Here is a 57,671-nt window from a genome sequence, read left to right on the forward strand (position 1 = left end):
AATTAAGAAAAAAGGAAATATCTATAAAGCCGTTGTTACTCGCCGCGAGCCTAGTCTTGATGCGGTGTTTGTCGAATATGGCGCTAAAAGACAGGGGTTTTTACCTCTGAAGGAAATCGCGCCTGAATATTTAAGTAAAGATCCACAGAGTTTTGGCGATGATAAGCCGCCTATTACGGCTCTTATCCGTGAAGGCCAAGAGTTATTAATTCAAGTAGATAAAGAAGAAAGAGGTAATAAAGGTGCTGCTTTAACCACCTTTATCACGCTAGCGGGTTGTTATTTAGTCTTAATGCCTAATAATCCTAATTCTGGTGGTATATCACGACGAATTGAAGGCGATGAACGCGATGAATTACGCGAAACATTAAATGCTCTTCAATTACCTGAAGGCATGGGCCTTATTATTCGTACTGCAGGTGTTGGTAAGGGTCAGGATGAATTACAAGCAGATTTAGATATGTTATGCAATCAATGGCAAGCTATTCGTCATGCCTATCAAAATCAGATGGCTCCTTGCCTTATTCATCAAGAAGGCGATGTTATTATTCGCTCCATTCGCGATAATCTTCGAAAATCTGTTTCTGAAATTATTATTGACGACCAAGTTTCCTACGTCAAAGCTAAGCAATATATTGAACAAGTTAAGCCTGATTTTCTGCCCAATGTTAAATTATATAACAATCCCGTTCCTTTATTTAATTGTTATCAAATCGAAAGCCAAATTGAAACAGCTTATCAGCGTGAAGTACTTTTACCATCGGGTGGATCATTGGTAATTGATAGAACAGAAGCCCTCGTATCGATTGATATTAACTCTGCTAAAGCTACAGGTGGCACTGATATTGAAGCTACAGCTTTAAATACTAATCTTGAAGCAGCTGATGAAATTGCTCGTCAGTTACGCCTACGAGATTTAGGTGGGCTAATCGTTATTGATTTTATAGACATGGGCTCTGGTAAAAATCAAAGAGATGTAGAAAATCGGCTTAAAGAAGCCCTTAAAGCAGATCGTGCCCGTATTCAGATAGGTCGAATTTCCCGCTTTGGCTTATTAGAAATGTCTCGCCAACGCTTACGTTTATCTCTAGGAGAAGCTGCACAAGAGATCTGTCCCCGGTGTGAAGGCCGTGGTACAGTCCGTAATATACAATCCCATAGTCTTTCTATTATTCGCTTAATTGAGGAAGAAGCTTTAAAGGATAAAACAGCTGAGGTTCACGTCCAACTACCGGTTGAAATGGCAACATTCATTATGAATGAAAAGCGTGATTTCATCTTAAATATTGAGAAAAGACATAAAGTTTGTATATTAATTATTGCCAATCCTCATATGCAAAGGCCGCAATATAGTATTACACGCTTAAAAGAAGATAATGTCGGTAAAAATAAGAAACCGAGTTATAGTCTCATTCAACAGCCTGAGCTAGATATGGTTCGTGCTAATACTGATTCTGTTAAACTAGATGAACCGGCCGTAAAAACTTTTACACCCTCTTCAACCACTAAAACGCCTACAGCAGGCTTTATTAAACGTTTATGGAGTAGTCTCTTTGGCCATACTGAAGAAACTAATAAGGTAGACACTGAACATAAATCTAATCAACAGCGCACGAAACCGAAACATCATAAACCTCATGAAAAACGTACCCAGAATTCAAAACGCCGTCGTCCTAATAATAGTGGCCATCATAGCAATATAAATCAACAGCAACGCCATTCTGGTGGCCAGGGCCAGGGTGGGCAGAGAAAAAAAGGTAACTCTAACCAAAACCAACAGCAACAAAATAATAACAATCGAGTTATTCCTCTTAAGCCAGATTTAATTAAAAAAAAAGAAGCCATGGTGAATAAGGAATCGGAAAACTAACAAACAATCGGTCCATGCCTCCTTAAATTTAAATTACGGTTTAAGGAGGATGAATCTAGGATTAGATTGAGCTATATCTATCATTTGGTAGGGCTCTGAGTACTGCTCCTAATCTTTCAACCCAGTCGCTATAGGTGTCACACCAATATTAGGATTTACCCCACAGTCATCTAAAATTTTTAATAGATTATTGCCTCGACGGGTTAACTGTCTGATACAGTAAATTTCTAAATAGCTTTTGAGAATATAATAATACTCAGGTAACGTGAGGATAGTTAAGATTTTTTCTGCTCTTCCCATATGATGGGCATTATCATAATCACAAGCTTGAAATAAAACGGTGCCAAGCATAGCTGCTATACTAGCCTGTCTTAACCGATTAGCTTGATAAAAACGTTGTACTGCTTCATCAAGCGCGCGATCTTTATCCCATTCTACCCAGCTATCGTATACCATTAGAGCTGTTTCTACAGAAAGCTCCTGTCCATAGACTAAAGATTGCAAAGCATAAGTTACCGGAATGACTGCTTGAACATTTGCCCAAGAACAATTACCACTAATTTGCGAACTAATAGGGATTTGTGCTGTTGGAATTAAGCCTAACTGCTTATTAATTGTCTGATGAAAGTATCGACGCGGTTGTTTTTTATATAAAAATTCTTGTAAAAAATGAATATTGAATGCTTCAGGCTGGCTAATTTTATAAATGTTAACACTTCCTTCTTTTAGGCTATTTTCCCCTCTATCAATTTTCGCCCACCAATCTCCATACTTTACAAAACACATGGCATGTCCGCGACTAGCAGCAGGTAAGATAAGAAGAGGTGATTTAATTAATTGTTCTAAATGACTGCCCTGTTGATTCATATTAAAATGGTGTTGTAATTTAAGTAATTCTCCTGCAATTTCAAAAGCATCCATCGTATATTGAATATAAAGAAAATGTTCCCGTAAATGCCTCGTTGAATAACTACTAAGAAAACGCCGCAAGGAATCTTTAATCATTGCCACCGTAAATTCTAAAATAAATCCCTCAAAGTCTAATTCAATAAATTCTCCTTCAGCCGTAACAATATCGATATCGCCCTGTAACTCATAGCGATGCCCTATTAGTTTGGCATTAATAAAATCCTGAGCAAAATCAAGCTTAGCACCATATTGGTAAAGTAAATGCTTTAATGCATCTTGCCCTCTTAAAATTGGATAGACTAATACCGCCATGCCTGAACTGGTATAAGCATTGGGATTTGCTCCATGTTCAAGTAAAAGCTTAGCAAGCTCTAAATCATTATTATCAACAGCCCAGTGTAATGGCGTTCTGCCCGTAACATCAGGTTTATTAACTTCTACACCGCGCGCAAGTAACTCTTTAGCAATAGGAGATTGCCTTGTTATTGCACATTCAATTAAGGGTGTAAAACCATACTCATCGATGTCATCGAGTGTCTCACCTTCACGTATGTAAAGCTCAAAATCGGGCATGCGACATGAAATAATATCATTAGCGATGGTCATTTAAGGCTAACCTCTATTTAAACTCAGGTTTTGGCGCTGTAGAGAACTTCGGCATGTTGCCTAAACGAAGTTGTTTTTCCATTTCTTGCTCGCGCCGTTCATTATCAAATTCCCGACGTGCTGCTGTATTGAGAGGTGGTTCTGGATTTAAATTGGGATCAACACCATCAAAGCGTTGCGCATCTAACCATGGATGCTGTTTAATTGAATTTTGTAGCTCACCTTCAGGTGCTGGTTTATCTTCCTCGGACCGATGCTCTCTGGCATGAACCTTCGCTAAATAACGGTGGCCATCTTGCTCAAGCAAACGTCTTCTTCGCGCCATGTCTGGTGTATCATCGCTAAGAATAGATGAACTTTTTCTACCAATTGGGGCTGTGAAATAACTAAATCCACTAGGAACATTGCCACTTCTACCACGTGAGGTAATCACCGAGACCTGCACTAACCCCACTCTCGTATAAGAAGGTACATCAAAGGTAATACGCGTTGGTGTTACTGCTTTAGGCGTAATTGTATTGCCATTAAATACTACTACTGTATCTGCAACCGTACCAAAACCTGTGCCATTAATTACCACGTCGCGTGTACCTGTTAAGGGACCGCTAGTGGGCTTTATATTGCTTACAATTGGCACTTTTTTTGCAAAATGGCCTGATACTTCAACCGGTTCAATTTCAATCAGATTTTGTTTACGTTCAACCATTGATGCCTCGCTAACAAGCGCAGAAAGTTTAGCTTTCCCTAGGGACAATCCTCTGGAAAGCTTACTCAATATGCCAGGTTGATTAACTCCTGATATAATTTTAATCTTATTTTTTTTCTTTAGCTTAAGCAATTTTCTTTTGTTAGGTTTTAAACCTAAGGAAGAATCAATTTTTTCATCTATTTCATTCATACTCACATTATACTTTATAAATACTCAAATTGCAGAATTTCTGCAATTTGTACAGCATTTGTTGCCGCACCTTTGCGTATATTGTCAGCAACTATCCACATATTAAGGCCACAAGGGAAAGAGATATCCTCTCTAATACGACCAACAAACACCTCATCATGGCCAATAGCATGAGTAATAACTGTTGGATATTCTAAATTTGCTAAGTCATCTACAACTTTAATTCCTGGTGCACTACGCAAAATATTACGTGCATCACTTGCACTTAAAGGTGCTTTTAATTCAACATTGACAGCCTCTGAATGCCCGTATAACACAGGAACCCTAACCGTGGTTGGGTTTATCCTTATTGTATCATCTTCCATGATTTTCTTAGTCTCCCATACCATTTTCATTTCTTCTTTGCTATAGCCATTTTCTAAGAATTCATCGATATGAGGAAGTGCATTAAAAGCAATTTGCTGGGGGTATACAGACGCTTTAACTGGGCGACCATTAAGTAATTCACCCACTTGTGATATTAGTTCAGAAATTGCTTTTTTTCCAGTTCCCGAAACAGATTGATAAGTCGCAACATTAATTCGACTAATTCCAACAGCATCATGAATTGGTTTCAATGCTACAACCATTTGAATGGTTGAACAGTTAGGATTAGCAATAATGCCTCGCTGATAGTAATCTGCAATTCGATGCGTGTTGACTTCTGGTACTATTAGAGGGATATCCTCGTCATAACGGAAACAAGATGTATTATCTATAACAATACAACCAGCATCAACCGCAATGGGTGCATAAACTTTTGATACCGAAGCACCCGCTGAAAATAAGGCGATATCCACTTTACTAAAATCAAAATCTGCTAAATTTAAAACGTCAAATTCATTACCTTTAAAAGTGACTGTTTTATCAATTGAACGCTCGCTAGCCAATGGATACAGATTATTAATTGGAAAATTTCGCTCTTCTAAAACAGTTAATATACATTCACCTACCGCACCTGTCGCGCCAACTACTGCAACATCTAGTAATTTTGTCATATTAGCCTCTAGTTTAGATAAGAATTCTTTGGCAAAGAATCTATTTTAATTAACTGCTTAGTAAATATAATAACCCTTATTATTATTTTACACTTTATTTACGTGTTTGAACGTTCATAGCCTGCGCTTTATGCAGTAGGTAATGGTCCATTAATACTAAAGCCATCATTGCCTCGGCAATGGGAACGGCGCGAATACCCACGCATGGATCATGACGACCCTTAGTTACCACAGTTACTTCTTCCCCCTGCTTATTTATTGTTCTACCCGGTTTTACAATGCTTGAAGTAGGCTTTAAAGCAATACTAACTTCTAAGGATTGACCTGTTGAGATACCCCCTAAAATACCCCCTGCATGATTGCTTAAAAAACCTTCTTTACTCATTTCATCACGATGCTCACTCCCTAATTGTGTCACTGAAGTAAATCCTGTACCTATTTCTACACCTTTTACAGCATTAATAGACATCATGGCATGAGCAAGCGTTGCATCAAGTTTATCAAAAACCGGATCACCTAATCCGGCTGGTACCCCTTCAGCATAAATATTAACACGGGCGCCAACAGAATCACCTTGGCGGCGTAACTGATCAATATAGTCTGCTAAGTCTTGGATTTGATGGTTATTAGGACAAAAGAAAGGATTATTAGTTATTTCTTGGGAATCCTTAAACTCTAAGCAAAGTGGGCCCATTTGTTTTAAATAACCTGTGATTGTTAATCCAAGCGTTGCTTTCAAATAAAGCCTAGCGATTGCGCCTGCAGCAACACGAGCGACGGTTTCTCTAGCAGATGAACGACCACCGCCGCGATAATCACGATGTTTATATTTAGCGTGGTAAGTAAAATCTGCATGTCCCGGGCGAAATAAATCTTTAATTTCTTCATAATCTTTAGAACGCTGATCGGTATTATGGATAATAAGTGCAATTGGAGCGCCTGTAGTTAGGCCTTCAAAAGTACCTGATAAGATTTCAACTTTATCTTCTTCACGTCGTTGCGTTGTATATTTAGATTGCCCAGGTTTACGTTTGTCTAAAAAGGGCTGGATAGCCTCTTCAGATAAAGCAAACCCGGGTGGGCAGCCATCTATAATACAGCCTAAGGCTTTACCATGACTTTCGCCAAAGGTAGTGACTGTAAATAATTTGCCAAATGTGTTTCCGCTCATAGTTTATTTATCCGATTTAAAATAATCTTTTAATTGTTGGGCAGTCAATAAAAATATACCCTGGCCACCCCGCTCGAAATCAAGCCAAGTAAACGATAAATCTGGATAAGCACTAATTAACTCTTCTTCACTATTGCCAACTTCAACAATTAAGACACCTTCTTTAGTCAAATAATTATGTGCCTCTGCTAAGATTTTCTTCACAATGGCTAAGCCATTTTGCTCTGTACGTAAAGCCATATCAGGTTCATGCAAATACTCTCGTGGCAGTGTAAGCATTTCTGCATCACCTACATAAGGTGGATTAGAGACAATAATGTCATAACGCTTCTCTCCCAAATTATGCCAGCAATCAGACTTTATTAAATTGACAACATCCTCTAATTGATGACGTTGACAATTAATCCTCGCTACTTCTAATGCCTCATGCGATATATCGGTGGCATCAACAAAGGCGTCTGGAAAAGCATAACTACAAGCGATAGCAATACAGCCACTCCCCGTACATAAATCTAAGATTCGCTCTACTCGATTAGGATCGACCCAAGGAGAAAATTGTCGTTCAATCAATTCAGCAATAGGTGACCGAGGAATTAATACCCTTTCATCTACATAAAAAGGCAACCCACAAAAGAATGCTTGTTTCGTGAGATAAGGAACAGGAATCCTATCTTTAATTCGCTTTTCTAATTGATTAGCTAGAAATTGTTTTTCACTTGGTGTTAAACGTGTTTGTAATAAGAAGTTATCAATATCAAATGGAAGGGACAAGCTCCCTAAAATTAAAGAGCGAATATCATCCCAAGCATTATCAGTTCCATGTCCATAATAAAGCTCATAATTATGAGCTTGTGTCAGACCAAATCTTAAAAAATCTGCGATGGTATCTAATTGCATTACTTCATTAAATGTTGTGGACATCTTTTCTCTGATTCCTTGCATGAACATATTTACCTCAAATTGTAAGATATTTATAATTTTTATCACAGGTTTTTTATACTGAACTTATGAAAAACCAAGATTAAGGCCAAAATATTTAAAAAAGTTAGCTTTTTTCATAAGTCCGGTTGGAATTATTTAATTATCTTTCAAGAAGAAAAGTTTAAATACGATATAATCTTTATAGTTTAAATTTTTATAAATCTGCTCATGCCTAAAAAAATATCAGATGAAGATAAAGCTTTGTTTCGTGAAGCTGTAAAAACAGCAAAGCCTCTAAAAAAGAGCAATATAATTGAGCCTGACTCTCTGATTAAAATTAATAAGACACCACCTAACTCTCATGTCAAAATTCAAAAAACTACAAAGAGCATTAAACCTGAAAAAGCATCTATTTACTTATCTAATTATTACACTCAAGAAGTTCAGGCACAAACACTTCTATCCTTTTGTCGAGACAACCTACCTGCTAAACGATTACGTGAATTGAAATTAGGAAAAATACCAAGGCAAGCTAAATTAGATTTACATGGCTTTAAATCTGATCTTGCCCAACAGATTTTAATTGACTTTATTCAGCAAGCAATTAATTTCGAGCATCGTTGCCTACTTATCATTCATGGTAAAGGTAGTCCACATGGAGAGCTACCTGTGCTTAAAAATTTAGTTAATCATTGGTTAAAACAAATTCCTGCCGTTATCGCATTTCATAGCGCTCTTCCTCAAGATGGTGGGACTGGCGCTTTATATGTTTTATTAAAAAAGAATCGAGTGCGCTAACGCAACTGGCTTGTTCTAGAGAATTAGATACTGATCAAGCAATAAGCTGACTTATTAAGCAATATCCCTAAACTTTTTTCTAAACTTTGTAGCTTTAAATTAGGTAACCCCTATTTATCGTGCCTCAAAAAACCCCTCTCCCGCGCGAGGAATTTGAATAGTATGATGATGTCTTTTCGCGGGAGAGGATTGGGAGAGGGAAATGTCACGAATGGTTATAAATAATATGTTTTGGAACGCTTACAAAAGTTATTTGCAGCACAGTATAAAGCTTAGTGGATAATATTATAAAACGTATCTTATCCAGGTGATGCTTGTAAGTCTATTGCTGGCCTTAAAGTACTATATGTTAATGCACGTAAAATAACCTCGATGACTGAGGCTGTTTGTTGTAGTACATCATTATTCCAAAAACACAATACTTCAAATCCATGCGTATTTAACCAAGCAGTTCGAGCCATATCGTAACTTTGGTTATTAAGATGTTGACCACCATCAATTTCAATAACTAAGCGTTTTTCGAGACAAACAAAATCAACTATATATACTCCTAGAGGAACTTGTCGTTTGAATTTAAAGCCAAGTCGGTTCGCTCTGAGGTAATAGCAAAGACGTTTCTCTGAATCAGTGCTTTGCCTTCGTAATGTTTTTGCATGTTGTCTTAATATAGCTTTGTCCATTTCCCTCTCCCCACCCCTCTTCCGCGAAAAGACATCATCATACTACTCAAACTCCTTGCGCGGGAGAGGGAGTTTTTTGACCGCGCAAAAGGCGTCGTCATACTACGCAAACTTCTTATGCAGGAGAGGAAGTTTTTTGACCACGCAAAAGGCATCATCATACTACGCAAACTTTTTATGCGGGAGAGGGAGTTTTTTGACCGCACAAAAGGCGTCATCATACTACGCAAACTTCTTATGCAGGAGAGGGGTTTTCTGAGGCACGATAAATATGGAGCACCTAATTTAAAGCTACGGAGCCTACTAAAGGCTTTAGAGATTTTACCTAGTTAAATTTATCATCTATTTTATTATTATGTTTTAAACAATTTATTTTTCCCTAACTAACATGTTGAATTTTTATTTAAAAGTCCCTGTATAGATTGAATTTTAAATCATAAAAGTTTACCATTTGGTCAAATTTTTGAATCTATTTAGTATGAGCAAACTACCTATTATTATTGGCATTTCTGGTCCTTCGGCATCTGGTAAAAGTCTGTTGGCCAATACTATTGTAAATGAGCTCGGTTCAGATCAAGTCGTTGTTATCTCTGAAGATGCTTATTATAAAGATAATAGTCACTTGCCTTTAACAGAGCGCGAAAAAATTAATTATGATCACCCAAATGCTTTTGATCACGCTTTACTGTGTGAACATCTTAAGCGATTGCAAAAGGGTGAACCTATAGAGATACCTATTTATTCTCACTCTAAACATATCCGTTTACAGGAAACTCGGCGCATAGGCCGACATGCTATTATTGTTTTAGAAGGGATTTTATTATTTACCGATAAAGATCTACGAGAAACGATGGATATTCGTATTTTTATGTCCACCCCTTTAGATATTTGTTTAACTCGTCGATTAAAACGGGATGTAGTTGAGAGGCAGCGGTCTTTTGAATCCGTTGTTCATCAATATGAAACGACTGTTCGCCCTATGTATCTTCAATTTATTGAACCTTCAAGCCGTTATGCTGATATCATTGTTCCTAGGGGAGGCGAAAATCGTATCGCTATTGATATGATTCAAGCAAAAATGCGTGAGTTACTTGCAGCACATCAGGCTGATTAAATTTCAATATAAGTGTTATTTTAAAATGCTTGCAGAGGAGCGATAAGCTCAATAAAAGACATAAACGTCTTAAGCTAAAATTGCAATATATAGCAATTTTTAGAAAAGAACTTTAATAAATACCAAGGAGATTATTCTATGGGTTTTTTAAGTGGAAAGAGAGCACTAATTATTGGTTTAGCCAGTAACCGCTCTATTGCTTACGGTATTGCTAAAGCGCTTCACGCACAAGGTGCTGAACTTGCTTTTACTTATCAAAATGAGAAGCTAAAATCGCGCGTTGAGAATATGGCGGCAGAATTTAACTCAAACTTAACCTTTCCCTGCGATGTTGCTCATGATCATGAGATCACTGATTTAATGGAACAGTTAAAAAGTCAGTGGTCACAATTAGATATTTTAATCCATTCGGTTGCTTTTGCCCCAGCTGATCAAATTAGTGGTGATTTTATTGAATGCGTAAACCGTGAAGGTTTTCACATTGCGCATGATATTAGCGCTTATAGTTTAGTTGCCTTAGCTAAAGCAGCTCTTCCTTTAATGCAAGATACCAATGGCTCAATATTAACATTAAGTTATTATGGTGCTGAAAAAGCGGTGCCTAATTATAATGTGATGGGAATAGCTAAAGCGAGCCTGGAAGCCTCAGTACGTTATCTTGCAGCAAGTTTAGGACCCCGCGGCCTTCGAGTAAATGCTATCTCAGCTGGCCCTATTAAAACACTCGCGGCGGCAGGTATTAAAGATTTCCGTAAAATGCAAAGTGCATATGCTGAAACGACACCTTTAAAACGTAATGTTACAGCTGATGAAGTTGGTAATACCGCAGCCTTTCTATCCTCTGATTTAGCTTCAGGGATTACGGCAGAAGTTATCCATGTTGATGCGGGTTATCATGCTGTTGCCATGTCTAACTTGGAATAAATAATAACTTAATTACTTACAAATTCACTTAAGAGTAATATATGTGATCTAAAAGGGCCTTAAAGAAAAGGCCCTTTTAAATTAAGGCTGATAATTATAATATCCAGCTAAAGAAGGATACAAATTTGAGGTGTTAGTTTGCTCATCTGAAGGAGGCGCAGAAGGTGTTGTATCTAGCATTACATTAGGCTGTTCAGTATATTGAGGGAGAAAAGTAGCTGGCGGCGTTGTTTGCTGTTGTGGAAAGAATCTTTCTGATTGCTTTATAGGATTAGCTGCATAAACAGACGCTTTATCTTGCTGCCAATTATAAGCATTGGTTACTGGAGCATATAGATTAGGTGTACGGAAATTAAATTCCATATTGCCTACTTTGATAGACCCTAACTCTCCGCGTTTAATCTTACGTATAGAATCAAGATTTTCCTGCTTTTCTCCGCCTTTGGTCGTAAACAGACGATTAAGTAATGAAGGCACACCCTTTTCACCTATTTCTTTGCGTAAAGCAACAATGGCAATTTTAACAGTATAAATATCGTATCCCTTCTTAATTAAATTAGCTTCTTCTTTCTCAGATAACGCATAGCGTTCAGGATCTCTAGCATCTAGGGCATCTTTATTTTGATGTTTAATTGCTTTATTTTGAATCCAATTAGTTATACCACAAGAGATAGCTGCACTAATAATCGTTATACAAACGATTCCTGTAATGGCAAGGCCAACCGGATTACTAACCCCTGCTGCTATACCTAACATCATAATTGGCATAGAAGCAATAAATGTCCCGAAGAGCGCGCCAGCAGCTGCGCCACCAACAATAGAAGATAATGAAATAGCAGCTTTTAATTGGCCTTCATTAAAAATAAAACGTTCTACACTATCTAAACATTCCTTCAAAAGATAATACAACGCTATTAGAGAAGCAGCTACAGCAAAAGTCATCAGCGCTAGTACTATTAAATAGCATATTAATTCACCTTTGTTTTTTTCTTCTTTGTGGCGATGAGTGTGGCTGCTGCGGTGATGACCATAATGAACACGCGGCCGATTAAAAGAGTTTAGAAAGGAATCAAGTAATAACCAATCCAATAAAGTATTATGAGCACAGTAATGGTATTTTCTTGTATTGTCGATGACAACAACTGGCTGTTTTTTTCTATCAAAACTATTCCAAAATTGCTTTTGTTGCGTTTCATTTGGAAGTTGACGCTGGAAACTAAGAGTACTATTGATAAAAGCATAATAAACAGCCCAAACACGATTTTTTTCGGCTTCAGATAAACCGCATAAAGAACTAGTTGGATCGTTTAAAGAGTAGAATAATTTAGCAGAAATAGATTCATGAATTGCTTGTACAGGGTAACCATTTTTTTGGTAGAAAGTATAGTCTTCATACATCCCCAAATAAACCTGGCCTAATTGGTTTTCAGTAAATCTTTTTGTCATTCTTTGCTCCTTTGCTTTATTTCAGTCAATAAGCAATAAAATTTGAGCACCCTTTATACCAGCGCATTATTCATCCGTCAACGCAAGCAAAAACAATAACCTGCATAATTTATAAAAAATGTGTTTTGTAAATTATATTACTGATTATTTTATAAACTATTAGTTAAATTTCGAGGAAGTTTACATACGAACATATTTTGGAAAGTTAGTTAGAACCTTGAGTGCATCAAGTTTAACCTGGATATCGCCCTTTATGTATGCGCGATATCCGGATGAGTGATAAAAGTTAATAAATTATTAAGCTTTAATTGTAGTGCTGAAAACTAATGACTTTTCTCAATCTTGGCTTGTTTAATAAGATTATTAATATATAAATCGTATTCCATTAAACCATAACTAGCTTCAATTTGTTGAGCTAAACTTGAACGCTGCTCTTTATCAAGCGAGTTATACTGACCGTCATTAATTTTCTTTAACCTAACAATAACATAATCGCCATTAATTAAGCGTCGGCCCTCTTTGCTGTCAGGCTTAGGAAGGCTAAAAGCTAAATCATTAATCATGGTATCAGCTTTGTCAGTATCACGTGTTGCTTGAGCAACTTCGTGCCACACAAATTGCTTAGTATCGAGCGGTTGCACGCTAGCATTATCACTCTTATTTTCTACAAGTAAACTAGAGCCTAACTCTTGCGCTTTTTTCTCTGCTCTTTGTAGGGCCAGTTTATTGATAATAACTTCTTTTACTTCGGCAAGTGACTTCTTACTAGCTGGAATATGCTTGTCTACACGTACCACAACCACACTATCATTATCTAATTGGATTGGCTCACTATTATTACCCAGAGCTAAAACGTCATGGCTAAAGGCAGCATTAATGACATTTTTATTTTTGGTTAACTCAGTTTGTCCGCCCTCACGAGAGAACGGTCCAGTTTTCTCTATAGGTAATTTAAGTTCTTCGGCAACGGAAGCTAAAGAATCTGGCGTTTGATAACTTAAATCCGTTAGTTGTTCCATAAGCTGCGCAAATTTTGTTTGCGCCATTTCAGTTTTAAGCTGCTCAGCAATCTCATTGCTAACACTAACTAGTGGCTTAAGTTTAGCTGGCTTATAAGCAACCAATTTAAAAATTTCGTAACCATGCGATGTTTTAAAAGGTTCAGAAATCTGGCCTGGCTGCGTTAAATTAGATAATGCTTTATCAAATTCAGTCTTACCAGCAACTATCCAAGGTAATTCACCATTATTCATCGCCGATAATTTATCAGATGACATTGTTTTGACCCACTGTGAAAACTGGGTGGGATTATTTTGTAATGCTTGATAAGCATCTTGGGCTTTTTGTTTAACTTCTGTTTGGGCTTCCTCATCAGCATCTTTAGGGAAGGCAAACAAAATATGAGCTACTCGCCACTGAGCTGGATTTAGGAAGTTATTTTTATTCTCATTGTAGTAACGCTTAATATCTTCATCACTTACCGCAATGTTCTCACGCAATTTTTGGGCTGACAATCGTATATAATCAACAGTCACTTTTTCAGGCGCTATAAATTGCTCTGGATTCTTTTCATAGTAACTAGCAATTTGATCGTCTGTAATATCCTTTTTATCGATAAAGGATGAGGCAGGAATTTGGAGATAATCATAATCTCGGGTTTGCATATACAATTTAACAAAACGCTTAATTTCTGCTGGAATTGCAAAAGCACTACCAATAAATGCAAAGCGCTGTTGATTTAACAACATACCTTGTCTAACTTCTTTTTGGAAAGACGCTGGCGTAAACATAGCACCATTTAAAGCAAGTTGGTAACGCTCGGCAGAAAAACGACCGTCTTGCTGAAACTGAGGAATACTTACAATAGCAGCATCTGCTTGAGCTAAACTTACATCAAAACCATTTGTTTTGGCTGCTTGTAAACTAACTTCGTTAGCAACCATATTATCTAAAACTTGTTTCTTTAGAGCTGCTTCACTGGCTGCAGTTATTTGCGCAGGATCACGTTGCTGACGTGCTCTGCGGTAATTTACTTCAAAAGCTTGTTTACTGATAGGCTCACCGTTTACAGACACCTCCGCGTCAGAGACATGGCGCGACTGCATATAATAATCGAGGCCAAAAAGAGTGAAGGTTACTGCTATCAGAATAATAACTACCCAAGCTATAACACCTTGTATGCGTTCATTTAGCTTCTGCAACATATTCTAGAGTTCCATAATTGATACAAACATTAGGTGTCTGCCTTTATGCTCACCTTTAATTATAAAAATAATTCATTAACAATCTATACCGTCTCATACTAAGCTTTATAATGCGTTGAAATTCATGTAGCTTCAATCATGCATTATTCAGACATTCATTCGCCTTAATTACTTGTGCTTTATCTAAAACTTAATGGTTAACGCTATATTTTGATGAATTCCTTTTCTACCTTATTAGTACTTGTAATTGAGTTAAAATACAATGTTAAAACTCAAAAAAATAATAAATTATTAAGAAAATTAAAGTAAGCGTAGCAGGTAAAAAAAACGCGCCCTTGGGCGCGTTTATTTGGCGGAGTGGACGGGGCTCGAACCCGCGACCCCCGGCGTGACAGGCCGGTATTCTAACCAACTGAACTACCACTCCAATTCTTGGTGGGTGCTGTAGGGATCGAACCTACGACCCTCGCCTTGTAAGGGCGATGCTCTCCCAGCTGAGCTAAGCACCCAGTAAATCACGCTTCCTGTACAGCTTCTTTGAGAGATTTACCAGCTTTAAACCTGGCTACTCGAGATGCTTTAATCTTAATCTTTTCACCCGTTTGTGGGTTTCTACCTTCTCTTTCGGAACGATTACCAGTTGAGAAAGAGCCAAATCCTGGTAAAACAACTTGGTCACCGCTCTTTAGCGCGTCAGTAACAGTTTCCATAAACATTTCAAGAACTCGACTTGTATCAGCTTTTGTTAAGCCTGTACCGCTAGCAATTGCATCTACCAATTCACTCTTATTCATCGTTTCCCCTATCCAGTTATTCATCCTTTTCTCGAAGGATTGATTTAATCAAAATCATCACCTTCAGTCAAGCAGTCACATCCTTGGAACTCCACTGGCATGCTAGTCATATCAGTGGCAACGGTGTGAAATATACCCCGTATTAATGAGCCTGTAAATCATTATTTTCACTTTTTTTGAGAGTTTTTACTTCGTCTGTGCTATTTTCATCCAAACCACCCTCTCTTTGGAAAGGATTCGCGCTCAGAGCGATTTCTAGGACCTGATCAATTGTTTTTACAGGATGTACTTTCAGCTTGCGAAGTACATTATCTGGAATCTCATCAAGGTCTTTTTTATTCTCTTCTGGGATAATGACATGTTTAATACCACCCCGGTGCGCAGCTAATAATTTCTCTTTTAGTCCGCCAATAGGTAATACTTGGCCACGCAACGTAATTTCCCCGGTCATCGCTACATCAGCACGCACAGGAATTTGTGTTAAAACAGAGACAAGGGCCGTACACATACCAATACCAGCACTAGGACCATCTTTTGGCGTAGCACCTTCGGGAACATGAATATGGAAGTCTTTTTTATCATAAAAATCATCTGTAATATGCAATGATTTCGAACGACCGCGCACAACAGTCATTGCTGCCTGTATAGATTCCTGCATAACCTCGCCTAATTGGCCAGTATGAGTCACTTTACCCTTACCTGTCATCATCGAGGCTTCAATAATTAATAATTCGCCACCAACGCTTGTCCATGCTAGACCCGTTACTTGACCAACCTGATCGTATTGCTCAGCAAGTCCATAGCGGAATTTCTTTATACCAAGATATTTTTCGATATTGTTTCGGGTAACAACCACTTTTTTAGTACGTTTACTGGTTAAAATTTCTTTAACAACTTTACGACAAATACTGGCAACTTCACGCTCGAGGTTTCGTACCCCTGCCTCCCGAGTATAATGACGAATAATTTCATGAATTGCCCCTTCACTAATCGTTATTTCATCATTCTTTAACCCGTTTAGCATGATTTGCTTGGGTACTAAGTAGGTTACCGCAATATTTACTTTCTCATCCTCGGTATAACCTGGCAGTCGGATTACTTCCATTCTGTCTAATAGCGGTGCTGGAATTTCTAAAGAATTGGCAGTCGCAATAAACATGACATCACTTAGATCATAATCCACCTCTAAATAATGATCACTAAAGGTATGATTTTGCTCTGGATCAAGCACTTCTAATAACGCTGAAGCCGGATCTCCTCTAAAATCCATTGCCATTTTATCAACTTCGTCAAGCATAATTAAAGGATTTTTCACCCCAGCTTTACAAAGCTTTTGAATAATTTTACCAGGCATAGAACCAATATAGGTACGGCGGTGGCCACGTATTTCAGCCTCATCACGCACGCCCCCAAGCGCAATGCGAATAAACGTTCTACCTGTGGCATTAGCAATAGATTGACCTAGAGATGTTTTACCTACTCCTGGCGGCCCAACTAGACATAAAATAGGCCCTTTAATGCGTTTTACCCGTTGCTGAACGGCTAGGTATTCAGTAATCCGTTCTTTAACTTTTTCAAGGCCATAATGTTCTTTATCAAGCAATTTTTCTGCTTTTTCTAAATCAAATTGAATCTTATTTTTTTTCCGCCACGGCACACATAACATCCAGTCTAGATAATTGCGAATCACTGTCGCTTCCGCGGACATAGGCGACATCATTTTTAATTTTTGCAATTCTGATAAGGCTTTTTCTTTGGCTTCTTTAGGCATACCCGCTTTATTAATAGCGTTTTCCATCTGCTCAACTTCATTACCTTCTTCACCGCCAAGTTCGCCCAATTCTTTTTGAATGGCTTTCATTTGTTCATTAAGATAATACTCACGCTGGCTCTTTTCCATTTGTCTTTTAACACGGCCACGTACGCGTTTTTCAACATGCAACAAATCAATTTCGCCTTCAAGAGCTGCCATTAAACGCTCAAGCCGCGAACCTACGTCTGTAATCTCTAAAACTTCCTGTTTATCTTCTACTTTTAAACTTAAGTGCGCAGCGATGTTATCTGCTAATCGTCCTGGTTCTTCAATGCTGGCAAGGGAGCCCAATACTTCAGGCGGTATTTTTTTATTTAATTTAATATACTGCTCAAATTGAGACATTAAAGAGCGCATTATTATTTCAATTTCTTGCTGCGTTAATGCGGTATTAACATCCTCTACAGGCTCTAAATATGCTTCTAGGTAGCCTTTTTCTTGTGAATATTGCGTTGCATAGGCTCGTCTTTCCCCTTCCACTAACACTTTAACCGTTCCATCTGGCAGCTTTAATAATTGCAAGACACTGGAAACAGTGCCAACGGTATAAACATCATTAGCTGACGGGTCATCATTCGATGACTTGCGTTGAGCAACTAAAAAGATTTGTTTATTTTCCACCATGGAAGCCTCTAAGGCCTTAATAGATTTTTCTCGGCCAACAAAAAGAGGGATAACCATATGTGGATAAACAACAACATCTCTTAAAGGTAAAACCGGTAAAGGTGATTGCACACCGTCATTCGTTATTAATTCATTTTTGTTAGACATAATAAGTCCTTAATCGCACAAGATAATCCCACTTGACATAGTTAGCTTGGGATAATCTATTTTAAATAGCGCTATCCACTAAGCTTAACACTATATTACAAATTCGTTTGGCTTCAGTCATGTACTAATTATACTTCTTCGGGCACATTTTGTTGCGTCTACCTAAAGCTTTTAGTAGGTCATGCCATATCACCACAAAGTAGGACGTATAAATATTAGATGCCCACCTAGAATGCTGACACTTCTAATTACAACTTAAAATTGGATTAATTTGGAAAACCTGGATAGTAAATAGAGGAGGTAAGGTTTAAATTACCTCCCCTTTTATATGCTATTCACCACCAGCTGCAGATTGCTTTGTTTCATCACCATCAAAAATCAACAAAGGCTTTCCAGAATTAGTAATTACATTGTCATCTATTACCACTTTCTTAATACCTTCTAGAGAGGGTAGATCATACATGGTGTCTAAAAGAATATTTTCAAGTATGGCACGCAAACCTCGTGCACCCATCTTTCTTTTGAGGGCCTTTTGGGCAATTTGTCGTAGCGCTTCTTCACGAAATTCAAGTTCAACACCTTCCATTTTAAATAAGGCATGAAATTGCTTAGTAAGAGCATTTTTGGGCCGCATTAGGATATCGATTAAAGCTTCTTCATCAAGTTCTTTTAATGTTGTGACAACGGGTAATCGGCCAACAAACTCAGGAATTAAGCCATATTTAACTAAATCATCTGACTCTAACATCTCTAAGACTCTTTCATTTTCTTTGGTGTCTTTTTGATTCTTAAGTTGTGCAGCAAAACCTATACCTGACTTGTCACTGCGCTCTCGGATAACTTTTTCCAGGCCCGCAAATGCCCCGCCACAAATAAATAATATATTAGAGGTATCAACCTGTAAAAATTCTTGTTGAGGATGCTTTCTTCCACCTTGCGGAGGAACAGAGGCAACAGTGCCTTCGATTAATTTTAATAACGCTTGCTGAACACCTTCCCCCGAAACATCTCGCGTGATAGATGGATTGTCTGATTTACGAGAAATTTTGTCTATTTCATCAATATAAACAATACCTTGTTGCGCACGGTCTACGTCATAATCACATTTTTGTAATAATTTTTGAATAATATTTTCTACATCTTCACCCACGTAACCGGCTTCTGTTAAGGTTGTTGCATCAGCCATGGTAAAAGGAACGTTTAACAAACGTGCCAATGTTTGTGCAAGTAATGTTTTACCGCTACCTGTTGGCCCAATAAGTAAAATATTACTTTTTCCTAATTCAACACCATCTTCTGTTTTATGCTGTAAGCGTTTATAGTGATTATAAACCGCAACAGATAGTACTTTTTTAGCATGAGGTTGACCAATTACATACTCATCGAGAAAACTTGCTATTTCTCGAGGCGTAGGTAAACGAGTTTGAGTATTTTCTGTTGTTTCTTGATTTTCTTCGCGAATAATGTCATTACAAAGCTCAACGCATTCGTCACAAACAAACACAGAAGGTCCAGCAATCAGTTTTTTTACTTCATGCTGACTCTTACCACAGAACGAACAATACAAGACTTTGTCACCATCGCCTCTGCCTGTTTTACTCATTTATTAACCCCTTTCTTACTGCTACAAAAGCAAGCATTGTAAAAAATAAATTTAATCTTTCTTGCTAAGTATAACTTTTAAATAAGTAGCTTGTTTAATAGTTAATATTCTACTTAATTTACATTCACTGAAGTATAGTAAAAACTGATTGTAATTAGTTAAATAATTATTATCACTTTTACTTACTTCATTCATTTATTATTTTCTTGTTTCTAAGTTTTAATATTTAATACAACTACTCCTAGCTTTAGCATAACACTAATTTCGATGTGTTGCTTATAGCTAAACTATCAAAATGGTTTATTGCAATTAAATCTTAAATGTAAGTTTTTGAATTATTCAGTTAAACGCTGTTGATAATAGTTTACTTTAATTATGGCTTAACGGATAGGCTGATGAATTTATAAGTAATCATCCTTTACCATCGAACGGCTGTATTTGGCGCATTAGCACTTTCATTTTCTACCACCCGTCTTCGCACTCAAATCCAACCTTTCACTAAATAGAGATACAGCACTTTGTATTATAAATTTAGACAAAAAATTAAGCCAGGGACCATTATAAACTTCTTTTAAACCTAAGTCTTTTACTTTTAGAGCTCGAAACGTTAAGGTTTGGTAAAAAAAAGTTAAATGTGCTCTGGCAAATAATATTATAGCGTCTCCTGCTAAGCCTCAGTCACAGGTTTGAAACTTATAGAAAAACGCTATATTTTAACATTATAGCAATAATTAAACCAATTAGGCTAAATTTTCACGATCGTAAAGAACTTTATCAATCAAACCATATTCTTCTGCTTGATTAGCATTCATAAAGTTATCCCGTTCAGTATCACGCATAATTTGATCAGGCGTCTTTTTGCAATGCTTAGCCATAATACTGTTTAATCGTTCTCTAATAGCGAGTGTTTCTCGTGCATGGATTTCAATATCCGTTGCTTGACCGCGATAACCACCTAGAGGTTGGTGAATCATAACACGTGAGTTAGGAAGGCAAAAACGCTTGCCCTCTGCCCCTGCACAAAGCAATAATGCAGCAGCACTTGCAGCCTGGCCTATACATAAAGTACTTACATCAGGCTTGATAAATTGCATCGTGTCATAGATAGCAAGCCCTGCTGTAACGACCCCCCCTGGTGAATTAATATATAAGAATATATCCTTTTCTGGGTTTTCAGATTCTAAGAATAATAATTGAGCAACAACTAAGTTCGCCATATGATCTTCTACTTCACCTAAAAGAAATATAATTCTTTCTTTAAGCAGGCGAGAATAAATATCATAAGAACGTTCACCGCGCGAAGTTTGTTCAATAACCATTGGCACAAGGCCACTGGCATTTTTAATTGGTGTATTAAAATGATCCATAGTTATTCGCCCTCAGTCTCTTCTTGTTTAACCGGCTCTTCTTCTTGCTTAGCTTTAGGGTTCATTATTTCATCGTAACTTTGCTCTTTTTCTACAACTTTAGCATGTTCACTAATTTTTTCAGCAACCATTTCTTCAGTAACTAAAGCTTCGATTTCCGCTAAGTTTTCTTTTTTACTGTAATACCAGCTGCGTAATTCTTCAGGCTTTTCATAAGCTTTTGCTAATTTATCAATCATAGCATCAACACGCTCTTTGCTTGCTGTTAATTTATGTTGCTTGATATATTCAGATAATAATAGACCAAGATGTACTCGGCGAGCAGCTTGTTTTTCGAAAAGATTTCTTGGGAAGTCAGGAATTTTTTCATCATCAGAATGTTCATGTCCAAAAACGCGATGATACATATCATGCTTTAAGTGCTCAATTTCTTGATCAATTAACGATTTTGGTAAATCGAATTCATTTGCTTCTAACAATTTATCAAAAATACGCTCACGATTTGTCGCACTGACTCGGCGCTCAAGCTCACGGGTCATATTTTCTTTAATGTCTTTTTTGAGCGCTTCGAGACCACCCTCTTTAACATTGAATTTTTCAGCAAATTCATCATTTAACTCAGGTAATTTCCCTTCCATGACACTTTTGATGGTAATTTTAAAGGTTGCTTCTTTACCAGCTAAGTCCTTATGGCCATAACTGTCAGGAAAGTTAACTTTGATATCAAAAGGTTTATTAGGTTTACCACCAACAATTTGCTCTTCAAAACCTGGTATCATTGCGTTAGAACCGAGAACCAATTCATAATACTCGGCACTACCACCTTCAAATGGCTGACCATCTAAGAAACCTTCAAAGTCAATAATAACTTTATCACCTTCTTTGGCAGCTCTTGTAACTTCTTGCCACTCTTTATTTTGTTCACGTAATTTTTCTAACATGTCTTGAACGTCTGCATCTTTAACTTCTGCACGAACTAGTTCAATTTCAGGTTTATCTAATTCTTTAATTTCAATCACAGGAAGGACTTCAAATGTCGCACTGTAACGAAAATCTTTGCCTGATTCTAATTGCTCAGGCTCAACAAAGGGGGCCCCAGCAGGCACTAATTCTTTATCTTTGAGTGCTTCATATAAAGTTGATTGAACCATTTCTTTGGCAACTTCTTCTCGGACACTCTCAGAATAGCGACTTTGTACAATATTCATAGGGACTTTACCAGGCCGAAAGCCAGCTATTTTAACTTTGCGGGCTAATGAGCGAAGGCGAAGCTTAACTTCTTCTTCGACTTTTTCGGTAGGTACCGAAACTGTTACCTTACGTTCCAAACCTTTCAAGGTCTCAACAGAAACTTGCATCTAGTCACCTCTTGGAAATTGTCATGAATGGTGCGAAAGGAGAGACTCGAACTCTCACGGGTTACCCCACTGGAACCTAAATCCAGCGCGTCTACCAGTTCCGCCACTTTCGCAAGCAGGGTGGAATTATCAAACAGTATAGTAGCTTTGTAAAGGCTTAAGCAAAATGCAAAGCATCGATTGATAATTTGAAGCATGGGGTGAACGATGGGACTCGAACCCACGACAACCGGGATCACAACCCGGGGCTCTACCAACTGAGCTACGCCCACCATAACTATAACTTAAATAGTTTAATCTAATCTAAAAGAGTACTGCACAAAGGCTGGCACGCCCGGCAGGACTCGAACCTGCTACCCTCGGCTTAGAAGGCCGATGCTCTATCCAAATGAGCTACGGGCGCAAATATTGGTCGGGGTGGAGGGATTCGAACCCCCGACATCCTGGTCCCAAACCAGGCGCGCTACCAGACTGCGCTACACCCCGACGACCCGTCCTAGGACAGAGCGCAAATAATACTCGGTGCGCTCATGCAGGTCAATAACTTCTGAAAATTAATTTTTAATAAAGGGGTTAGACGCTCAGAAAAATATTGATGATGTACTAAAAAATATAATTAAAATCTATCTAACGTGTCTTTCTCACATAGGCGGGAATTCATCTTACAAGGTACTACCGTGCTAATTGATTGAATGGATGATCCCCGCCTGCGCGGGGATGACAAGAAATAAGGAGTAGCAGAAAACCTGTCTTTCCCGCGTAGGCGGGAATCCATCTTGCAAGGTACGGCCATACTAATTGATGGAATGGATCCCGCCTGCGCGGGGATGACAAGAAATAAGGAGTAGCAGAAAACCTGTCTTTTCCGCGTAGGTGGGAATCCATCTTGCAAGGTATGGCCGTGCTAATTGATGGAATGGATCCCGCCTGCGCGGGGATGACAAGAAATAAGGAGTAGCAAAAAACCTGTCTTTCCCGCGTAGGCGGGAATCCATCTTGCAAGTTACGACCGTGCTAATTGATTGGATCCCTGCTTTCGCGGGGTGACAAGAAATAAGGAGCAGCAGAAAACCTGTCTTTCCCGCGTAGGCGGGAATCCATCTTGCAAGGTACGGCCGTGCTAATTGATTGGATCCCTGCTTACGCGGGGATGACAAGAAATAAGGAGTAGCAGAAAACCTATCTTTCCCGCGTAGGCGGGAATCCATCTTGCAAGGTACGGCCGTGCTAATTGATTGGATCCCTGCTTACGCGGGGTGACAAGAAATAAGGAGCAGCAGAAAACCTGTCTTTCTCGTGTAGGCGGGAATCCATCTTGCAAGGTACGGTCATGCTAATTGATGGAATGGATCCCCGCTTACGTGGGGATGACAAGAAATAAGGAGCAGCAGAAAACCTGTCTTTCCCGCGTAGGCGGGAATCCATCTTGCAAGGTACGGTCATGCTAATTGATGGAATGGATCCCTGCTTACGCGGGGTGACAAGAAATAAGGAGCAGCAGAAAACCTGTCTTTCCCGCGTAGGCAGGAATCCATTTTGCAAGGTATGGCCGTGCTAATTGATGGAATGGATCCCGCCTGCGCGGGGATGACAAGAAATAAGGAGTAGCAGAAAACCTGTCTTTCCAGCGTAGGTGGGAATCCATCTTGCAAGGTATGGCCGTGCTAATTGATTGGATCCCTGCTTACGTGGGGTGACAAGAAATAAGGAGCAGCAGAAAACCTGTCTTTCCCTCGTAGGCGGGAATCCATCTTACAAGGTACTACCGTGCTAATTGATGGAATGGATCCCGCCTGCGCGGGGATGACAAGAATGTGTAGGTTATAATTTTCTAAATGTTCCCAAAGCAGATCATCTAAAATTATTCGTGATATTTCCCTCTCCCGCGAAGTCCATCATCATAATTACTCAAATTCCTTGCGTGGCAGAGGGAGTAGATAGAGGTGATTGTAAAGATTTATGCAGGAACTCAAACGAGGCATATAATAACTTCAGGGTCGTTACCAAATAGAAAATCTGATTATCAAGCGTTTCCTAGTATCGACAAAACGTTTAGTTTACAGTATTAATGACTTAAAATAGCTACATCAAATTAATAATAAATAATAATGAAAACCCAGTTGCTACCTTTATTTGATAATCTCAATCATTTACATAAAAATCAGCAGAATGCTGTTTTGCCTGATAAGAAATTTCAGGATGATTTTTTACGTACGTTAGATTTTTTGAAAAGTTACTCCGGTAGCTTAGGGACCTTTAATAGCTATCGGCGTGAAGTAGAAAGGCTTTTACAGTGGTGTTGGCTTATTAAGAAAACCACTTTAAGTGAATTGAGACGGGATGAAATTGAGCAATTTATTCGCTTTTGTCAAAACCCTCCTGAGCAATGGATTAGCCTAAAGAAAGTACCGCGTTATATTGAAAAAGAGGGACTGCGCATTCCTAATGAACAATGGCGCCCTTTTGTAGTGACCATTAGTAAATCATCCCGTAAACAAGGCAATACCCCAACCCTTGAGCAATTTAATCTATCACAAGGGGCAATCCAGGAAATTTTTGCCATTTTAAGTACTTATTTTAATTTTTTAATTGCTGAAGAATACCTTTTTACCAACCCTGTTGCCTTAATTCGGCAAAAAAGTAAATTTATTCGCAAACGGCAAATGAGCCCGCCGGTGCGCCGTTTAAGTATTTTGCAGTGGGAGGCCGTTTTACAGGCTGCTGAAACTTTAGCTGAACATGATCCCATGATGCATGAGCGGACACGCTTTATTCTAAGTATGTTATTTGGCATGTATTTACGTATTTCTGAATTAGTGGCGCATGAGCGTTGGACACCTACCATGAATAATTTTTCTAAAGACAGTAGTGGTGCCTGGTGGTTTACAACAGTTGGTAAAGGTAATAAAGAGCGCCAAGTAGCCGTTAGTGATGATATGCTGACTAGTTTAACGCGTTGGCGTTTATTCTTAGGGTTAACCCCCTTACCTTCTCCTGGTGATACCTCTCTTCTTTTACCTAAATTGCGTGGTTCCGGGCCTATGAGTGATACAGCACCTATTAGAAGGCTTGTTCAACGTTGTTTTGATTTAGCCGCTGATACGTTACGGCAAAAAGGCCACATAGAGGAAGCAGATAATCTTAATGCAGCCACCGTTCACTGGTTAAGGCATACGGGTATTTCAGAAGATGTCAAATTTCGCCCACGCGAACATGTACGAGATGATGCAGGGCACAGTACGAGTGCGACGACCGATCGCTACATTGATGTGGAAATGCGAGAACGCCATCAATCTGCGCGTAATAAGAAAATTATTACCCATACAGAAACTTAAAGTAGGTCGGCCAGGCCTCAACAACCTACTTTATACACTGGCGTAGGTATAAACATCCACAAGTTCAATTTGCTCAGTAGCTAAGGGCTCACCTAAGAAAATTTCCCCTACCCTTTGAAAGCGGCCAACTGAGTCTGTCACTAAATACTGAATTTTATCAGTATTATCTTTTAATAAATTAAACAATTGTGCTTTTTCTAATTCCTGATGCACCGCGTCTGCCGTTGCATCAGCAGAATCTACAATATTTACTTTTTCAGGTAGCATAGTAGCTAGTAAGGGTTTAAAGACGGGAAAATGGGTACAACCTAATAACAAGGTATCTTCTTCTTGAAACTCAGACAGATAATGACGTAATGCTTCCCGCGCTACAGCGTTTGCAATCATTCCCTCTTCTGCTAGAGCAACTAAAACACTACAAGCGCGTGCACTTATAGTTGCATTGGGTAGGTGCTCGCTAATTAAACGTTGATAAGCATTAGAAGCAATGGTCGTTTCTGTAGCAAATACCGCTACCGCTTGATTTTTAGTTGCAGTAACTACTGCGGTAGCACCAGGTTTAACTACCCCAATTACCGGTATTTCTGGAAGTAAGTGTTGTAAATGGGATAATGCCGCCGTGGTTGCTGTATTACAGGCAATCACAAGCGCTTTAATTTCACGCTCAACTAAAATACGCGCCATTTGTAGCGCGTATTGTTGAACAGTATCAGGGCTTTTGGTGCCATAAGGAAGACGCGCTGTATCACCTAAATAAATAAAAGATTCATTGGGTAGTTTTTGTTTAAGTGCCCTAAGCACGGTTAAACCACCCATACCGGAATCAAAAACGCCTATTGGTTTATTGTTATTGTTCACGTATTGTCCTTAATTTACGTTATCATCGACTTGGTGATACGCTACGTACTGGTTGCAAATCAGGGTCTGTAGATGATTTTAATTTTTCCTCTGCTTTATCTACCGCTCCCCTAAGGGTATCGCCATGTCTCCATGCGGTATATCGAGTCTTAAGTCTATCAAAAGCTGAATCTTTTTTATTATCGTGTAATTTTGCGTCAATTTTTTTAATATCCTTTGCCCCTTTTTCCTGATCATTTACACTTTTTTCATGTTTCTCTGTTAAATAAGTTTTCACACCACCGAGAAGACTCTTTAAATGTTCCCCATGTTTCTTAAACACTGTTTCAGCAATTGAATCTTTTGAAAAACCATAGATTCGGCCTAGCTCTTTTTTAGGGTTAAAGCGGGCAGACTCTACTATAATGGATTTTTCATCAAAATATACCGGATCATCATCCTCATTATAGGGATAAGCTTCACCAAGCATCATTAAAGCAGTCCATATGTACTTGGCCTCCTCTTCAGCTTCAGGACCCATTCCCTCTCTTAACACTAAAGGATCCTCAGGCGTAGGTGGACCGTCTCGCGTTGCTAAAATGTGGCTTGCTACTGCAAAAGCGAAATTCATACGTGCTTGTTGTGATTCAGGTGTTTCTTCACCTGTTGTTGGGCTAGTTTGCTTTTCAGGGAATTTTCTTATATGAATAGTAGCGCGCGCCTCAACTTCATTAACATGGCCATCCTTATCCGTTTTAGGCGCCATATCACCTTTCTCGCGTACTTCGATAAATGATCCTTGTTGGTACCTATTTCCATCATTAATCGTCACTTCCCGAGCCATACCTGGTTCTAGATCAGCCACTCGGTCATAAGCTCTTCGGTCACTACTGGCAGTAGAAGATAAGCTCGTCCCGTTACCGCCAGGAGCAACCTCATGAGGCTTGTGTATGTATCCTATTTCTTCCTTCTCACTTATGTCTCTTTTATTACCCCATGCTTGACCAAGACGTGTCTTTACTTGATCTGCTGAGAAATCTTCTATAGTACTACTATAATTGTTAAAACGTACTCTTCCTTTTCCTTCTTTGGCATCTTTTAACGTTTTTAATAAACCTCTTTGTACATTTCCGTTTTTATCGGTACTATCAGGATCACCGTTTAAGACGCGTTGTACTTTTTGGTATCTTTTTAGATCGGTTCTAAGTTGACTTTCTAAAGCTTCTAACTCTTTACGATAATTCTCCACTTCCTTAATATGTTTTTTCTGCTCGCTAGTTCTACCCCTTGCAGGAAATGCAGCTTCTAATTCATCTAAAGTAGGCAAGCTTTTAAGTTCTGCCTCGATTCTTTTTAGTTCATATTGTAATGTTGGAATAACTGTGTCACAGGCTTTTGCTAGTGCTTCATATTTAGGTAATAAAACATGCGCTTTTTGAGCAGCTGTCGCTTGAAAAACTGGATCTAACCAATTAATATCTGTAAATTTACTTAACCGATCTAATTCATCTTTTATTGCTTCTGTTCCAGCTGTAATTGGCTTTAAATCTTTAGCTAGAGTTTTATATTGTAAATTAAGTAGACCTGGGTTTTGAACGTTATGAAACAATACAGCTTTGTTAAAGTTACTTTTTAATTCATTATATCGGCTTGAAGTGAGTTCTCTTTTCAAGGATGCAGCTGTTGTAGCGTGTAAGTTAGGTACATTGGCTACCAATGTATCAATTCGAGTAAATAAATCACTTCTACTCGTAGCATCTTTAAATGCAGCGAAAATGCTCCTTATTTGATTGTCCTTAAGATTATCACCTTTCTCTATTGTTTTTAAGAATTTTTTAACTTCCTTTCTACCTGCTCTTATGCTCTTATCTTGTGCTGAAGCATTGGGAAAACCAACAAGGCCATCTTTAGTACTAAAGTCGTCTAAAAAAGTACTATTACGAGTATATTGATTTCCAATATTTGTAGTTAAAGTGGCTAGATCTGAATTTTGCAGTGCTAATCTAAGCTGTGTTGCTTCATTACTACTTAAGCGGGCACCAAATGTTGGACGAGTAAGTCTAGTATCACCAACTAAAATGTCTACGTGATTTCCATATTGGCCGGGATCGTTAAATTTATTATTACTTGCAATAAACTCATTAATTTCATCAATATGTTCTTGAACAAGGGGCGGCGTTGAAGTACTCAACAGTTGGTTAGCAAGCGCAGCATTATTAATTTTTTTAATTAAATCAATGCGATTAAATTGCGCAACAATGTCATCTGCCTCTGATTTTTTACAATGTAGCATTGCTTTAATTTCATCAGGGTCTCTACTTGCTACTAAACGTTCGAGGAAACCTTCTTGCAATACTATTTGCTTTTGCTTGTGATCCAAACCAGAAACCGGTGGAGGACCAGTGTGACCATTGATGATTTTCATTAAAGCAGGGTAAGCTGCCTGCTCAACGCCGGTTAAATCTTGTAACTTGCGGGTAATTGCATCTTGTATACTAGCTTCTTGTATTCCTTGCATAGTTTTTTCATTAACCCAACTATGACAAGTATCAGGAATACCAAGAGTAGTTAGCGCCGTTTTAAATTCTTCTACAGTTTTTGCTGTGAGAAGCTTTCTTATTTCTTGTGCTTTATGAGCTGGATTCTTCTTTACTAAAGTTTCGACCATGTAAGAGGTAATTTCATTTTTTCTTAAAGGAGAAAGCGCTTTTATTTTGGGATTGACAGAATGGCTATCGTTTATTGCAGTAATCTTATCGATATAATTTGTATAGTTTCTATACGTATTCGTAGGATCGCTTAAATTAAGCGCCACAAGCGTTTTAATTTCTTGAGCTATTACTGCATAGGCGTGTAATTTATACAGTAATCTGTCAGATTTATTATTAGTAACATGAGTCTGTTTATCAAGTTTAGCACTTAAACTCGGTGGCAAATCACGAGCATTAATTCCTAATACAGTCAAAACTTCATTTTTTGTATTACTATGATGCGGCAAAGTAACTATATTATTTAATGTCGCCGTTGGCGTATTTGGATCAAAGAATTTAACTTGCGCGGCTTTAAGCAAAGCCTCTTCTTGAGTTGCTAATATTATTTGGGGATTACTAAAATAAGGTTCAAGTAAATTCTTGGTTTCATTAAAAGTTAATCCCTTTATACCAAACACGCTAGCAAAGGTGCCAGCATAGCTGCCTGACTTTTTAGCCGCAGTTGATAAGGCGTTGAAATCATTTTTCCTTAACGATGATTGAACATGTGCTGCAGCTCTAATCGACTTGACCGTATCAATAGTAAAAGCATCGCGAATCTCATTGTCTAACTTGAGATTGGGGTACTTTTCTAGGGTACGTTTTAAACTAGCTAAATCTTCGCACTTAACTAATTCATCCAAAATTGTTTCATCGTTAATTTCCTTAACACGACGAATAAGTATTTGACGCGCTGCTAACTCGCGATACTTATTTAGATGGTCTGGTGTGCTAACGGCCTGAACTACATAGGGTTCATTATTTAGGCCATTTGTGATAGCTGATCTAAGATTGGGGATATCCTTTGCATTAATAATATTCTGCAATAAACTTAAATTTTGACTAGGGATGAAATCTCTTTCTAAGTAATTCTCACCTAAAATAGCTCTAAATTCATTAATTTCTTTGTCCGTTGGATCCTGTAACTGGCATATATCTGGTAACGTATCATTGAATTCACTCGAAGTTGTTAATTTTAAAGCATCACTTACGCTAGTTCCACTCCGATCATAAACATCATATATACTTTTAATGTCTCTTTTGAAATATTCTATGGCAATTTGGTTTTTAATAAGTTTACCTAAACCAGAAGGGTTCATGAGAGTTAATAGGCTCGGGTCTATAGGAGGGGGACTAACTAAATCCTGTAATCCCCGCCCGAAATTAGGCGCATTATTGTTGTCAATACTGTCTAGTAAATATTTTAACTTTGTCTTAAGATTAGCAGGATTAGCCTGAATAGCATTTGCAATTCTTTTTTCAAGTAATTGATATTGCGCTTCTACTTGAATCTCTTTTGTAGCAGCATTAGTAAGTATATCTTCATTGTTAGTATTAGCATCGATAGTAAGAGCTAAACCGTCGCCACCTTTATTACATAACGTACCACTAGGCTTCTTAAATTTTAACCTAACATCGTCTGGCGTGGAAGCTTTAACAATATCTTCTAATGCTGCTATTGGGTTAGGATCGTTACCTAAAGAACGAACTGCCAAAATAGCTCGAGATGCTGCAGCTTGTTTTAATATATTATTTCTAGCAGGTTGCCCATTATCATTAAAAAATGTATCACCACCTGTTACCGCGTCTGCACCGAAAATTGGCTGCCAGAAAGCTACATTATCCTCAAAACTCTTCCTGATATCTGTATAATTACCAAAATTTCTTTTTAATAAATCATCTAAAGCAGCTTGACTGCCTGGATTATTTAAAAACTCTCTACTCTTTAAAATACCGACAACTTTAACATTTACAGGCATGGGTAACACTCCACCTACTATATTATATATATTTTAAACCTAAAACCTTAAGTTGTCCTTAACGGTAAGAGCGTGGCTTATTGGGCATCCTGCTATTTCGTGGCATTAATTTTAAGTTAATAAAATTAAGCTATTGTTTTATTAACTAATTTAATATGGATATAATTACACCATACTTAATGATATTTTATTATTTAAAAAAATCCTAAGCTAGCAATAAGCTATTATTACTTATGGCTTATCAATTTGCTTAATTCATTCTATAACTATAGTTTAAATTGTTCAATTTGCGAGCTTTTTTAATAAAATCCCACAGTTAAAGTAATTAATAAAAAACACCAAATTAGTGCGGTAATAATCCAGTAACTGGAATTATAAAAAAAAGGTCTCTTTTTTTTACGCCAATAGATGAGACTGAGAGGAATTAAGGTAATCAAATAAATAATAAAAAATGTGGCTAGGCGTTCTTTCCATCCTGGAAAAGGCATTATTTTGGCTAGCCATGATACGGCGGTATGTAAGCCTATTTTTACAAATAGTAAACCCCATAATATCCAAGCTTCCGAGCTAATAATAAACCAAGATACCAAGGTTAAAGGTAAAAAAAGCTTAACGCCGGGAATGGCCATGATCTTTTTTATTATGTTGCCAAATTCAGCTGAGAAAAATACCAAGATAGCAGACCCAAGGATAATAACCGTGACTACTAATAAATCCATATCGCTATCCTCGGCTCTCTAAGCTTTCCCAACGTTCATAAAATTGTTTTAATAAATCTTCATCCGTTTTTAGTTGCTGACTATGCTGGGTTATGGTTTGAGTGTCTTGCTGATAAAAATTAGGTGATGCCATTTGTTCTTGTAAAGCAGCAATTTTTGCTTCTAATTTTTCAATTTGTTGTGGTAATTGCGCTAATTCCCGCTGCTCATTAAAGCTTAGTTTTTTAGTTTTAAGTGTTTCTTTTACTTCTGGTTTAGTCGTAGCAGCCTGTTGTGGCCGTTGGGTTTTTTTCTGCACACGGCGATAATCCTCATAACCACCTACATATTCATTAAATTGCCCCTCGCCTTCATAAACTAATACACTGGTTACAACTTGATTAATAAATTCTCTATCATGACTTATTAAGATTAATGTCCCTTTATATTCAATAAGAAGTTGCTCTAACAATTCTAGCGTTTCAATATCTAAGTCATTGGTGGGCTCGTCTAAAACAAGTAGATTAACAGGTTTAGCAAAAAGTTTAGCGAGGAGCAATCGGTTTCGTTCACCGCCTGAGAGTGTATGAACTGCTTGATTAAAGCGTTCAGAGGGAAATAAAAACTCCCGCAGATAAGTAGCTACATGCTTTTGTTTACCATTAATAGTGACATAATCAGACCCATCACTTACATTAGCCATGACTGTCTCATTTTCGTCTAATTGCGCTCGCAGCTGATCAAAATAGGCAACTTCTAAATTAGTACCACGACGAATGTTGCCTGACTGAGGTGTCAGCTCGCCTAATAATAAGCGAACCAAGGTTGTTTTACCGCAGCCATTAGGACCTAAAATACCTAATTTGTCACCGCGGGTTAACAAGAGTGAAAAATCGTTAATTAGGGAGTTATCTTCAATAGCATAATTGACATGTTCTGCTTCAATAACAAGTGTGCCTGAGCGGGCAACTTCGAGGGTCATTGATTTAACTTTACCCCATTGCTCGCGGCGCGCTTGATGCTCTTCACGCATTGCTTTTAAAGCCCGTACTCGTCCTTCATTGCGAGTACGACGTGCTTTAATACCGGTTCTAATCCAAGCTTCTTCTTCTTGCAAGCGTTTATCAAACAATTCATTATGACGTGCTTCGGTAATGCGCATTGCTTCACGCCTGTTTAAGTAAGTTTCATAATCACACTGATGTGTATAGAGCTTGCCCCGGTCAATTTCAACAATTTGATTGGCAACTTGACTTAAAAATTCTCTATCGTGAGTTACAACTAAGAGACTACCTGTATAGGTTTTAAGGTAGGATTCTAGCCATTCAATAGAATTAATATCTAAATGGTTGGTTGGCTCATCTAAAAGTAATAAATCAGGTGCTGCAATTAAAGCGGCGGCTAGAAGGGCACGGCGTTTCATACCGCCTGATAAGTCACTCATACGCGCATTAGGAGCGAGACTAAGTCGAGTTGCCATCATGTCCACGCGGGGCAAAGTATCCCAAGCATGGAGACGGTCCATCTCTAATTGGCAGGCTGCTAATTTGGCAGGGTCATTAGCGGCAGAAAGGCGTCTAAATTTATCTAATAACTCACCTATTGCCCCTAAGCTCTTAACTAAAAAATGATAAACGGTTTCTTCATCTGCATGTGGTACTTCTTGAGTTAAGCCTGCAACCTTAATGCCGCTTAAACGATGTAGTTGTCCTGAATCAGGGGTAAGCTCACCTTGTAATAATTTTAATAAAGACGATTTACCAGCCCCATTGCGACCTACTAAGGCAATACGTTCTTTGGGTTGAATTTGCCAATCTACAGCGTCTAGTAATTTATTACCAGCAACATTTAATGAAACTTGATTTAAAGTGATAAGACTCATTGCCAAACAGCCTATTTTAGTTTGTTGATTATAATCAACTTTGCAAGATGATTTCTTAATATTATGTCATAAAACGTGTAGCATCTTAATCATTTGTTGGATCCTGTGGACAAGCCGCAGGACGTCGGTCGGGTCAAGGGTGTTGCATACATACAAATATCGTAGGTTGGCATAAGTATGGCTCAGCAGTAGCCTGGGTGTAACGAAGTGAAACCCGGGTTTCGGCCTTATGGCCTGCACCCAGGCTACTTGTGCGGTAAGTTGGGTTAAACGAAGTGTAGCCCAATGGTATTATTCATATAATAGTAACATCTTCATCATTTGTTGGGCTGCACTTTGTTTAGCCCAATCTACAATTTACTTTTTAATAATTAGCCGATTATTTTGTTGCGATAAATTGAATTTAGATAGCACATTCATACCTAGTAAGACCATGTTATCGTCACTTCCAGGCATAATGACTGCCTTCACATCATATAGCTTAAAATTAGCAAAAGTCAGCTCTTTAAGACGGGTCAATGAGCCTGAAATATTACCATTTGCTGTTTGTAAAAGAATAGGATAACGACCTTTTAAGCCAAGACGATTGGCAAGGGACTTAGGAATGGCAACTAAAGTTGCACCAGTATCTATGATAAATTCAACGTTTTCATTATTAATGCTTCCTTTTATGCGGTAATGGCCGCTGCTATCCGCTTTAATTGTTAAAGTGCCATTTTGAATCTGATAGGTGCTTTTGTTTGAGGAATCAGAATAATGGAAAAAAACAAAGAGTAAAAAGAAGAAAAAAACCCACGTTATAATAAACATGATACGCCCGCCATGGGCGTATTGATTATTATCCACAAGATGTCCTTATTTTCGATGCTCTAAAATAAGTATACCATCGACTTCAACTTGTGCACCTCTAGGCAATGCCGCAACCCCAATTGCTGCTCGGGCTGGAAAAGGTTGACTAAAATATTTTGTCATTGCTTCATTGACTAAAGAAAAATGACTTAAATCGGTTAAATACACATTAACTTTAACAAGGTCTGCTAGACTTCCTCCAGCGGCTTGGCAAACAGCCGATAAATTTTCAAAGACCTGTTTAATCTGTGCTTGTATATCATCACTACATAATTCCATTGTTTGTGGATCTAATGGAATTTGGCCTGATAAATAAACAGTATTACCACTACAAACTGCTTGACTATAAGTGCCAATGGCAGCAGGTGCTAAGGTTGTATGAATAGGTTGCATCTTATTATTCTCCCTGCCTCTTACGATAAAGACGTAAAACAACTTTGTTAGCACGTAAACGGCGCATAACGCGAGCTAAATGATTTCTATTGCGAACACTAATAGAAAAAGTTACTGCATTATGCCGGCCATCACGTGGATCAACAGTAATGTTACCAATATTTGCTTCAGCTTCTGCAATAGCTGTTGCGAGTGCTGCTAATACACCGCGTTGATTAGCTACATCCACGGTAATATCAACCCAAAACTCTCCTTGTACTTGTTCATCCCAGCGCAGCGCAATGAACTGCTCAGGACTTCGTACATGTTTTATTTTAATACAATCACTGGCGTGCACTAATATGCCACGGCCTTGTTGGAAGCGGCCAACGATTTTATCACCTGGAATAGGTTGACAACAATCAGCAAAATTAACAACCATCCCTTCAGTTCCTTTAATGGCCAAAGGACCGCTTTTAGCTGTTTTATCAAGTTCTACACTTTCTTGGCTAACTACTAAACGCTTAGCAATGACCATCGGCATTTGATGACCTACACCAATAGCATAAAGTAGTTCATCTGATGATTTATAATTTAAATCGTGTAACAAAGCTTGGAGTGTTTCGGGTGGCACTTTAGCATAGTCACTGGCTAAACTTGCTAGAGCTTGTTCTAGTAAACGTTTACCTAAATTAATTGATTCAGTATGCTGCTGGCTTTTTAAGAAATGACGAATATTACTGCGTGCTTTACCCGTTACTACAAAATTAAGCCAAGCAGGATTAGGGCGTGCGCCTGGGGCCGTAATAATTTCGACTGTTTGACCATTTGTTAAAGGTATACTTAAGGGTACTAAGCGACGGTTAACTTTGGCAGCGACACAACTATTTCCTACATCTGAATGGACAGTATACGCAAAGTCAACGGGTGTTGCCCCTTTGGGTAGCTCCATAATATGACCTTTCGGCGTAAAAACATAAACTTCATCAGGAAATAAATCAATTTTTACATTTTCAATAAACTCAAGTGAGCTACCTGTACTGCGCTGCATCTCAAGTAACCCCTGTACCCACTCACGGGCGCGTAACTGTGCCTCATTAACCTCTAATCCACTGGATTTATAAATCCAGTGAGCAGCTACACCATTGTCTGCAACTTTATCCATCTCACGGGTACGGATCTGTACTTCAAGAGGCACACCATAAGGCCCAAAGAGTGTTGTGTGTAGTGATTGATAACCATTGGCCTTGGGAATGCCAATGTAATCTTTAAAGCGTTGAGGGACAGGTTTGTAAGTGCGGTGGAGTGCGCCTAATACACGATAACAGGAATCAATATCTTCAGTAATAACCCGAAAAGCAAAAACATCAGTAATTTCAGTAAAAGAGGCTTTTTTATGCTTCATTTTACGATAGATACTGTATAAATGCTTTTGTCTGCCAAAAACATGCTCATAAGGGATATTAAGTTGCTGTAGGGCATTTTCTAAATCATGTTCAATTTTTTGCGTTAATTCCCGTCGATTACCTCGTGATTTTTCTACAGCAGAGCGAATGGCGCGATAACGCATGGGATAGAGTGCTTTAAATCCTAAATCTTCAAGGCCTGTATAGATAGCATGCATACCTAACCGGTTAGCAATAGGCGCATATATTTCTAATGTTTCAATAGCAATACGGCGCCTTTTTGCCGATGGCATAGCGCCAAGCGTATGCATATTATGGAAACGGTCAGCCAGCTTAACAATGATGACGCGAATGTCTTTCACCATGGCTAAAACCATTTTACGAAAATTTTCTGCTTGTGCTTCGGCGCGCGATTCAAATTTAATTTTGGTTAATTTAGTTACCCCATCCACTAATGCCGTAACATCTTCGCCAAACTGTTGCGTTAAATCTTCTTTACTAATGGAGGTATCTTCAACCACATCATGAAGTAGAGTTGCCATGATAGTTTGATAATCAAGGCGCATTTTAGCTAAAATAAGAGCAGCAGCAATCGGATGAGTAATGTAATCCTCACCTGATCGACGCATCTGGCCTTGATGTGCTCTTTCAGCGACTAAATAAGCCTGATAGCATTTTTCAACTTGAGACTGTTCAAGATAGCTTTTAAGCTCTGTGTGCAATTCATCAAAATGACTCATGCAATACTCCATAAGCTTGGTTCAATAAGCATTTAGGAGTCCCTTTTAGATAAATCTCTAATAACAAACCCATGTTAAACCTCATCATGCCAACTATTTAAATGAGGAACCATTAAATAGCTTTTATTGTGGCGGAGGCATTCTTAAGCCATTACTTCAGTAAAAATCTGGCAGCGTTACATCCTTATAAGAGTTAATCCAACCGCACTCGATGCCACTTTAAAATATATTTGACGTGGCTTTCGGATTATTTGCTGTATCAATCTTTATCTAAAATATCTGCTTTAATTAATCCTTCAGCAATTTCACGCAGAGCAACTACTGTTGGTTTATCATTTTCCCATTCAACTAAAGGTTGTTCACCACGTACCGCAATTTCACGTGCACGTTTCGTTGCAACCATAACGAGTTCAAAACGATTTTTAACGTGCTCTAAACAATCTTCTACTGTCACACGTGCCATAAATTAAGCCTCCACTATTTTCTTATAGGCTATTTTAAAAGAAAATGCCTAATTAACAGTGGCTTGGATAAAAATTTTTCACCCAATCCACACTCAACATAATAACATTTCAGTAATTCGGTAAAATGTCACCCTGTGTAGGTTGGGCTAAGCATAGCGCAGCCCAACAGTATGTCATAAAACGTGTAGCCTATTTATAATTTGTTGGGCTGCACTTCGTTTAGCCCAACCTACACTTACGTCAAATTCTTTAACGCTAGAAAAGAGCCTTGTCTTTTTCTATCCAAATCCTATTATTTTACTGCTCTAACATTAATAATGATAGCAATTTTCTAATTTTTTCTGCTTGTCGTGTAAAACTTACTCGATTAGCGACTACAATTGCTTGCAATTCAAGTGCCGCCTGCTCAAAATCATCATTAACGATGAGATAGTCAAATTCTTTATAATGACTCATTTCCTCTCTCGCTTGCTGCATTCGAGTTTTAATCACTTCCTTATTATCCTGTTGTCTGGCTTTTAGACGTTGCTCTAAAATTTCTAGCGATGGCGGCATAACAAATACACTAATCGCTTTGGGAAATAATTTTTTAATTTGCTGTGCACCTTGCCAATCAATATCAAGCACAACATCAATGTCTTGTTTAAGCCGGGCTGCAATTTGTTCAACAGAAGTGCCATAATGATGATTAAAAACTTTTGCATACTCAATAAAAGCATTCCTATTAATCATATCAAGAAACTCAGTGTCATTAATAAAAAAATAATCAACACCCTCTTTCTCACGTGGCCTTGGTTTACGTGTAGTATGAGAAATAGACACAACGATATTAGGTAGATGCGTTATTAAATGTTTGACTAAACTTGTCTTTCCACCACCAGATGGAGCTGCCACAATAAACACATTTCCAGTAAATGAGTCAACCATGTTTTACTCGATATTTTGAATTTGTTCGCGCATCTGTTCAATTAATACTTTCATCTCTACAGCACTTTTTGTCAAATTAATGGTATCTGATTTTGCACTTAAGGTATTCGCTTCCCGATTTAACTCTTGCATTAAAAAATCTAAACGACGCCCTAGCGCTTCATTTTTATTTAAAACATTGCCTACTTCCTGACAATGTAGTGCTAACCTATCAAGCTCTTCACTAACATCTAGCTTTGTTAAAATGATAGCTAGTTCTTGCTCAATTCGTGAATTCTCAACTTCTAATTGTAATGAATGAAGTCTAGTTAGTAACTTATCGCGAGCCTGTTGCGTGTTTTCTTTAGCATAGACTTTTGCTTTCTTAATTTCTTCTTGTAAACGCGTTAAGCGGTCTTGTATATGGCGATTAAGCGTTGCCCCTTCTTGCGCTCTTTGTTGCTGCAGTTTAGTCAAACTATCATGAAATAATTGCAGTACTATCTCTTTAAACTGCTCAATATTAAGTTCTGATGATTGGATAACCCCAGGCCAAGTTAAAAAGGTTGAAAGTGTCAGATCATTAGGTAGTAATTTAGCGGCTTCCAAATTTTGGGTAATATTAACTAACTTAGTTAATAAGTTCTCATTCACCATTAAAGCAGGTTCTGCCAAAGCTGAATTAGACATTTTTAATTGACACTCTAACTTACCGCGGCTTACATAGTCTCGAACAATGGTTCTAAGATCTGCTTCTAAAAAGCGCCAAGCTTCGGGAAGGCGGAATGAAACATCAAGATAGCGATGATTAACGGACTTTATTTCCCAACAAAATCCTATCTCATCAAGCTGAGTCTGGGTTCTAGCAAATGCCGTCATGCTATGAGTCATAATCGATAGTCGTTTGTTTAAGGTTGGGTGACTATAACCGAAATTGCTGTAAATGCAAGTTAAAGTTTAAATTTTATACATGGTGCACGTTTGAAATTTAGACGTTATAATTTCCTTTCTCTTTTTCAGTGAGGAATAACCATGCGTCCCAGCAATCGTGAACCAAATCAACTTCGTCCAATTAAGATAACTCGTCAATACACTAATCATGCCGAAGGTTCGGTGTTAGTTGAATTTGGCGAAACTCGTGTTTTATGTAATGCGTCCGTTATTGAAGGTGTGCCTCGGTTTCTAAAAGGAAAAAATCAAGGCTGGATTACCGCTGAATATGGTATGCTACCCAGGGCTACGCACAGTCGCTGTGATCGTGAAGCAAGTAAAGGAAAACAAGGTGGTAGAACCTTAGAAATTCAACGCTTAATTGGTCGATCAGTTCGTGCTTGTATTGATTTAAAAACTATTGGTGAAAACACGATTATGATAGATTGCGATGTTATTCAAGCCGATGGCGGTACCCGCACTGCAGCTATTACCGGTGCTTGTGTAGCTATGAAAGACGCGCTTAACTGGATGGTTCAACGAGAGAAATTACGTAAAGCACCTACTTTTAATTATGTGGCTGCTGTTTCTGTTGGTATTTATCGAGGCCAACCAGTCCTTGATCTAGACTATGCTGAAGATGTTTTAGCTGAGACAGACATGAATGTGGTAATGAACGAAGCAGGTGAATTCATTGAATTGCAAGGTACAGCAGAAGATAAAAGCTTTAGTCGTAACCAATTAAATACATTACTCGATTTAGCAGAAAAAGGAATTAGCGAACTGATGGAAATACAAAAAACAGCATAGACTATTTTTCAGGTTAACCTAAGTTGGGCCATGCGCGGCCCAACAAAACTTTAAAACACACCTGATTTCATCTTTGTTTATTAAGCTAATAAGTACTTCGCAGAAATCTATTCTTCCTTTAGAATGACTTGAAAATAAAATGCTTAATCAAGAAAACACAGAACAAGAACTAGCTAGATAAGCAGAATTTTATTATTTCTCTAAAACAGCTCAAACAGGTACTTAATAGAAAAGCTAATGAATATAGGATTAATTCATAAGTCTTATCGTAATCAGATAAGGAAAATTATCACCACCTACCCTCAAATTGATGGTGGTAACCCCCTATTTAATCTTTGTATCGAATTAATTAATGCTTCACATCAATCTAACATTACTCTAGAAAGGCTTACAAGCGAGCTTATAGGTATTATTACGGAGCAAAGGCGAAAAATCTCATCTAATAGTAATCAAGTAGGGTTAGCCCTAGTTAAGCAAGTTACATTAGAATGGCTTAACAATGAAAATAAACACGCAAAGGCTCCTATTCAATTAGTAAATATTTTAAGGGGTATAGAACAAGAGTTCAGTGATACGCAAAATTTAATAACTCAACTAGAAAAAATAAAAAAAGCCACTATAGAAAATCAGACTTTACTTAATAATATTTATAAAAAAACTCAGATACTGGTAGGTATTTTAAATAATTATCTAATAGATAGAAAAAATCTTGTTCAAAATAATAAGGTCAAAGAGTATAAAAATACATACCTTCCTTTTTTTCAAAAGAGCTATCAACAAAAAGAAGAGGCGATTGAAGCTCTAAAAGAGGCACTTGCAGGAAATCCTATTGAACTTAAAAAGTATTTATCAACCTTAAGCGACAGTAATTTAGGTAAAGAATTAAAAAAATTTGTTAAAAGCGGTCAGGCAGATGTATTAGTTAATAAAGAGGTATATACGTTAACGGATTTTATAAATACGCTAGATGCTCAAGTGAATTCTGAGTCAGCTATAACCTTCGTTGCTAATTTTAATTAACTAAAATTATGTTCAATAGTAGGCTCTTCTTCTCCTAGGGCTTCTTCTAATATTTGTCTTACTTCCCCAACTCTGTCATCAAGCCATGCTTCTAGTAATTTTTTAGTAAAATCTTTCGGTTATCTAAGATGTTCCCAGTGATATTTCATGTATATCTTCAAAAATGGATTTATTTGCAACCTTAGCTAAAATTGCAATTTTAATGTCTAATAATCCTTAAAATTGAAGGATATTTTATAATTTTAACCATAAATGGCCTGTCCTATAATTACCTTAATATATCCAGAGCACTCTAACTTTTAAATGTCAATTGACATTAGGACTAATTAAAATAGAAATTCTCAATTTATTACATGCTTCATTTTGATTAATTTAAATTCTTTTTGTTATAATTTAAAGCAATAGTTAATATTTAAGTGTTATAATAAAATTAATTTAATTATTTATAATGATTTTTATGGCACAGTCAAAACATGAGTTATATCACAGATTTTTACGTAATATTTTGGTTGCAATTCCATTAGATGTTGGAAATCCATTAGGAGATCTATATTTAGATTTAATTAGTTCATCTAAGAGAGACGATGTTAATATCAATATCGAGTTTCTTAAGCTCCATATGAACACATTCATTGATGATGAATTCAAAGATTCTACAGATAAAACAAAAATAGTTGCAATAAAAGAAGACGTTAAGGAGTGGCTTGAAGATAGTGAAAAAGATGTACCGACTAATCTAGTTAATTTTTTGGCTAATAAATTAGAAATATCACCGCTTACTGACCCAGTTATAGTAAAGGATATAGTAAAGCAGAAGATAATGAAGCCACTAAAATATATAAAGCAAGTTACACTACTGTATAATGAGAATCCAGTTTTTATAAGGGAAGTTTTGGAATCATCTACATCTATTTTAGAGATGAAGCCTGGTGATAGAGGCAGATTCGTGGTTAGTAAGCTGGATGAAAGAAGAAAGCCAGACAATATAATATATCAGGACAATATAATATATCAGGACACTTTAAAATGTTTAGAACAAGCTCGACGTCAGGCACTCAGTATTACCCATGAATCGTATTGTCAAGCTCTAAGATCTCAAGTAATCCTTTCTCGCCCTCTACTTAAGAAAAACGATCCCTTACTTGAATTCTTTCATTTTTTAATGAATCAATCTAAAACAAATGTGGTCAATAAAGACCAGCTTAAAATAAATATTATTAATTTTCTTCTTGCTACTAAGAAAATCAACGAAATCAGTGACTCAGAAATAGAACTTCTAGAAGAGAAGATCGAAAACTGGCTTGAAATAGATGATAACACTGTCCCTGATGAGTTAGTTAATTTACTTACCTCAAAAGAAAACCCTACACCTAGCAGCGTGATTAGTGAGAAGCTAAATTCTATTAAGAAAATTGTAAAAAATAAATCAGATTCGCGGCAACTAGCTGAGGCATATGCCCATTCCTTGGAGATCTTAAAGCAACTAAATGCCCAGGTCATCACAGATCAACCATCGGATGAAAACAGAAGAAAATTAAAATTGTTAGGTGGCTTTTATCAGAAGAAATTGATTTTATTAGATCCTAAGTTCGAGATAAAAATGAATTTATGGTTAGAAAAAGCGCAAACACTTGAAAATATTCTCTCTACATATAAAAAAGGCCGAGAAGCATTTACGGATGATACTAAGAAACAGGTTCAAGAATATAAGAAGTGTTCATTTTTTCAAAGAAGTTATAAAAGCTATACTAGTAAAATGGCAGCTATTGAAGCGCTTAAAGAAGCTTTAGAAGGAAAATCTGTTGATCTCTTAAGCCATTTACCCACTTTACGTGATCGCACTTTAGGTATAGCTATTAGGGACTTTGTTAGGCAGGGTGAAGCAGAGGCAATTGTTGGTAAAAAAGTTAATACTGTTACTGAGTTTATTAAGGCCTTAAACGAACAAGTTAATCCTAGAAATGTTTCACTATCTAGGAAACAACCTAAAATTATAACATCAATAGAAGCCAGTGGGCCGCCTAATTAAAAAGCCCCCTTATTAATAGCCACCTCTTGTGCTGTACTTTTAGCAATTATTTTATTTTCTACAAGCTGCGTTAAATGCTGATCTAGAGTTTGCATACCTTGCGATTGACCTGTTTGAATGGTTGAATACATTTGAGCAATTTTATCTTCGCGTATTAAATTACGGATGGCTGAATTACAAATCATAATTTCTAGTGCTGCCACGCGGCCGCCGCCGTATCGTTTAAGTAGCCCTTGAGCCACTACGGCTTGCAAAGATTCAGAAAGCATTGAACGCACCATCGCTTTTTCTTCGCCTGGAAATACGTCAATAATTCGATTTATCGTTTTTGTCGCAGAATTAGTATGCAGAGTACCAAATACTAGGTGTCCTGTTTCTGCTGCTGTTAAAGCAAGTCGAATTGTTTCTAAATCTCGTAATTCCCCTACTAAAATAATGTCTGGGTCTTCCCGAAGTGCTGAACGAAGAGCAGCACTGAAGCTTTCTGTATTACGATGAACCTCTCGTTGATTGACTAAGCATTTCTTACTTTCATGTAAAAACTCAACTGGATCTTCAATTGTTAAAATATGCTCATAGCGATTTGAATTGATATAATCAATTAAAGCAGCCAACGTAGTACTTTTTCCAGAACCTGTTGGACCTGTAATTAAAACGAGTCCTTGTGGATAGGAAGCAATGGCTTTAAAAATTTCAGGCAAACCTAATTCTTCGATGCCCAAAACAGTGCTAGGAATGGTTCTAAATACAGCACCCGCACCACGCACTTGATTAAATGCATTAACCCTAAAACGAGCAAGATTGGGGATTTCAAAAGAAAAGTCAGTTTCCCAATGTTCTTCATAATCTTTGCGCTGTTTATCATTCATAATATCGTAAATTATTCTAATCACCTCTTTATGTTCTAAAGGGGGTATATTAATACGGCGCAAATCCCCATCTACCCGAATTAAAGGAGGAAGTCCTGCAGATAGATGTAAATCTGATGATTTATTTTTTACTGAAAAGGCTAATAACTCAGTAATATTCATAGAAATCCATATCAAATTTAGCTAAGTTATAAATAAGTATATGATACAATTCCTTAACTTTAGAAGTTGTTTATCTGTTTTAAAGTTTATTAAAAATATAGAAACATCACCTACTAAGATAGAAGAAAACTTTTTAAACAGTACATTTCCTTAGGTTTTAAGCTTATAGGTAAGACAGTAAAATTAAGTCATGAGCATTGCAGAAAATATACAATCGATTAAACAAAGCATTAAGAACACGCTAAACGACGCTCATAGGCCCCAAAATAGCGTTAATATTCTTGCAGTGAGTAAAGGCCAACCGGTTAAAGCAATAAAAGAAGCGTATGCAGCAGGTTTAAGTGATTTTGGTGAAAATTATTGGCAAGAGGCTCATAATAAAATTATACACTTAAAACAATTACCTATTAATTGGCATTTTATTGGTGCTATTCAAAGTAATAAAGCTAAAGAAATTGCAGAAAACTTTAGTTGGGTACATAGTATTGATCGGGAAAAAATTGCTAAACTTCTTGCCCAACATCGGCCTGATTATTTACCAGCATTAAATATTTGTATTCAAATTAATTTAGATCATGAACCGACTAAAGCAGGCCTCCTTCCTTATGAATTACCCCTCTTGATTAAGTGTATTAATCAATTACCTAAATTACATTTACGCGGGCTTATGGCAATTCCAAAGCCGCGCTTAACGGCAGAAGAGCAATATGTTAGTTTGCAACGCCTAACAAGGTTATTAGATCAAGCAAATCAACAGTTAAATTTAAAGATGGATACCTTATCTATGGGAATGAGTGATGATTTAAAAGCAGCGATACGCGCAGGTAGTACCTTTGTTCGTATTGGTAGGGCTATTTTTGGTGAGCGCAATTAATTATGAAAATCTGTTTTATAGGCTATGGTAATTTGGCAAAAGCATTAATTAGCGGCTTAAGCCAAAATAAAAATTTAGAATTATTTGCAACGTCTCCTTCCCTGCCCATTGCAGTTAATGAAGTTGGTGTTAAAACTCATTTTTCTAATACTGCTTTTATCAGTATTGCTGATGTCATTATACTTGCTGTTAAACCAGCACAAATCACTGCTGTTTTAACAGAAATCGGTAAACTCCTTCCCCAAGACAGTCTTCTTATTTCGCTTGCTGCAGGAATAAACCTAAATAAGCTCGCCTCTTTTTGCAAGTCTAAGCAAGCTATTGTTCGTTGTATGCCCAATACACCCATTGCCGTTGGCAAAGGCGCTAGCGCTTTTATTGCTAATAATGACGTTCAGCCTAAACAAAAAATACTTGTTGAAAATTTATTTAAGCCATTAAGTGTCACGGCTTGGCTTAATAAAGAAGAAGAAATAAACGCAATTACAGCTCTATCAGGCAGTGGGCCTGCTTACATATTCTTATTTCTAGAAGCACTCATTAATGCTGGTGAGAAATTAGGCTTATCTAGCTCCATTGCCCATTCATTTGCTAAACAAACTGCTATAGGAGCGTTAAGTTTAATAGAAAATAGCACCTTGCCTTTGCAACAACTACGCCAAGATGTAACTTCTAAAGGAGGTACCACAGCAGCAGCACTTGCAATTTTAGAGAAGCGTGATTTTTCAGAAGTCATTTTTCAAGCCTTAAAAGCAGCTTATGATAGAGCGAAAGAAATAGAGGAAGCGCAATAGAGGTCTTTATCTAGATGCCACGGACAATCCGCGGAACATAGGCAAGATAAGTGTAGGTTGATTGAATGGATCCCCGCCTGCGCGGGGATGACATGAGAAGCACGGGGATGACATGAGAAGCACGGGGATGACATGAGAAGCACGGGGATGACATGAGAAGCACGGGGATGACATGAGAAGCACGGGGATGACAAGCGAGGCGCGAGGATGATAGGAAAGGCGCAAGGCTAATAGAGATTGGTTAAGATGATAGAGATTTACAGGATGACATAGAAGTTGTAGAGACGACAGAATTCGCGAAAGCTTTTGTCATTCCCGCGCAGGCGGGAATCAATGGGGAATTTATCTCTATGCTAATGAATTGAATGGATCCCCGCCTGCGCGGGGATGACAGAGAGGCGCGAGGAAGACAAGAGAGGCGCGAGGAAGACAAGCGAGGCGCGGGGCTAACAGGGATTATCAAGATAATAGGGATTGACAAGGATGGTAGGGAATTTGCGGAGATGAAAGTATTTGTCGGAGAAGAGAAATTCCTTTAGCCTAACGACCAGGAATTCTTTATTAACTCATCATATTAAAGTGAGAATGTTATGGCTGGACTAATTGCGGTAAGTTATTTTTTAATTAGTATATTTTTTAATTTAATTATTTTTCTTTTTTGGTTACGTATTTTATTGCGCTACTATCGTGTTAGTTCTCTAAATCCCATGGGTCAGGCAATTTATCGCTTAACAGATCGGATTGTGCTTCCTTTGGAATCAACTATTTTTCGTAGTAAACGACACCCGCAACGGTTTGATGCCATTAGCTTTGCTTGCATTGTTGTGCTTGAGCTAATCAAATTCATATTACTCGGTTTAATTGCTTATCAGAGATTACTACCTATTACTTACTTATTCTTGTTTGTAATTGCCGATCTCATTATTCAATTAGGTGATTTGCTATTTTACGCGCTGTTATTAAGGGTTATTATGAGTTGGGTTAATCCCCAATGGCAAATGCATCCTGCTGCTATGATTCTTAATTTAATTACTGATCCATTAATTAAAATTGGCCACAAAATTATACCTAATATTTCAGGTTTTGATTTTGCACCTTTTATCATGATGGTAATTATTAAAGTGATTACTCTTTTTATTAGCGCATCTTTACCGCTTCATCTTTAATTTCAGGTTAAAAGGCTATAAACGCACTATAATTGAAAGAAAATGATAATAAACCTCTTCCTAAACTTTACTCCCAAGGCCAAATACAGAGCTGGGTAATACTCAAATTCTAACGAGTTTGGAAAGAGGTCTAATGTGAGGGCCGTGCTATGTATAGACGATATGGGGTTTTAATCGGTTTCCTTTTTCCACTATTAGCATTTAGTCAGCAACAATCGGTATATTGCCCACAAAATCATGGGTTTATTAATATTGGCATGTCGCAGACTCAAGTGATGTCTGCCTGTGGTCAACCTTTGAGTAAACAGCAATCCAATCAACCTTTTACGCAGAAAGTTCCTGTACAGCAACTTATTTATAATAATCAAGGTGACAGAACTGCTTTTTATGGGGTTTGGGCCCTACCTATTGGGAATACTAATTATGGTGGTGCACCAACCTTTGGCGGCAATAGTGGTGGCGGCGCTCAATTACAAGTTAATATTATGAATAATAAAGTTAGCTCTATAACCATGAATGGCTCTAGTACAAATGCATTTAGTATTTGTGGTGGTAGAAGTGTCGAAGTGGGTGATCCAGTCAGTATAGTTTACAACGCTTGCGGTACGCCCTCTTTAGTGAATCATACGTATATAAACCAAGTGGTGCCAAGCTCAACTAAACCTGAAATTTGGGTCTATCAGGCTGATCAGTATCAAAAACCTATGAGCTTGACATTTGTCGATGGCAAACTACAATCCATCGATTAATTTTAACTAAGGATATTCATGAGCGAAACAATAGATGATTTAACTATTTCTTTTTCAGAAGACGGCATTGAAACAGTTCGTGAATTAGATAAATATGTTTTATCCAAAGGTGCTTGGACCACTATTTTATTTCGCTATCAAGAATGGGAAAAAGTAAATCAAGGTTATGGCCCGGTAAAATATTCAATTAGACGTTACCAGAAACGTAATAACCAATATTGGATGAAATCTAAATTTAATATTTCTAGCGATGAGCAAGCGCGTAAGATGATTGAGGTTTTAAGTAATTGGCTTAAACAAGAAGAAAATACTTAAAAGAATTAATATCGTCAGCTAATAACTCGTGTTAGTTTGTTTTTATTCATATAAAACTATATTAGTAACTTAAAGATAAAAGATGAATACTAGCTTATCCAGTATTCATCTTTTAAATAACCGTAATTTGGTTTTATTTAATCTTTTCTTAATTGATCCAATCATTAACTGCAATACCAATCCCAAACCCGGTATTTTTATGATTATATTCAATCAAACTTTGCCCATACCCATTGAAAAACTGCCCATAGAGGGAAATGGATTTTAAAATAGGATAAGAAACACTGGCCATAACATAACCTCGCTTAAAGCCGCTTTCAATATTTTGTGCCTCAATACTGGCTTTTAAGTTATTCCATGAATAAGAAAACAAAATATTTTCATAACCTAAATAATGAGCAATATCAGGATTATGTAAATCGCTTGATTCACTTTCAGCAAGCAAGCCCCAACCGCGTAGTTGAACTAACCAATTCTGACCGGTAAACTTAACTTGTGCATAAGCTCGGTTCCAACTACGTTCTAAATGACCTCCTCGGCCATTGGATTGATGATTTACCCCCAGCTGCCCTGACATATAACGCGAAAAATAATTCTCAATAAACAATTCAGGCTCATAATTTGTTTCTCTAAAGTAAGGAGACTTTGCATATACTTGCCAATACATAAGCTGACTATACGCAAAATTCAAGGCAATTGGCTTATCTCGATAGAGATGACGAACCACAGGAATTAAAACACTAAAATAAGCTTTTAACTCTTCGCTTTTTACTCTTTGACTATCGGGTGTTTCATTTAAATAAATGTCTTGATAAGGATGATTTGTTTGATAAAAAGGTAATATGTAGGTAGGCCTATATAAATTGATAAGATTAGGATATTTCTCAGCCCTATTTTGAGCTTGAATTTCTTGCTCTAAAATTGTCTTATCTTTAACATTCTTGTCTTTAGTGTCCGTATCTTTACTAGGCTCTGCCGCAGAAGTAAAAGTAGATAACGCGCAAAACATGGAAAAAACATAGGCTTTAATATTCATTTTATTGCTTTTTAAAAAAAGTTACTGATTATGCAGTAAGGTCATTATGTAAACAACCCTATTTTGTTGCATTATTGATCTTTTTATTTTTGATAGGTTATGTAAGTATAATCATTTAACACTTTTTAATTTATAAAGCTTAATTTTTTAGCGGAAATATATTAATTTTCCCCTTATTTTGCCTATCACTTTAAAGTTATAATCTTTTCTTCACCAAAGGAGGCGCTTAATTGAAAGGTCGCGTGATTAGCTTAATATTATTTTTAAGTGTATTAATAGCATTTGCTTATTATTTATTTCCTAATCATAAAATCAAACAAGTAAGTTATAAGTTGCAACCCATCTTTGTTGAAACCTCTCCGCTAAAAGAAGCTGTATTTGCTAATCAATTTGAAACTATCGGCAGCTTAAGTAGTCTAGATAATATACAGATTAGTTCAGAGTTAGCGGGACAAATCGCTTCTATTCATTTTAAACCAGGCACGGTAGTACATAAGGGAACTTTATTAATTCAATTAGATGATACTGTTTTAAAAAGTGAATTAGCGAGTGCTAAAGCTAACCTATTATTAAGCGAATCAATTTACAAACGCAATCAAGAACTTGCTAAGCGAAAGCTTGCTTCCGAACAAGCCTTAGATACAGCCTTTGCAGATTTAAAAGAAAAACAAAACATTGTTAAAGTTAAAGAAGCACAATTACTTAAGCTAAGTCTACGAGCCCCCTTCACAGGAACGTTAGGTTCCCGAAAAGTTAGCGTTGGACAATATGTTAAAGTGGGTCAACCTTTAGTGAGTTTAATTGCTAATCAAAAACTTAAAGTTGAATATACTTTACCTGAGCACTTAATTGCTCATATTAAAAAAGATCAAAAAGTGCAAGTTATCTCTGATGCTTTCCCAAAACACATTTATCAAGGTGTGGTTGATTATATTGCCCCTAACGTTGATAACGAAACACGAACGATTGCTGTTGAAGCTTTAATTAATAATAAGGAAAATTTATTATCAGCTGGCCTCTTTGTACGTGTTAAACATCAAATTGGTGAGCCTAAAAAACGTTTTTTAATTCCTGAGGAAAGCGTTATCCCAACCATTAGTGGCCAAAAAGTTTTTATTTTAGATAATGGCAAAGCTATTACCAAACAAATTAAAGTTGGTTCTCACTACGGTGCTATGATTGAAGTTCGTCATGGTCTAAAACCAACTGATATTGTCATTATCAGAGGACAACATAAGTTAAAAGAAGGTGTAGCTGTCCTTGCTAAAAACGAAGGGAAAATCGAGTGAATTTGTCAGAATTTTGTATAAAGCGGCCTGTTTTTACGATTGTTTTATTAACTATGTTAATTATTACAGGGCTCATTTATTTTCATAAGTTACCCATACGTCACCTGCCTAATATTGATAAACTCACTATAGCCATTACAACTAATTTTGACGGCGCAAGTCCTGACTTAATAGAAAAAGAAATTACCATTCCTATTGAGAATACCTTAGCGAGTATTCCGGGTGTTGATAGTATCCGCTCTGTGAGTTTATTAAGTCGCAGTCGTATTAATATTGAGTTCCAGTTAGGGGTAGATATCAACGAAGCAATCAATGATATTCGTAACAAAATGTCTGCTTTGCAAAACAAGTTGCCACTAGGTAGTCAAGCACCGACTGTCACCAAAAATGATGCAGATGCAACACCGCTCATGATTATTGGTTTTCATGACAAAGAAAAAAATGCATTAGAGATTACTGATTATTTAGAGCGTCATATAAAACCTGCTCTACAAGAAATTCAAGGCGTTGGTGAAGTTATTTTTCATGGTGGTAGAAATTACGCAGTAAAAATAGAACTTGATCCAATAAAAATGGCAGCCCGCTATATCACTGTTGCCCAAATAAAGAAGGCACTAAATCAACAAAATATCGATATACCCAGTGGACAAATTAAAAGTAAAAATCGCTATTATACAGTTGTTACTCATGCCAAATTAAAAACTGCTCAACATTTTGGCGAATTAGTTATTGCTGAACGTGAGCATAATTTTATTCGCCTTTCAGATATTGCTAAAATCTCTGTTGGTAGTCAAAACGATGATAACTTACTACGTATTAATGGTAGGCCAGCTGTGGGGCTAGCTATTTTATCCCAATCAACGGCAAATCCCTTAGAAGTTGCTCAGGCATTAAAAAGATCATTAAAGGAACTTGAAATTTCTTTTCCGCCTACCTTGAAGGCTAATATTGTATTTGATACCACCCAATTCATTCAGCAATCCATTCACAAAGTGTATCGTACATTTTTTGAAGCAGCCTTGTTTGTTGGTTTAGTAGTTTTCTTATTTCTTGGTAATGTCAGGGCTGCTTTGATTCCAATCATCACCATACCAATTTGCTTAATAAGCGCCTTTTGGCCTATGGCGTGGTTAGGCTTTGAATTAAATACCCTAACCTTATTAGCGATGGTATTAGCCATTGGACTTGTCGTTGATGATGCTATTGTTGTTGTAGAAAATTGTCATCGTCACTTAAAGTCAGGTTTATCCCCTTATAGCGCGGCTATCAGAGGCAGTAGAGAAATTGTCTTTGCCATTATTGCCATGACTATCACGTTAGCAGCTGTTTATGCACCTAGTGGCTTTGTTACGGGATTTACCGGAAAACTATTTTTTCAATTCGGCGCAACATTAGCTATATGTGTGATTTTATCAGGTCTCATTGCCTTAACTTTGTCGCCTATGATGTGTTCCCAGTTAATGCGGCATCAGGAAAATGCTTATAGCCAGTGGCTAAATACCTTTTTTACCACAGTAAGTAAACGCTATATTTTAAGCCTTGAAAAAATAATTAATAAACCGCGCCTCTTACTTATCAGCGTTTTTTTAAGTAGTCTACTTGGGTTAGTTTGCTATCATTACCTACCAACTGAATTGGCACCTGCGGAAGATCAATCTTATATTATTGCCCCACTGGCTTCTCCAACCAATGCAAGCACAGCTTATACGGATCACTACACGCATGAATTAGAGCAAATTTATGAAACAATACCTGAAAGAACAGTTTACTTGTCATCTATAAAACCTGCTTCTGCTTTTAATTTATTACAATTAACGCCCTGGGATAAACGTAATCGTTCGCAAAAAGACATCACAGAAGAACTTCAGGAAAAAATGCAACAGATTACCGGTGTAAATGTTTTCCCTAGTAGTCCTAATCCTTTTGGAAATCATAGTGGTAATAATAGTCAATTCAGCGTTACTCTCCTTAGTAATACTATTTACTTACGCTTAAATGAAATCAGTAATGATATTGTTAAATTATTAACTGAACTACCCGAGTTAAGACAAATTAAAAATAGCTTAGCTCTTGATAGTGAACAAATTAATATTGAGATTAATCGTCAATTAGCTGCTGATTTAGATGTCAACCTTGCTGATATTGCTGAATTACTATCGACCATGTTAGGCGGTAATAATGCTGCTAACTTTAATTATGATGGGCAAACACATCAGGTTATCTTACAGTTAAAGCAAGCAGCGTTAAGCGATATATCTATTATTAATAAACTTTATGTTCAAAGTGGGCGCGGTAAGATGATCCCACTTTCTAGTTTAGTAAAAATAAAAAATACAATTGGTCCTGATAGCCTTCCCCATTTAAATCGATTCCGAGCATCAACTATTAGCGCAGAATTATCACCCAATGCTCATTTAGAAAAGGTTATTAAAGCAACTCAAAAAATACTCCAAGAAAAATTACCTGAAGATGTTCAGTTTCGCTTTACAGGAAAAGTCAGAGATTATCTTGAATCGACTAATGATAGTTTATATGCTTTCTTATTAGCCTTATTATTTATTTACCTTGTTTTAGCCGCGCAATTTGAAAGTTTCACTGATCCTTTAATTGTTTTACTTAGTGTACCCTTGTGTTTGGTTGGGGCCCTTTTTGCTCTTTACTTAACCAAACAAAGTCTTTCTCTTTATAGTCACATTGGGATTATTACCTTAATTGGTTTAGTAACTAAGCATGGCATTATGATTACCGAGTTTGCCAATCAGCAGATAACACAAGGCATCGATAAAACAACAGCTCTGCTAAACAGTGCACGTATTCGTCTTCGTCCAATTTTAATGACAACTTTAGCGATGCTTTTAGGCGCCCTTCCTCTAGCTTTAGCAACTGGTGCAGGGGCAGAAAGTAGAAAACAATTAGGTATTGTTATTTTAGGCGGTATGTTAATTGGCACCTTATTTTCACTTTATGTTGTTCCCTACGCTTATTTAAAATTATCTAAACGCACTTCTAAAAAAGAACAACCTTTTAAAGCCACGGTGGTTAAAAAAATGGCGCAAGAAAAATCGATATATTTGCAATGAATCAAGTGGGATATTTTTATGAGCCGTGAATTTACTGGGTGAAAATGCCGCCCATATTGATACAATAGATTCTGTCAACATCATCACCGCCTGTGTTTTAGTCGACAACAGGATCATGAGTTTACAGTCTTTAACAACCCTATAAATGAACCCTGACTCGCAAGATTTATACTATAACATAATTCAATAAATGGACCCCGCGGTCTTCGCCGCGGGGATTCACCAGTGATGATTTTCATAGAGTTAAGGGTAAATATTCGAAATTTGTTGGACTGCATTTTATTTAGCCCAACTTATGATAACTATTAAGTGGCCTGGGTGCAGTCCCATAAAGCCAGGACCCGGGTTTCACTTCGTTGCACCCAGGCTACTTGTTTCATTTTTAATTAACTTATTAAAAGTTAAGCTTTCCATAAAAAATGAAGGTAGGTTGGGCTAAGCGTAGCGCAGCCCAACAAGAATTATAAGGCGTATTACATTTACATCATTTGTTGGGCCGCACTTTGTTTGGCCCAACCTCCTTTACTTTGTATCTAAATTATTGATAGCAACCAATACCAGTCGTGCCAATAATATCGCACTGTCTGAAACTTGAAGTATCTAAACTTAATTCAGCATGACCATAACGAGCAATAATTTCAGTGCCTTTCTTTTCTAAATTAACTTGCTGATAATTATCTTTAGCTTGACAAGCTGCTTTAGTTAACTGCCAATGAGCCAAGGATGATTGCACTGTTGCATTAGCAAATTGATACCCATTTTGACAAATTTTTAATGATAACTCTTTATTAGAAGGAGCAGTAAAAATAACATCATAATTAGCTATTGCTGCTTTTACTGCATTATATGCATCTAATATTCCGTGACCACATGGCTTGGTATCGACACAAGACTTATTAGCATCGCTTGATTGGCCAAAACCATGCGTTGTGGCGTAGAGGATGGTTTCTAATTTTTCAGGCGAAATATTATTATTCACAGCATAAATTAATCCTGCCACACCTGCTGCATGTGGAGCTGCCATACTTGTTCCTTGATAAAAGTCAAAACCAGAACCGTAATAACCACCACCCGGATTTACAGTAGATAAAATCCCGCCATTCATTTTTCCATAACGCACATCACCACCAGGCGCTGCGAAACTAATACCTGGACCATAATTTGAATAATAAGCTCTTAAGCCTTCAGGGCCAACCGAAGCTACTTTAATAGCGCTATTACATACCGCAGGCGCATTATAGTGCTCCCATTGATTGTCATTGCCCGCCGCTACTGTAAGCACCGCTCCTTTTTTTCGGGCAAAGGTTAATGCTTCTTGTAACGCTTCATCACAATGATCAATTTCTTTACCCGGTCTTTCATCAACGCCAAAACTCATATTTAAAACTTTAGCTGGGTAAGGGTTATTTGGCGCACCAGGTACCTCACCACCAACTGCCCAATAAATTGCATTAATTACCTGACTTTCATAAAACATACCTGAGCCATCAGGAATTTTTACGGGTAATATTTTAAGATGTTCGCCAACCCCTAACATAATATTTCCTGACCCAGCAATTGTCCCTGCGACATGAGTGCCATGATAAGATTTAGTTTCATCTAGTAAATTTTGATTATTGCCTGCGAAATTCCAACCCCACACTTTCCCTTTTTTATCTTTAATTAAACTATTACTTAAGTGTGGATTAAGTGCTATTCCTGTATCTAAAACAGCAACAACGATAGGTGAAGAGGCCTTACCAGTAGTCAGCGACCACGCACCGTCTCGAAGCCCTGCCGCTGATTCCAGCATGATACCACCTGGTGCTTTGAATTCGTCCCATTGCAATTCATGTGATAAACTATCACTGCCTTCAGGTGCGTCCATAACTGGCAGAGGTTTAAAATAACCAACGCGATCTTTAACTGCATATAACACAGCAGGATTACGTCGCAATGTCATAATAAAATCATCAACAGAGTCACCTGTTGCTAGCGACGCTATAGCTTTACGTTTTACTGTGAGTGTGTAGGCGCCTCCAGCAATAGGCGTTAGCGAATTGATAGGCATATTAAGAAGTTTACTAGCTGATTCTTTGGTCGCAAGACGCACTGAATCTGAATTTTTATATTTAATAATTATTCTCACAACCTCTTCTGGATCTGCTGCAATAGCTGATTGCCCAATCGACAGCAAGGCTAATCCTATTAGTGTTTTTTTATAACTTATCATTTATTCAACTCCTTAGTTGTTATCTTTGCTATCAATAGCTAACTACCGGACTTCCAGTATGAAATAGAAAATCAAAATCAACAAGTAAGTAAGTTCGACATACAAGTGAGGAAAGGTTTTTTGTGCAATTAAACGAACATTAAGCATTATTGCATGAAGGTAATGTCCTTAGTAGATAATTGATGTCATTTATAGGTAGTTGATGTCATTCCCGCGTAGGCGGGAATCCATATGCAATGTACTTCTGTGCTAATTGATTGAATGGATCCCCGCCTGCGCGGGGATGACAGGTGAGAAGTAGCCTGGGTGCAACGAAGTGAAACCCAGGTTTCAGCCCTTTTGGACCTACACCCAGACTACCAGTGCCGTAAGTTAAGCTAAGCATAGCGCAACCCAACGGTTTCAGTCATAAAACCTCTAGCATCTTCATCAACCGATAAATTAAGGACAACAGTAATTTATATACTACACTTAGCGATAGGAAAACATCATTATAAGGATAAGCTATGGTAAAATATAATGGTTCCCACCATGTCGTACCTAGTAAAGATGGCGGCTGGCTTGTTAAAAGGTCAGGTTCAAAACGGGCATTTCGTCGCTTTACTACCAAAAATGAAGCAGTCAAAGCAGCCAGAGAAATCAGCCGCAATCAAAATACAGAACTTTTTATCCATAATAAAGAGGGGAAAATTGAATTAAAAGATAGCCATGGTCATGATACATTTCCTCCTGCTGGCTGAGGATAGATTTCTCCAAATACGGGTATTAAAGGACAATTTATCCTAAAAAGGTCTGCAAAAATGCTCACCTACTTTATGTACACCGAGCCCCTTCAGCTTTTTTCGACGAACGTTATCTCTTTATTAGCCGTTTCTGACGTCTAATCTTTTCTTTAGACTTGGCTTAGCAACTAACTTATCAACCAAACAGCAAGTAATTTCTTTTTTTTCTTTAATTTAATACAACATTTAAATTTTCCTATTAATTTCTAAAATTTTTGCTTCTCTATTTAAGACTTTTATTGGTATGGTTAATCCTTGATAAGATTATAAAAGGACTAGCGAGGTGAAAAAATGAAAAATTTATCAAAATTACAAACAAAAAATTTAATTAACTTTTTTGCTAGTCAAACACGAACCAATGTCTGGAAAAAAAATCAGATTTATACACTTGCTGATAATACATCTATTCTATTTAACTATGATGTCGTTCGGCGCAAATGCAAAGATGGGCAAGATGTACGCTACGAATTTATTAGCCCACATCTCCTTAATTCTGGCAGTGTGGGTAAGATATTTGATGTTTTAGCTACCTTAGCTATTAAAAAGGATAAAATACATTTTAAACAATACGGTTACAATGGCAAAAGTCGAGTCGTTAAAATACAGCAGCACGATGAGGATCATCCACCTCTCTCAGCCATGAAAGAATACCGTTTAACCAAACAAGCTAATCATCTAGCAATGAAAGAACCGGTTTTTGATAATACAAATACAAGTTATACAATTATGGAGAAACTCAAAGGTTGTGAACTTTTCGATGTTATTTTCGACGATTTAAAAAGAAAACGGATCTTAACGTTAAATGAGCGAGTTGAATTAACTTATGCGCTTTTAAAAGCGCTCAAATTACAGGTTACCGATAAAAATATCATTCATCGAGATATTAAACCTGAAAATATTTTTGTTGATCTTAATCGACCAATTAAAGTCACTATCTTTGATTATGGTTTAAGCACATTCGTTAATTACAATGATCATAAACTTGTAGGTACACCAGGTTATATACCGCCAGAAATCTTTGAGCGTGGAGAACAAACGCCAGCACTTGATATTTTTTCTATGGGTCAAGTAATTGCTTTACTTTGGCATGCAAACACAGGTCTTTTTACTGAATCACCCCTAGACAATATGTATGAAGTATATGAACAATCAAAGCATGCTGACCTTAGTGGTTTGTATCAGGGTATTAATGGCTTAGATAGAAGTACTCAAATGATAATTCGTGATATGTTAAAATACATGCTAGAAGCAGAAAGTCATAACCGTATATC

43 protein-coding genes and 6 tRNA genes (2 of these 49 cut by a window edge) are annotated in these 57,671 nt (G+C 37.3%); 17 read left to right on the forward strand and 32 right to left on the reverse strand.

All coding sequences use genetic code 11. The annotated features are described in order from the left end of the window. Window positions 1–1,870 carry the 3' portion of an Rne/Rng family ribonuclease gene (locus DYH30_RS11760; protein ID WP_165482152.1) on the forward strand. The gene continues 101 nt to the left of window position 1, outside the view, so 1,870 of the gene's 1,971 nt are visible here — the last part of the coding sequence; its start codon lies beyond the left edge, outside the window; it ends in the stop codon at window positions 1,868–1,870. 108 nt (window positions 1,871–1,978) lie between these two features. Here the strand turns inward: DYH30_RS11760 and ankH are convergent, their stop codons facing one another. The 5 genes from ankH to prmB form a co-directional block, all read right to left on the reverse strand. Beyond that, on the reverse strand, window positions 1,979–3,385 hold the full coding sequence (gene ankH / locus DYH30_RS11765) for a Dot/Icm T4SS effector AnkH/LegA3 (protein WP_115331841.1): 1,407 nt from the start codon (window positions 3,383–3,385) through the stop codon (window positions 1,979–1,981). Between the two features lie 13 nt (window positions 3,386–3,398). Continuing rightward, on the reverse strand, window positions 3,399–4,283 hold the full coding sequence (locus DYH30_RS11770) for an IPT/TIG domain-containing protein (protein ID WP_115331842.1): 885 nt from the start codon (window positions 4,281–4,283) through the stop codon (window positions 3,399–3,401). A 14-nt stretch (window positions 4,284–4,297) separates the two neighbouring features. Next, window positions 4,298–5,320, reverse strand: a complete 1,023-nt coding sequence (locus DYH30_RS11775; RefSeq protein ID WP_115331843.1) for an aspartate-semialdehyde dehydrogenase — start codon at window positions 5,318–5,320, stop codon at window positions 4,298–4,300. Between the two features lie 94 nt (window positions 5,321–5,414). Then, the gene (aroC, locus tag DYH30_RS11780) at window positions 5,415–6,491 is read right to left on the reverse strand and encodes a chorismate synthase (protein WP_115331844.1); all 1,077 of its coding nucleotides are present in this window, start codon (window positions 6,489–6,491) and stop codon (window positions 5,415–5,417) included. Window positions 6,492–6,494: 3 nt separating this feature from the next. Then, window positions 6,495–7,412 carry a 50S ribosomal protein L3 N(5)-glutamine methyltransferase gene (gene prmB / locus DYH30_RS11785; RefSeq protein ID WP_115331845.1) on the reverse strand — a complete coding sequence of 306 codons (918 nt, stop codon included), beginning with the start codon at window positions 7,410–7,412 and terminating at the stop codon, window positions 6,495–6,497. Between the two features lie 228 nt (window positions 7,413–7,640). Here prmB and DYH30_RS11790 point away from each other — a divergent pair, with 228 nt between their 5' ends. Continuing rightward, the gene (locus DYH30_RS11790) at window positions 7,641–8,210 is read left to right on the forward strand and encodes a Smr/MutS family protein (RefSeq protein ID WP_115331846.1); all 570 of its coding nucleotides are present in this window, start codon (window positions 7,641–7,643) and stop codon (window positions 8,208–8,210) included. 299 nt (window positions 8,211–8,509) lie between these two features. Here the strand turns inward: DYH30_RS11790 and DYH30_RS11795 are convergent, their stop codons facing one another. After that, window positions 8,510–8,890: an endonuclease domain-containing protein gene (locus DYH30_RS11795; RefSeq protein ID WP_115331847.1), complete on the reverse strand. Its 381-nt coding sequence runs from the start codon at window positions 8,888–8,890 to the stop codon at window positions 8,510–8,512. Between the two features lie 478 nt (window positions 8,891–9,368). Between DYH30_RS11795 and udk the strand changes: the two genes are divergently transcribed. Then, the gene (gene udk / locus DYH30_RS11805) at window positions 9,369–10,004 is read left to right on the forward strand and encodes a uridine kinase (protein ID WP_115331849.1); all 636 of its coding nucleotides are present in this window, start codon (window positions 9,369–9,371) and stop codon (window positions 10,002–10,004) included. A gap of 138 nt (window positions 10,005–10,142) precedes the next feature. After that, window positions 10,143–10,928 (forward strand): enoyl-ACP reductase FabI, encoded by a 786-nt coding sequence (locus DYH30_RS11810; RefSeq protein WP_115331850.1) that lies wholly within the window; start codon window positions 10,143–10,145, stop codon window positions 10,926–10,928. Window positions 10,929–11,009: 81 nt separating this feature from the next. On the opposite strand, the gene DYH30_RS11815 is transcribed toward DYH30_RS11810, so the two are convergent. From DYH30_RS11815 to DYH30_RS11875, 13 genes are all read right to left on the reverse strand, one after another. Further along, a complete protein-coding gene (locus tag DYH30_RS11815; protein ID WP_115331851.1) occupies window positions 11,010–12,374 on the reverse strand; it encodes a hypothetical protein in 1,365 nt (454 codons plus the stop codon). 323 nt (window positions 12,375–12,697) lie between these two features. After that, on the reverse strand, window positions 12,698–14,578 hold the full coding sequence (locus tag DYH30_RS11820; protein ID WP_115331852.1) for a SurA N-terminal domain-containing protein: 1,881 nt from the start codon (window positions 14,576–14,578) through the stop codon (window positions 12,698–12,700). A 350-nt stretch (window positions 14,579–14,928) separates the two neighbouring features. Then, window positions 14,929–15,005 (reverse strand) — tRNA-Asp (locus DYH30_RS11825). A 6-nt stretch (window positions 15,006–15,011) separates the two neighbouring features. After that, window positions 15,012–15,087 (reverse strand) — tRNA-Val (locus DYH30_RS11830). 6 nt (window positions 15,088–15,093) lie between these two features. Next, window positions 15,094–15,372: an HU family DNA-binding protein gene (locus tag DYH30_RS11835; protein WP_115332572.1), complete on the reverse strand. Its 279-nt coding sequence runs from the start codon at window positions 15,370–15,372 to the stop codon at window positions 15,094–15,096. A gap of 142 nt (window positions 15,373–15,514) precedes the next feature. Then, window positions 15,515–17,956: an endopeptidase La gene (gene lon / locus DYH30_RS11840; RefSeq protein WP_115331853.1), complete on the reverse strand. Its 2,442-nt coding sequence runs from the start codon at window positions 17,954–17,956 to the stop codon at window positions 15,515–15,517. A 331-nt stretch (window positions 17,957–18,287) separates the two neighbouring features. Further along, a complete protein-coding gene (gene clpX / locus DYH30_RS11845; RefSeq protein ID WP_115331854.1) occupies window positions 18,288–19,559 on the reverse strand; it encodes an ATP-dependent Clp protease ATP-binding subunit ClpX in 1,272 nt (423 codons plus the stop codon). Window positions 19,560–20,299: 740 nt separating this feature from the next. Beyond that, the gene (gene clpP / locus DYH30_RS11850; RefSeq protein WP_115331855.1) at window positions 20,300–20,926 is read right to left on the reverse strand and encodes an ATP-dependent Clp endopeptidase proteolytic subunit ClpP; all 627 of its coding nucleotides are present in this window, start codon (window positions 20,924–20,926) and stop codon (window positions 20,300–20,302) included. A gap of 2 nt (window positions 20,927–20,928) precedes the next feature. Continuing rightward, window positions 20,929–22,284: a trigger factor gene (tig, locus tag DYH30_RS11855; protein ID WP_115331856.1), complete on the reverse strand. Its 1,356-nt coding sequence runs from the start codon at window positions 22,282–22,284 to the stop codon at window positions 20,929–20,931. A gap of 28 nt (window positions 22,285–22,312) precedes the next feature. Then, window positions 22,313–22,397, reverse strand: a tRNA-Leu gene (locus DYH30_RS11860). A gap of 83 nt (window positions 22,398–22,480) precedes the next feature. Then, window positions 22,481–22,556, reverse strand: a tRNA-His gene (locus tag DYH30_RS11865). A gap of 54 nt (window positions 22,557–22,610) precedes the next feature. Then, window positions 22,611–22,687 (reverse strand) — tRNA-Arg (locus tag DYH30_RS11870). Between the two features lie 6 nt (window positions 22,688–22,693). Next, a tRNA-Pro gene (locus DYH30_RS11875) sits at window positions 22,694–22,770 on the reverse strand. 1,616 nt (window positions 22,771–24,386) lie between these two features. Between DYH30_RS11875 and DYH30_RS11880 the strand changes: the two genes are divergently transcribed. Continuing rightward, window positions 24,387–25,619 (forward strand): tyrosine-type recombinase/integrase, encoded by a 1,233-nt coding sequence (locus tag DYH30_RS11880; RefSeq protein WP_115331857.1) that lies wholly within the window; start codon window positions 24,387–24,389, stop codon window positions 25,617–25,619. A gap of 30 nt (window positions 25,620–25,649) precedes the next feature. Here the strand turns inward: DYH30_RS11880 and murI are convergent, their stop codons facing one another. The 10 genes from murI to DYH30_RS11930 form a co-directional block, all read right to left on the reverse strand. Beyond that, window positions 25,650–26,435: a glutamate racemase gene (murI, locus tag DYH30_RS11885; protein ID WP_242604736.1), complete on the reverse strand. Its 786-nt coding sequence runs from the start codon at window positions 26,433–26,435 to the stop codon at window positions 25,650–25,652. Between the two features lie 64 nt (window positions 26,436–26,499). Beyond that, window positions 26,500–30,966, reverse strand: coding sequence for a hypothetical protein (locus DYH30_RS11890; protein WP_115331859.1), 4,467 nt, complete (start codon window positions 30,964–30,966; stop codon window positions 26,500–26,502). Between the two features lie 299 nt (window positions 30,967–31,265). Beyond that, window positions 31,266–31,685 carry a hypothetical protein gene (locus tag DYH30_RS11895; RefSeq protein WP_115331860.1) on the reverse strand — a complete coding sequence of 140 codons (420 nt, stop codon included), beginning with the start codon at window positions 31,683–31,685 and terminating at the stop codon, window positions 31,266–31,268. 4 nt (window positions 31,686–31,689) lie between these two features. After that, entirely contained in the window at window positions 31,690–33,546 is a 1,857-nt protein-coding gene (locus tag DYH30_RS11900) for an ATP-binding cassette domain-containing protein (protein ID WP_115331861.1), read from the reverse strand. Between the two features lie 357 nt (window positions 33,547–33,903). Further along, window positions 33,904–34,392: a retropepsin-like aspartic protease family protein gene (locus tag DYH30_RS11905; protein WP_165482155.1), complete on the reverse strand. Its 489-nt coding sequence runs from the start codon at window positions 34,390–34,392 to the stop codon at window positions 33,904–33,906. 9 nt (window positions 34,393–34,401) lie between these two features. After that, window positions 34,402–34,788, reverse strand: a complete 387-nt coding sequence (locus tag DYH30_RS11910) for a RidA family protein (RefSeq protein ID WP_115331862.1) — start codon at window positions 34,786–34,788, stop codon at window positions 34,402–34,404. Window positions 34,789–34,792: 4 nt separating this feature from the next. Then, a complete protein-coding gene (gene spoT / locus DYH30_RS11915) occupies window positions 34,793–36,913 on the reverse strand; it encodes a bifunctional GTP diphosphokinase/guanosine-3',5'-bis pyrophosphate 3'-pyrophosphohydrolase (RefSeq protein ID WP_115331863.1) in 2,121 nt (706 codons plus the stop codon). 259 nt (window positions 36,914–37,172) lie between these two features. Then, window positions 37,173–37,376, reverse strand: coding sequence for a DNA-directed RNA polymerase subunit omega (rpoZ, locus tag DYH30_RS11920; RefSeq protein ID WP_115331864.1), 204 nt, complete (start codon window positions 37,374–37,376; stop codon window positions 37,173–37,175). Window positions 37,377–37,674: 298 nt separating this feature from the next. After that, window positions 37,675–38,304, reverse strand: a complete 630-nt coding sequence (gene gmk, locus DYH30_RS11925; RefSeq protein WP_115331865.1) for a guanylate kinase — start codon at window positions 38,302–38,304, stop codon at window positions 37,675–37,677. A gap of 3 nt (window positions 38,305–38,307) precedes the next feature. Beyond that, window positions 38,308–39,174 (reverse strand): YicC/YloC family endoribonuclease, encoded by an 867-nt coding sequence (locus DYH30_RS11930; RefSeq protein WP_115331866.1) that lies wholly within the window; start codon window positions 39,172–39,174, stop codon window positions 38,308–38,310. 141 nt (window positions 39,175–39,315) lie between these two features. On the opposite strand from DYH30_RS11930, the gene rph reads away from it, so the two are divergent. The 3 genes from rph to DYH30_RS11945 all read left to right on the forward strand — a co-directional run bounded on the left by rph (window position 39,316) and on the right by DYH30_RS11945 (window position 43,072). Then, window positions 39,316–40,023: a ribonuclease PH gene (gene rph / locus DYH30_RS11935; RefSeq protein WP_115331867.1), complete on the forward strand. Its 708-nt coding sequence runs from the start codon at window positions 39,316–39,318 to the stop codon at window positions 40,021–40,023. A 237-nt stretch (window positions 40,024–40,260) separates the two neighbouring features. Beyond that, on the forward strand, window positions 40,261–41,043 hold the full coding sequence (locus DYH30_RS11940) for a hypothetical protein (RefSeq protein WP_115331868.1): 783 nt from the start codon (window positions 40,261–40,263) through the stop codon (window positions 41,041–41,043). 457 nt (window positions 41,044–41,500) lie between these two features. Beyond that, window positions 41,501–43,072, forward strand: coding sequence for a hypothetical protein (locus DYH30_RS11945; RefSeq protein WP_115331869.1), 1,572 nt, complete (start codon window positions 41,501–41,503; stop codon window positions 43,070–43,072). Here DYH30_RS11945 and DYH30_RS11950 read toward each other — a convergent pair. Then, entirely contained in the window at window positions 43,069–44,103 is a 1,035-nt protein-coding gene (locus DYH30_RS11950) for a type IV pilus twitching motility protein PilT (protein ID WP_115331870.1), read from the reverse strand. The two genes, DYH30_RS11945 and DYH30_RS11950, sit on opposite strands and share 4 nt — an antisense overlap. Before the next feature lie 190 nt (window positions 44,104–44,293). On the opposite strand from DYH30_RS11950, the gene DYH30_RS11955 reads away from it, so the two are divergent. The 5 genes from DYH30_RS11955 to DYH30_RS11975 all read left to right on the forward strand — a co-directional run bounded on the left by DYH30_RS11955 (window position 44,294) and on the right by DYH30_RS11975 (window position 48,001). Next, complete coding sequence (locus DYH30_RS11955; RefSeq protein ID WP_115331871.1) at window positions 44,294–44,977, forward strand: YggS family pyridoxal phosphate-dependent enzyme; 684 nt, start codon at window positions 44,294–44,296, stop codon at window positions 44,975–44,977. Window positions 44,978–44,979: 2 nt separating this feature from the next. Next, entirely contained in the window at window positions 44,980–45,771 is a 792-nt protein-coding gene (proC, locus tag DYH30_RS11960) for a pyrroline-5-carboxylate reductase (RefSeq protein WP_115331872.1), read from the forward strand. Window positions 45,772–46,361: 590 nt separating this feature from the next. After that, on the forward strand, window positions 46,362–46,937 hold the full coding sequence (locus DYH30_RS11965) for a YggT family protein (protein ID WP_115331873.1): 576 nt from the start codon (window positions 46,362–46,364) through the stop codon (window positions 46,935–46,937). A 149-nt stretch (window positions 46,938–47,086) separates the two neighbouring features. After that, complete coding sequence (locus DYH30_RS11970) at window positions 47,087–47,686, forward strand: DUF2845 domain-containing protein (protein WP_115331874.1); 600 nt, start codon at window positions 47,087–47,089, stop codon at window positions 47,684–47,686. Window positions 47,687–47,704: 18 nt separating this feature from the next. Further along, a complete protein-coding gene (locus DYH30_RS11975) occupies window positions 47,705–48,001 on the forward strand; it encodes a hypothetical protein (RefSeq protein ID WP_115331875.1) in 297 nt (98 codons plus the stop codon). A gap of 148 nt (window positions 48,002–48,149) precedes the next feature. On the opposite strand, the gene DYH30_RS11980 is transcribed toward DYH30_RS11975, so the two are convergent. Further along, window positions 48,150–49,037, reverse strand: coding sequence for a phospholipase A (locus DYH30_RS11980; RefSeq protein WP_115331876.1), 888 nt, complete (start codon window positions 49,035–49,037; stop codon window positions 48,150–48,152). Window positions 49,038–49,267: 230 nt separating this feature from the next. Between DYH30_RS11980 and DYH30_RS11985 the strand changes: the two genes are divergently transcribed. Together DYH30_RS11985 and DYH30_RS11990 are read left to right on the forward strand one after the other, a co-directional pair. After that, window positions 49,268–50,326, forward strand: a complete 1,059-nt coding sequence (locus tag DYH30_RS11985; RefSeq protein ID WP_115331877.1) for an efflux RND transporter periplasmic adaptor subunit — start codon at window positions 49,268–49,270, stop codon at window positions 50,324–50,326. Beyond that, on the forward strand, window positions 50,323–53,406 hold the full coding sequence (locus DYH30_RS11990; RefSeq protein ID WP_115331878.1) for an efflux RND transporter permease subunit: 3,084 nt from the start codon (window positions 50,323–50,325) through the stop codon (window positions 53,404–53,406). The genes DYH30_RS11985 and DYH30_RS11990 overlap by 4 nt, the downstream gene beginning before the upstream one ends. Window positions 53,407–53,944: 538 nt before the next feature. Here DYH30_RS11990 and DYH30_RS11995 read toward each other — a convergent pair. After that, entirely contained in the window at window positions 53,945–55,615 is a 1,671-nt protein-coding gene (locus DYH30_RS11995; protein WP_423202837.1) for a S8 family serine peptidase, read from the reverse strand. A gap of 509 nt (window positions 55,616–56,124) precedes the next feature. Here DYH30_RS11995 and DYH30_RS12005 point away from each other — a divergent pair. Further along, window positions 56,125–56,358: a DUF2188 domain-containing protein gene (locus DYH30_RS12005; RefSeq protein WP_115331881.1), complete on the forward strand. Its 234-nt coding sequence runs from the start codon at window positions 56,125–56,127 to the stop codon at window positions 56,356–56,358. 333 nt (window positions 56,359–56,691) lie between these two features. After that, window positions 56,692–57,671 carry the 5' portion of a protein kinase domain-containing protein gene (locus DYH30_RS12010; protein WP_115331882.1) on the forward strand. Its footprint extends 601 nt past the window's final position, so only the first 980 of its 1,581 coding nucleotides appear in the window; it begins with the start codon at window positions 56,692–56,694; its stop codon lies off the right edge, out of view.

The sequence above is a fragment of the Legionella busanensis genome (assembly GCF_900461525.1).
In the GTDB taxonomy this organism is placed as follows: Bacteria; Pseudomonadota; Gammaproteobacteria; order Legionellales; family Legionellaceae; genus Legionella_C; species Legionella_C busanensis.

Excerpts from the sequence above, each read along its gene's own strand:
- ankH (WP_115331841.1), bottom strand. The coding sequence starts at position 3,385 with ATGACCATCGCTAATGATATTATTTCATGTCGCATGCCCGATTTTGAG.
- DYH30_RS11770 (WP_115331842.1), bottom strand. The coding sequence starts at position 4,283 with ATGAATGAAATAGATGAAAAAATTGATTCTTCCTTAGGTTTAAAACCT.
- DYH30_RS11775 (WP_115331843.1), bottom strand. The coding sequence starts at position 5,320 with ATGACAAAATTACTAGATGTTGCAGTAGTTGGCGCGACAGGTGCGGTA.
- aroC (WP_115331844.1), bottom strand. The coding sequence starts at position 6,491 with ATGAGCGGAAACACATTTGGCAAATTATTTACAGTCACTACCTTTGGC.
- prmB (WP_115331845.1), bottom strand. The coding sequence starts at position 7,412 with ATGTCCACAACATTTAATGAAGTAATGCAATTAGATACCATCGCAGAT.
- DYH30_RS11790 (WP_115331846.1), top strand. The coding sequence starts at position 7,641 with ATGCCTAAAAAAATATCAGATGAAGATAAAGCTTTGTTTCGTGAAGCT.
- DYH30_RS11795 (WP_115331847.1), bottom strand. The coding sequence starts at position 8,890 with ATGGACAAAGCTATATTAAGACAACATGCAAAAACATTACGAAGGCAA.
- udk (WP_115331849.1), top strand. The coding sequence starts at position 9,369 with ATGAGCAAACTACCTATTATTATTGGCATTTCTGGTCCTTCGGCATCT.
- DYH30_RS11810 (WP_115331850.1), top strand. The coding sequence starts at position 10,143 with ATGGGTTTTTTAAGTGGAAAGAGAGCACTAATTATTGGTTTAGCCAGT.
- DYH30_RS11815 (WP_115331851.1), bottom strand. The coding sequence starts at position 12,374 with ATGACAAAAAGATTTACTGAAAACCAATTAGGCCAGGTTTATTTGGGG.
- DYH30_RS11820 (WP_115331852.1), bottom strand. The coding sequence starts at position 14,578 with ATGTTGCAGAAGCTAAATGAACGCATACAAGGTGTTATAGCTTGGGTA.
- DYH30_RS11835 (WP_115332572.1), bottom strand. The coding sequence starts at position 15,372 with ATGAATAAGAGTGAATTGGTAGATGCAATTGCTAGCGGTACAGGCTTA.
- lon (WP_115331853.1), bottom strand. The coding sequence starts at position 17,956 with ATGTCTAACAAAAATGAATTAATAACGAATGACGGTGTGCAATCACCT.
- clpX (WP_115331854.1), bottom strand. The coding sequence starts at position 19,559 with ATGAGTAAAACAGGCAGAGGCGATGGTGACAAAGTCTTGTATTGTTCG.
- clpP (WP_115331855.1), bottom strand. The coding sequence starts at position 20,926 with ATGGATCATTTTAATACACCAATTAAAAATGCCAGTGGCCTTGTGCCA.
- tig (WP_115331856.1), bottom strand. The coding sequence starts at position 22,284 with ATGCAAGTTTCTGTTGAGACCTTGAAAGGTTTGGAACGTAAGGTAACA.
- murI (WP_242604736.1), bottom strand. The coding sequence starts at position 26,435 with ATGGGTGGTTTAACCGTGCTTAGGGCACTTAAACAAAAACTACCCAAT.
- DYH30_RS11890 (WP_115331859.1), bottom strand. The coding sequence starts at position 30,966 with ATGCCTGTAAATGTTAAAGTTGTCGGTATTTTAAAGAGTAGAGAGTTT.
- DYH30_RS11895 (WP_115331860.1), bottom strand. The coding sequence starts at position 31,685 with ATGGATTTATTAGTAGTCACGGTTATTATCCTTGGGTCTGCTATCTTG.
- DYH30_RS11900 (WP_115331861.1), bottom strand. The coding sequence starts at position 33,546 with ATGAGTCTTATCACTTTAAATCAAGTTTCATTAAATGTTGCTGGTAAT.
- DYH30_RS11910 (WP_115331862.1), bottom strand. The coding sequence starts at position 34,788 with ATGCAACCTATTCATACAACCTTAGCACCTGCTGCCATTGGCACTTAT.
- spoT (WP_115331863.1), bottom strand. The coding sequence starts at position 36,913 with ATGAGTCATTTTGATGAATTGCACACAGAGCTTAAAAGCTATCTTGAA.
- rpoZ (WP_115331864.1), bottom strand. The coding sequence starts at position 37,376 with ATGGCACGTGTGACAGTAGAAGATTGTTTAGAGCACGTTAAAAATCGT.
- gmk (WP_115331865.1), bottom strand. The coding sequence starts at position 38,304 with ATGGTTGACTCATTTACTGGAAATGTGTTTATTGTGGCAGCTCCATCT.
- DYH30_RS11930 (WP_115331866.1), bottom strand. The coding sequence starts at position 39,174 with ATGACTCATAGCATGACGGCATTTGCTAGAACCCAGACTCAGCTTGAT.
- rph (WP_115331867.1), top strand. The coding sequence starts at position 39,316 with ATGCGTCCCAGCAATCGTGAACCAAATCAACTTCGTCCAATTAAGATA.
- DYH30_RS11940 (WP_115331868.1), top strand. The coding sequence starts at position 40,261 with ATGAATATAGGATTAATTCATAAGTCTTATCGTAATCAGATAAGGAAA.
- DYH30_RS11945 (WP_115331869.1), top strand. The coding sequence starts at position 41,501 with ATGGCACAGTCAAAACATGAGTTATATCACAGATTTTTACGTAATATT.
- DYH30_RS11950 (WP_115331870.1), bottom strand. The coding sequence starts at position 44,103 with ATGAATATTACTGAGTTATTAGCCTTTTCAGTAAAAAATAAATCATCA.
- DYH30_RS11955 (WP_115331871.1), top strand. The coding sequence starts at position 44,294 with ATGAGCATTGCAGAAAATATACAATCGATTAAACAAAGCATTAAGAAC.
- proC (WP_115331872.1), top strand. The coding sequence starts at position 44,980 with ATGAAAATCTGTTTTATAGGCTATGGTAATTTGGCAAAAGCATTAATT.
- DYH30_RS11965 (WP_115331873.1), top strand. The coding sequence starts at position 46,362 with ATGGCTGGACTAATTGCGGTAAGTTATTTTTTAATTAGTATATTTTTT.
- DYH30_RS11970 (WP_115331874.1), top strand. The coding sequence starts at position 47,087 with ATGTATAGACGATATGGGGTTTTAATCGGTTTCCTTTTTCCACTATTA.
- DYH30_RS11975 (WP_115331875.1), top strand. The coding sequence starts at position 47,705 with ATGAGCGAAACAATAGATGATTTAACTATTTCTTTTTCAGAAGACGGC.
- DYH30_RS11980 (WP_115331876.1), bottom strand. The coding sequence starts at position 49,037 with ATGAATATTAAAGCCTATGTTTTTTCCATGTTTTGCGCGTTATCTACT.
- DYH30_RS12005 (WP_115331881.1), top strand. The coding sequence starts at position 56,125 with ATGGTAAAATATAATGGTTCCCACCATGTCGTACCTAGTAAAGATGGC.